The organism is Blautia sp. NSJ-175 (assembly GCF_022867815.1).
GTDB classification, from domain to species: domain Bacteria; phylum Bacillota; class Clostridia; order Lachnospirales; family Lachnospiraceae; genus Blautia; species Blautia celeris.
The window spans coordinates 173,015-230,685 of the sequence record NZ_JALIFQ010000010.1; the positions used below are offsets into that span (position 1 = coordinate 173,015).

Genomic DNA, 57,671 nt, shown 5'->3' on the forward strand with positions numbered 1-57,671 from the left:
CATCCATCATTTCCTCTGCATCCCTCCACAGTTCTGCCACCAGCTTCAGGCTGCTGCTTTTCGGATCCAGATAATAAAAATTCATGGTTCCCCGTCTGTTCACCGCAATGATTCCGGCCTCCATCAATATTTTCAGATGGTGGGACACTGCAGTGCGGGAAATGTTAGTGTTCTTCTGAATCTGTCCCACACGCAGTCCTCCCTCCCCGCAGTGCTCGATCAGAGTCCGGATCATATGCTGCCTCGTCTCATCCCCAATCGCAGAGAGCGCAGGCTGGCAGAGGACAAATTTTTCCGCAAACCGTTTTCTGCGCTCCTCCAGCGTGATTTCTTCCATACGAATCCTCCAATGGTCAATATTTATTGACTATTATAGGACATATCCGGCTGTACTTCAACATTGGTAAAGAAAATCGGGTTCATGAAACAGACCGCCGTATAGCCTGTTCCCAAACTGTACGGCGGTCCCTTATTCCTCTGTTCTGTGATTCATTAATGGCATTTGCTCCATCCGCAGCTCTTACAGATGTTGCACCCCTCTTCAAAGACAAGAGCCTCCCCGCACTCCGGGCAGTATATCTTGTCCGTCTCCGGTCCGGTCACTGCTTTGGCTTTTGGAGCCTTCTTGTGGGAACGTCCGCCCAGGTCTTTCTCCTTCTGGGCAAGCTCTGCCTGCATCTCATTATACATATCCATCAGGGCATTACCCACGGCCATAGGACAGCATGCCCCTTTGCTGGTATCTTTCCTCGTCACCCGGCGCGCCGTGTAGGACGGACAGGAGCCGCTGGAATTGAGCTGGTCCACAATGGTCTCAATGTCAATCCCGCCTCTGGCACTGATGGAGATCATTCTGGAAAGTCCGACCATGAAGTTGTTGCAGCCTCCCGTGGAACCTTTGCTCAGGTAAGTTTCCAAAAGCGCACCTGTATGGGGATCAAAAAGCGCAATACAGTGAAGACTGCCGCAGCCGGTGATCAGCTTCCGCTTCTTGCCCACCACATCGTCTGTGACCAGAATGATATCGCCTCTCTTCAGTCCCTCTCCTGCTGCCACCTTTTTCGTCTCCTTGGTGTTCAGTATCCCTGTCCGTCTGCAGCCGTCGCGGAAGATAGTGATTCCCTTCAGCCCGCTCTCATAGGCGTACAGATACAGGCTCTCTGTCTCCTCCACGGTAAAGCTGTTCGGCACATTCACAGTGGAGCTGATGGACGCGTCAATATGCTTCTGCCACACAGACTGCATGTCAATCCTCTGTCGGTAGTCCAGTGTCATGGCTGTGACAAAATACTCCGGCAGGGACTTGTCATCCTTTATCTCAAACTGCTTCATATAGTTTTCCACGATCTTTGTGTACACCTTGTAATACACATCCGTCCCGTGCAGGGATTCTGTCTTCCGCTCATAGTAATTGGCATAGACAGGCTCAATGCCGCCGGAAATACCCAGCATGGTGGACAGGGTTCCCGTAGGCGCAATGGTCAGAAGCTGTGAATTGCGAAGGCCGTATTTGCCCACAAGATCTCTCGTCTTCTCCGTGGTATTTGCCATAAAATACGGGGTCTCCATGATTTCCTCCACGCAGCAGGCCGGAAATGCACCTTTGTCCCTGGCAAGTCTGGCGGAAGCCGCAATAGCGGCGTCTGCCATGGCAAAACCAATCTTATCGCACATCTCCACCGCCTCGGTCTCCCCATAGGTGATTCCCAGTTTGATCAGGGCATCTGCAAGCCCCATGATGCCAAGACCGATCTGGCGCCATTTTTCCACGCTCTCCCTCTGCTCGTCCAACGGATGCAGGGGCAGCCCCTCTTCCAGGACTTCATTCAATGCGTTCACGGATGCCTGCACACACTTCTTAAAGCTGTCGAAATCAAAGAACGCCGTATCTGTAAACGCATTCTGCACAAACTCCGCCAGGTTCACACTTCCCAGCAGACAGCTCCCCCCTGCGGGAAGCGGCTCCTCTGCGCATGGATTTACGCCCGCGTAGGCAAAATCCTCTGTATTACTCAGCAGGTTCCACCCTGTGATACGGTCCCAGAACAGGGCGCCCGGCTCTGCAAAATCCCAGTTTGTCTCCGCGATCCTTCTGAACAGTTCCCTGGCATTGACAGTCTTCTCGATCACTTCCCCGGTAACTTCCCGTGTGTAGTGCAGAAGATAGTCCTTATTCTCCTTGACAGCTTCCATAAAATCCTCATGGATGCGGATGGAAATATTGGCCTTTGTCACCTTATCCAGGTCTGTCTTCAGATCAATAAACTCCTGCACATCCGGGTGGGAGCAGTCTATGGAGATCATAAGCGCGCCCCGCCTTCCGTTCTGTCCGATCAGGGAAGTGACAAGGGAGTACAGTTCCATAAAAGATACGGAACCGCTTGTCTCCTTGGCCGCATTGTTGATCTTGGCCCCTCTGGGACTTAATTTTGATATATCAATGCCGCACCCTCCGCCGTAGCTGTAGGTCCGCGCCAGTTTTCTCGCACAGTCAAAAATACTTTCGATCTCATCTTCCGGTGGTGTAATGACATAACAGTTGGAATACGTCACCTTTCTGTTCTGCTTCTGAAGTCCTCTGTTGGAAAGGATCCTGCCGCCGAACAGGAATTTCTTCTGCCGGATATACTCTCCAATCTCCTCATTTCCCCCGCTGATCCTTGTAAGCCAGGCCTCGAAATCCTCATTTTCGCAGCAGTATTTCTTTGCCCAGATATCCATACCAAGCTGGTTCTCCTCTCCCAGCCACTCTTCTATTGTCATGTTATCGCTCCTTATCCAGATTTAGTCAACGATTTTAATATTACCACAATATATAGGGCAAATCAAGGTTTGAATGACATTTCCGAAGCAGCCACACGTCAGACCGGGGATTTTTGCAGTCTGTGTGCATGCTTTTGCTGCTGAGAAGCCGAACGGCTGGATCGTAACATTCTATTCTACACAGTCATTCTGCGCAGTCGGAAAGGAGGCGGCAGATTCCCTGTAATTTTTCGGGCTGATGCCGTACCGCTGTTTGAATATCTTGGAAAATGTCAGGGGATTTTCATATCCCACCTGGGCCGCGATCTGATTCACAGGTAAATCTGTATTTTTCAGCATTCCCACTGCCTTCTCCATTCGCAGATTCACTAAAAACTGCTGGGGAGAACAGCCCATCAATTTCTTAAAGCTCTTTGCCAGATAGCTTCTGTTGATGCCGATCCGGTCAGCCAGTTCATCTACCCTTACCTTCCGGTTATAATTCTCCACCAGAAACTCCTTGGCGTAGCTGACATAGGCTGCTGCGGAATAGGGGTATGTATCCTGGGTTTTATAAAGCGTCTGATACTCCTCAATAAGCTCTGACAGGAACCACTGCATCATGCTGTTTCTCCGCAGTTCATTCACCAGGGTAAGCTGGGGTATCTCCAGCATCCTTCTGATGATCTCATGGAGACGTTCCGTGCAAGTGACCTGTCTGACCAGCTGCTGCTGCCCGAACCCTGCCTTTGTGAGACATTCATAGGCTTTCAGACCGGAAAAGCCAATCCACATATAGACCCATGGCTCCTCCCGGTCTGCCTGATAGCTGCCCTTCCTGTAGGGCGGGATCAAAAACGCGTCGTTTTCCCCCAGATGAAAGGTCTGGCCCTCAATCTCCAGAGTGCCCTTCCCCCTCAGAATAATATGGATCAGGTAAATGGAACGTTTCGGCGGACTGTGGAAATAACCCGGCCTGCACTCCTCAATGCCGCAGTAGTTCAGCGCCAGTTCTACGGAATCCTGGCTTTCATTGTCCAAAAAAGCTTTGAATCTCAAATTCATCCCCGGGTTATGTTCCATTTTTCCTCCTATCTGTCCAGCCACCATCTGAGCACATCCCGGATCTGCACGTCCCAGCAGTCCCAGCTATGGTTCCCTTCGGATTCCTTCGCAGTCACTTCGATGCCCAGACGCTTCATGTGCTCCCAGGTACGTATATTGTCCTCATAGAGAAAGTCCTGCCTTCCGCACCAGGCATAAAGCCTGGGCATATCCTTCTTGGAAACCTTTCTTCTGCGGGCCAGTTCCCACAGATCATTGTCCGAGCCTCTCACAGGCGCCCCGCTTCCGAAGATTCCGTCCCAGAGCATCTGCGACTCCGGCTCCTCCTCCCTGTGCCTTTGCCGGGCTGCCGCAATATCCAAAGCCCCCGACAGCGCTGCCGCCGCACCGAAATTTTCACTGCCGTCAAGAGCAGCCTTCCATGCGCCATAGCCGCCCATGGACACACCGGCTGCCAGAATATCCTCTTTTCTCTCAGAGATATTGGGAAAAAATTCCCGGCAGATACCCGGAAGCTCCCGGCTTATGTAAGTCTGGTAACGCATGCCGTACTTCGTGTCCGTATACCATCCCAAATGTACCTCCGGCATGACCACCGCAATCCCCAGCTCACTGACATAGCGCTCTATGGAAGTTCTCCTGCACCATGTGGTGTGGTCATCCGTCATACCGTGCAGCAGAAACACTGCGGGATACTTTCCCTCCCGCACTGCCCCTGTCATACCGATCTGCCTTCTGGTCCTCTGGGGAAGGATTACAGACATCTGTGTGCACATTCCCAGCACTTCTGAAAAAAAATCAACCTGAAGCAAAGCCATGCATCCTACCTCTTTCCATTCTTATTCTTCCGCAAGGGACTGGTTCATAAACTCTGCGATCTCCGCGCAGGCATCTGCCATGGTCTTATTGCCGGCGTAAACCTCTTTTAATATCTCATTTGCTTTATTCTCCCAGGCAACCGTGGTCTTGGAGTAGGGACGGATCACCATGTCATCCATCATATTCAGATAAGCCTTGAGATTAAAGTCAGCGGAGTTGGCCCATGCGTCTGAAGTTCCCTTATAGGCCGACATGGTGACACCCAGTTCTGCCTGTTTCAGCTGTGCTTCCTTTGATCCCAGGTACTCGATCAGCTTCCATGCCTCCTCTGTGTGCTCCCCGTTTGCGGCTGCGGCCCATCCCAATCCGTTGTAGATAGAAACACGCTTTCCCGTCTCCGCGTTCCTGGGCAGTTCCACACAGTCACAGTTCTCTGCAGTATATTCATTTTCCTTAAAATAAGCAAGCATCCAGGAGCCCTGGAAGGTCATGGCAATCTTCCCGGACTGGAACAGCACATCCTCACCGTTTTCAGACATGGTTTCCAGTGAAGGCATAACCCCTGCCCGGATCCAGCTCTCCAGCATCTCCATGGCCTCGACTGTCTTCCGGTCATCCCAGCCTGACTTTTTCTTGTCCTCTGAGATAATGTAACCGTTATTGTCATAGATCATATTGTAATAGCCTGCCTGGTTGTTGTCATTGCGCATGGCGAGTCCGTACTGGCTGCCATCCTCTTTTGTGAGCTTTTTGGCTGCCTCAAACACATCATCCCAGGTCCACTCCGCTGTGGGATACGCAACCCCTGCCTCGTCAAACATTTTCTTATTGTACCACAGGGCAATGGTATCCACATCCTTTGGCACTGCATACTGCTTGTTGTCATTGTTATATAATTCTACAATATCCTCCGGGTAATTGGCAAGGTCAATCTTATCGCTGCTCTCTATCTCATCTGTCAAGTCCAGAAGCAGTCCGTTGGTCATATAACGCTCTGCTTCATTGGAATGCATCCAGAACACATCCGGCAGTGTGCCTCCCCTGGCACCGGCATCCAGCATAGTCCAGTATTCGTCCCATTTGACTACGCCTGTCTCCGCCTTGATTCCCGTCTCCTCTGTAAAATCATCCAGAATCTTCTGAAGCCCCTTCGCCTGATTGTCATCCCATGTCATCACGGACAGCACATCATCGCTTTTTACTTCTGTTTTGCTGCCTGTCTCCTTCTCCTGACTCTCTTTCCCCTGTCCGCAGGCCGTAAGCGCTGCTGCTGCAGCCGCTGCCAGTAACATGACACTTATTCTTTTTAACCTCATACCTGATCTCCTTTTCTGTATTCAACTTACAGGCGTTCCGGAACCCTCTGTTTGTTATATTATAGGAAATCCCAAGCGGTGATAAAATAGAGTAATGTATGAGGCTCATAACCTAATGTGTCTTTTTCTCATCATTTTTCTATGTCATTCTGTGTAATTGATTCTCAGTACAAGAGAATCCCTGTTCTGCATTTTCAGGCAGACATATGTGATCAGCATGGGGATCAGCAGCATGCAGAGCGCATAGATCCCGTATTCCGCAGCCGGGAACCGAAAGTGCATATACGCAGCCCCCGCAAATTTCCGCAGTCCCCACACAGTACCATATCCGGCCAGGCCGCCTGCTGTCAGGGTGATGACCATATTGGGCACTGCCAGGTAAATGTTCTCAAAGAAGAGCATTTTCAATATCTGTCTCTGCTCCATGCCGATGGATTCCAGCATGGCAAATTCCCTCCTTCTGGCTGTCATGCTGCTGATACTGGTGTTGACCATATTAAAAATACTGAAGATGATGATAAAAATGGTCAGGCCGAAAACCTGTGTATTGATCTTTTTTGTCTGCGCTGCATCATCTATTTTTTTCTCTCTCAGGGTCTGCAGGTCCAAATCTTTATAGTCATCCAATATATTCAGAATGGCTGCTTCGATGGATTTCCCATTTTTTTCATAATCTTCTGCTGTCACGAGAAAGGATGCTGTTTTATTCATTCCGGGCCACATTTCATCCATCCTTTTTTCCGGGATATAAACGCCGTCATCAAGATTTCTGCCTTCATCCCCACGCTCTTTTACGCCAACTACCTGCACAGTACATTCCTGTGTACTGCCGTTATACCACTCCAGCACAGCCTCCTTTCCTATGTCCAGAGAGATCTGGAAAAGGGATTCCACCAGCCTGGTATTGATGACAATAATGGTATTTTCTTTCAGATCATCGACGCTTCCCTTATCCAGCAGAGCATTTAATTCTTCCCTGTTTTCATCTGTCACCGGGTAAACATTACCCATATATTCTTTGTCACCATCCCTGAGGACCGCGGAAGTAAAAATATCCCTGTAAACCTTTTTTACATTGGGAATACTCTCCAGCTTCTGTTTTAATGCATCGTTCAGAGTGCCCCCCATCTGTAAGTCTGTGATTCCGTATTTCTGGGCATTGCTGTGTGCATCGTACACATAATCCACAATATATTCCCAGTTCTCAAAATCACCCATTCTGGAATATTCGTCTTCGTCCCAGGCAGACATATAAGAAGCGCCTGTCATAAATAATACGCCTCCGATTGCCAGCGAAGCTGTGGTCAGCATTCCCTTTTTCCGGCTTCTGTTCCGGCTGCTCCCTGCCAGGGTTCGGGCTGTCAGCCTCCTGTGGGGTCTGTCTTTTTCCTCTCCGCTCTCATCCTCTCCCACATATCTCACTGCTTCCACAGGGGAAACGCTTCCTGCCATTTTCGCCGGTTTTCTCACAGAAAAGAGCACCGTGAGAATGCCGAACACAGACGCTCCAAATGCCATCAGAAAAAGGTCCGCCACTGCAAAACCTTCCGGTTTGATCAGATAAGCACACACATTTCCTATGAGAACTCCTGTGGGTACCGCAATGCTGCTGAGCATGAGACCCTCCCGGAAGATCATCTTGTTTATCTGCTTTTTTGTCATGCCTATGGTTCTGAGCTGCCCGATCTGCTGTATCCTGCCCGTCACAGACAGATAAAATATACTGTAGATGACAACCGCAGCGGCAAATAAGATAATAATCCCTACAATGCCAAGCACAAGTGCGGCACTGTTATTCTGAAGGGAATTTTCAAAGGTCCCGTTTATATTCACCTGATTTCTCTCAATCCCATATTTGACGGCAAGATTATTTACCACTCCGGCAAACTCTGACATCTGCATTTCACCTGCATCCGCGATCCTGATCAGGGCTGTATAGGGGATATCCCTGAGCGCCTTACCTTTTTCCGCAAACGCTTTTGAGACGTAGACGGGATATGTACTCATCTCACGGTCCCGATCCAGTATGCCGCAGACCACAAAGGTTTCCCTTTCCCCTTCTGCAAAAGAAATTTCCAGTTTTGTCCCTGTTTTTTCTTCTTTTCCCAGAGCCTTAAGAAGCTGTCTGTCCACAACGATTTCATTTTCCTGCTCCGGCACGTTTCCCTCTGTCGGAGTATAGGTAACGATGCCGCTGCTGTGGCTTTCTATATAGAAGGGATACATCTTTACCCCTTCCTCCTTGACCTCTCTTCCCTCCTTATATGGCACCATGATCTCTGTCAGCGCATCCTCTGCAAGCCCTTTCATCTGCTCATCCGTGACGTCCATATACATGACATGCTGCATGGAGTTCAGTATCTGCTGTTTTTCTCTTTCCGTTGATTTCTGCACCATGGCCAGACCGCTGATCAGGCTGACAGCCAGAATGATGGTCAGGACAGTGAAAAAGCTGTAGAGTTTATTCCCCAGCAGATTGCTACCGGCAACTCTCCATACAACCCCTCTGTTATTATTTCTATCCATGCTCATTAAGACCACCCGCTCTCCGCAATTTTTCCATCCTCTATCCGGATAGTTCTGTCAGCCACCTGGGCGATCTCCTCGTTGTGGGTGATCATCACAAGGGTCTGGTGGAATTTTCTGCTGGCTGCCCGGAACAGCCCCAGTACCTCCTGACTTGTCTGAGAATCCAGGTTTCCTGTGGGTTCATCTGCCAGAATGATAGCCGGCTTTGTGACCAGCGCCCTGGCAATGGCAGCTCTCTGCTGCTGCCCTCCTGACAGCTTTCCCGGCTTTCTCTTCAGCTTATCCTCAAGCCCCAGGACCGTCACAATCTCCTTCACATATTCCTCATCCACACGGCGCCCGTCCAGTTCTACCGGAAGGACAATGTTGTCATAGATATTCAGATTCGGCATCAGATTAAAATTCTGAAAGACAAACCCGATTTTACGCCGCCTGAAAATAGTCAGTTCATTGCTGTCAAGCCCGCTGAGCTCCTGTCCGTCCACCATCACGCTTCCCCCTGTGGGGCAGTCCAGGCCTCCCAGCATATGCAGAAGCGTACTCTTTCCCGAACCGGATCTGCCTACAATGGCTGTGAAGCTCCCCTGCTCAATCTCCATATTGATACCATCAAGAGCCTTCACCAGAAGCGGCTCTTTTCCGTAATACTTTGTAAGATTTCTTGTCTGTAAAATATTCATGATGTATTCCCCTTTCCTGTGATACTCTTATTATAGATGTCCATTCTCTCAATCCTGTATCAGTCTTCGGAATGAATGGTATCAATATTGATACATGTTTTGCACAACGCAAAAAGGCGGCCTCATGCCGCCCTTCTCGGAAGAAATACTTCAAATTCTGTTCCGTATCCCTCTTTTGATCTTACTTTGATGTACCCGCCCTGCAGGGTGATGATCTGCCGTGCCAGATACAGTCCGATGCCAAGTCCCTCTGTTTTCGCGGCCTTTGCCTCCCGGTAAAATCTCTGGAAAATCCGGTTATAATGCCCGGGGTCTATTCCTATTCCATTATCGCTGATGGAAATTACGACATACATTTCCAGATTCCTGGCACTTACGGTTATTTTCCCGCCGCTTTGTGTATATTTCACTGCATTGTCCAGGATATTTCCCAGGGCCTCCGCGGTCCATTTGCTGTCATGGCTGACTTCAATCGTGGGCCTGACATCTACCTGCAGTTCCATCTTTTTCTCCTCTGCCCGGGACCTGACCGTATCAAGTGCCCGGGAAACGGTCTGAATCAGCTTACCGTTTTCCGGATGCATATGCAGCATTTTGCTCTCAAGGCGTGACATTTCAGCTAGAGATTCAATGAGGAATTCCAGCTTATCAACCTGCTGCAGAATGATTTGGATAAACTGCCTCTCCTCATTTTTTGACAGATTTTCCTCACAGAGTGTTTCCCCGTACATTTTTATATTCGTTATGGGTGTTTTCAACTGATGTGTAATATCAGATACCATCTGCTGCGTCTCCGCCTTTTCCTTTTCTGCCGCCCTGGCCTTATATTCCAGAATCTCCCCTGTCTTCTGAAGCTCCATGACCATCTTGGAGGTCAATGTCTCCTGATTCTGTACCTCGGCACAGGGATTCCCATTCATAATTTCCTGTGCATAATGGCATACACCCCGGGAATATTTCACATACTGGTTCCTGAAATACAGATAGCTGCCAATCCCGGCAGCCCACAGTCCCCACATGGATACCCACAAAAGTATCTTTATTTCAAATGAAACAGACTGCAAAAAGAGAAAAAAGCTCCCCCCGCACACAGCCAGGAAATGCACTGCTGTGAGAATGGGCCACACGATTTTTTTCATATTATCTGCTGCCTCCCATCCATTCATAACCCATACCGTACACGGTTTTTATATAGGTGTTCTCCCCATCTTCCAGTTTTCCTCTCAGTCTGCTGATATTTAAGGTCAGCGCATGGTCATTCACATAGTTTCCTCTGTCATCCCATACCTTTTCCAGCAGGATTTCCTTTGAAAGAATCCTGTTTGGATTTCTGCAGAACAGTTCCAGAAGGTTAAATTCCGTAGGGGTCAGTGTCAGTATCTGCCCGTTTTTGCTGGCTGTTCGCCTCACAAAATCCACTTCCAGTTCCCTGCAGACATATACACCGGAAGTCTCCTCTGACCTGGCGCATCGGCGCAGAATAGTCTGGATTTTTTCCACCACCACGCGGATGCTGAAGGGTTTTGTAATGTAATCGTCCGCGCCAAGCTGCAGGCCCTGTATCACATCGTCATCCAGATTGTGGGCTGTGAGGAATACAAAGGCGGCGGACTGTTTGGCAAGCACTTTTCTGGCAAAATCAAAGCCGCTGCCATCCGGCAGATTCACATCCAAAAGGATCAGATCCGGTTCCTGTGATTTTAAATACGAATCTGCTTCCGCCAGGGTATAGGCAGGTTCTGCCTCTATATTCTTTCTCTGGAGGTGAAAGCAGAGACCTGCATTTAATATTTCATCATCCTCAATAATCAATACTTTGCTCATATCTATTTACTGTCCTGTTCTTTTTCTTTGCGGCATGGGGGTGCTGTTATGTGTGGTTGTGCGGTAATGGGGTTATGGCGGTGATGGGGTGTGGTTTATTAGAAAGTATACACTATTGTGATTTTTCTGTATATAGATATTCCGGGATTGATGTAGTGGATGTTCATCGTTTTGGAGAAAGCGGACGCCAAACCCAGCCGCAGGCTTCCCCGTATGGCCGAGAGCAGAGAACTTCCAAGCTAATACGCAACCCGCACTAAGTTCATCGCCTTAGGGCTCTTCACTAAGTGCTTGCTAGCGTATGGATCTTGTAAGATTCTCTACCGCTCTGAAACGTCCATACGGGGAAGCCTGCGGCTGGGTTTGGCTGGTGACTGGCTGCGGATAGTACCGTGTTGGCTGGGACAGAATGCAGATAATTGCTCTGCACACGTCCGGTTATAGGGCAGTCTGTGGCTGAATTGGATGATGATCAGCTGCGAATTCTACCAGGTTGGCTTGGAGCAGAATGCAGATAACTGCTCTGTACGTGTCCGAACAGGGGAATCTGTGGCTGAATTGGCTGCGTGGCTGGATGTGATATAGATGGATGGTAAGTTCCACCAAGCGATGAACTTTGTGAAACTTACCATTCACTTCTATATTGTTACAATGTTACCCCTTGCTTGAAAATTGCAATATCATGATAGCCCGCTTTTTCTGCCTTCACCTTCTCACCTGATGCTACCCGTATAATGTACTCAAACAGGGCCTCCGCCAATTCCTCTTTTGTTTTATCTTCCACCATTTTTCCGGCGTCAAAATCTATCCACTTGGATTTATAATCCGCCAGGCCTGAATTAGAAGATATTTTAATGGTGGGTACGAGTGACGCAAACGGTGTACCTCTTCCGGTTGTAAATAAGACAATCTGTGCTCCGGAGATGGCCAGACTGGTGGCTGCTACCAAGTCATTTCCGGGTGCTGACAGAAGGTTTAATCCCTTTTCTTTTACCCTCTCAGCATACCTTAATACATCTGTCACCGGTGCAGAACCTGACTTCTGGGTACACCCCAGAGACTTGTCCTCCAGTGTGGAAATCCCGCCTTTTTTATTGCCGGGAGATGGGTTTTCATAGATTGTCTGGTTATGCCTGGTAAAATAATCTTTAAAATCATTGATCAGATGAACGGTCTTTTCAAATACCTCTCTGTTCTTACACCGGTTCATAAGAATCGTCTCCGCACCAAACATCTCCGGCACTTCCGTGAGAATGGTTGTGCCGCCTTTTGATATGAGAATGTCGGAGAAAGCCCCCACCACCGGATTCGCCGTGATTCCTGACAGGCCGTCAGAACCGCCGCATTTCATACCGATGATCAGTTCTCCTGCATCACACTCTTCTCTGACACATTTATTCGCATTTTCATAGAGTTTACCCAGAATAGTGAGTGCTTCCTCAATCTCGTCTTCTGTATCCTGGCACTGCAGGAATTTCACCCGGTCTTCCTCGTACTCACCGATGTACTCTTTTAGAACGGGAATATTGCAGTTCTCGCATCCAAGACCCAGCACAAGAACTCCCCCGGCATTTGGATGATGGACCATATCTGCCAGAACTTTTCTCGTGTTTTCCTGGTCCTCGCCCATCTGGGAACACCCGTAGGGATGGGTAAAGGCCACGATCTCCTCCACATTTCCCAGCGGAAATCTTCTTTTCGCCTCCTGCTCAATGGCCTTTGCCACAGAGGAGACACAGCCCACTGTGGGAAGGATCCAAAGCTCATTCCGCACGCCTACCGTACCGTCCGCCCTTCTGTATCCCATAAAAGAAGCCTTTTTACCCGTCAGTTCTTTCAGTGAAACCGGTTCGTATTTATACTCCAGCACATCGCCCAGAGATGTCTTCAGGTTGTGAACATGGATCCAGCTTCCTTTTTGGATGTCTTCTTTTGCATAACCGATCGTCGCGCCGTATTTTATGACGGGAGCACCCTTTTTCATATGGCACAGGGCAAATTTGTGGCCCTGGGGAATGTCCTCAAGAAGTGTGATCTGTGTGTCATCCACGGTAACGGTCATTCCTTTTTTCATTGGTTTTAAGGCAACTGCTGCCATATCTTCTCTGTTGATTTTGATAAAATCCTGCATATTTTCTCCTTTACGCCAGAACCTCGCCGTAAGCTTTCTCCATTCCCTCCGCCTCAATACAGTCATACCATTTCTGCACCACATCCAGCATCGGGCTTAAATCCTGTCCCCAATATTCTTCTTTCTTTAAAATATCCGCAACAGAAGCCTCTTTCATAAATGCCACGATTTCTTCCCCATCGTTAGCCGCATCTGTGCGGTAAAACGCGATCAGGGCAGCCAGTGAGAAGGTAAGCCCCTGCGGATAGGAACCGTATTTTTCTTTGTATTCCAAAATGGTAGGCAGCACTCTTGCCTTGAACTTGGACACGGAATTTAAGGCGATGGATAACAACAGATGATGGATAAAGGGATTTGCAAAACGTTCCAAAACTGCTTCTCCGAAATTTCTATTATCCTGTGTATCCCCAATCGTCGGAATAATCTCCTCAAAAATACATTTTTTAAGAAGTGCCGATACTTTTTCATCTTTCAGGCATTCCCCCACCGTCTCCAAACCGTACAGATGTGCTCCCAGCACCATGGAAGTGTGGGCACCGTTTAAAATTCTGACTTTTCTCTTCTTATAAGGGTCCACATTGTCTGTCCAGATCACATTGTAACCGGCCTTCACCAGAGGCAGTTCGTCCTCATGATCTCCCTGGATCACCCACAGATGGAATATCTCCGCTGTATCCATCATGTTGTCCTGCTCCCCGATTCTTTTACACAGCGCTTCATGCTCTTCACGGGGAAATCCTGTCACGATGCGGTCCACTAAAGTAGAACAGAAGTCATTTTCTGTCTCCATCCAGGTCTTGAATTCTTCTCCCAGATTCCACAGATTCGCATACTTCATACAGCATTTTTTCAATTCCTCTCCGTTATGGTCGATCAGCTCACAGGATAAGATGATAAATCCTTTTAAGCCCAGTAAGAAGCGCCTGTACAATAACTGAGTCAGCTTGCCCGGAAAGGATTTTGCCGGCTTATCCTCCAGCTTGTTATCTGAAACGAACTCTATTCCGGCCTCCGTTGTATTGGATACGATAAACCGGAAGTCCGGATTTTCTGCTAATTTTTCATAGGCCTCATATTCTGTGTAGGGGTTGATACACCTTGAAATGACATCAATGTGAGTATGCTCATCCACAACTTCCCCCTTGTCAATTCCTCTTAAAAATAAATTGTACTCACAGTTCTGCTTATTCAGTTCGCCGATCATTCCCTTTTCAATCGGCTGTACCACCACAACAGAACCGTCAAACAATTCTTTTTCTTTTAATTTCTGAAAGAAATAATCTACAAATCCCCGGAGAAATCCTCCTTCTCCAAACTGTATTACTGTTTCTTTTCTCTGCATGCTCATAATAGAAGCCCTTTCTGTACTATTTCATACTGCGGCCTGCACAGTCTGTGCACTGACCTGTTCATTAGTTTCTGTACAACAAGCAATTTCTTTATTGACTGCCCCTATTATAGCTCATATATCCGCTGTTGTATACAACAGTTTTTGATTTTTTACACTTTCGTGTCTTTCCATAAAAAACAATTTTTCATTTTGTGAGTATTTCATAAAAAGGAAATGACCGGTCTTCCTATTTATAAAGACCAGTCATTTCCTTTAAACAATAATTCAAATATGGCATTCTTAGAAAAATGCAGATGCTCTTTCATGGCTTCGGATGCGCCGTCCCAGTCCTGTTTCAGTGCACATTTCGTAATCTTCAGATGTTCCTGGATGGTCTCCTTGCGGCGCTTTTCGGAGCATTCCCCGCTCATGATCCGCATTCGCTTTATCTGGCTGTTGATCAGCTCATAGGTTTTCAGAAAGTATACATTGGATGTGGCGTCAATAAACATCTGATGAAAAAGATCATCCATGTCATCGTAGGAATATGGCAGGTCAGCGCCTTTTAAGTACGCCTGATAATCCTGGTAATATTTCATATACACGTCCTGTTCTATCCGGTTCCCATAATGAAGGATGGCGTATGGTTCCAGCATCATCCTGGTCTCGTATATCATATTGATCTGGCTTAAAGACAGATCTGAGACCATGATTCCCTTCTTCGGAAGAATTTTCACCAGCCCCTCCTGCTCCAGCCTGCTGATGGCATCCCGGACCGGCGTTCTGCTGGCCGACACCTCTTCCCGCAGCAGTTCTTCATTGATAAAAGTATTTGGTGCATATTCACAATTTAATATTTTCGCTTTTATGGCATTGTAAGCCTGTTGTTTCAAACTCTCTTTCTGCATTCTGCCGCCTTTCTGCAGTGCACTGCGCAACTTGTGTTCTGTTGTAACTGTTCTATTCCCTCATAGTTACAGGCAAAGATCCATGCAAAACCGCCTTTGGCGATGGGATTTTTACTTGGCTGCGAAACGTTTTCTTACGGTCAGCAAAGTAAATGCGCAGACCTGATGAATAGTTATGATCTGTTACATATATTACCACATTTTCTGCGGATTGCAAAGCCTGTCTCCTTTCAATTCCACCACAGTTGTATACATTGTTATTTTTCTAACTTTTTAACCACATTTTTCTTTTGGCTATAATGCACATTTTTATCGGTTATTTTTTGTATATAGATAACAAATTATCGAAAATTTCAGTATTTATTTCTTTTTTCTATTGACATCTTTTCTATTTTACCCTATCATCTCTTGTATACAACAAGCAATTTCCTATAACATTTTGGAGGAACAACAATTATGAAAGCAATGTTTATCGATACTCCCGGTCAAGTCTCTATCAAAGAACTCCCTATGCCGGTACCGAAAAAAGGGGAAGCACTGTTAAAAGTATTATACGGCGGCATCTGCGGCAGTGATCTGGGGTCCTACCGCGGAACTTTTGCCTATTTTTCATATCCCAGAACACCGGGCCATGAATTTTCCGCCGAGATCATAGAGATCGAGCCGAATGACAAGGGCCTTGAAAAGGGTATGATAGTAACCTGCAATCCATACTTCAACTGTACGGAATGCTACTCCTGCCAGAGAGGCCTGGTGAACTGCTGCACCACCAACCAGACCATGGGTGTTCAGAGAGAAGGTGCCTTTGCGGAATATATCACAATGCCTATTGAAAGGATCTATGACGGCAAGGGACTCTCCCCGAAAACACTGGCATTGATCGAACCCTTCTGCATCAGCTATCACGGCGTCACAAGGGCAAATGTAACAAAAGATGACAAGGTTCTCATTATCGGTGCCGGAACCATCGGTGTGCTGGCAGCTGTAGCCGCAAAAGCTCTGGGCGCGGATGTGACTATCTGCGATGTAGCTCCCCAAAAACTGGCTTACGCACAGGAGACCTTCGGTATTGACCACATTTTACTAAATGATGATCCGGAAACTTTTATGGATAAAGTGCAGGAAGCCACAGGCGGAAACGGATTTGATGTGGCGATCGAGGCGGTGGGCCTTCCCTCCACATTCCAGAACTGCATAGACGCTGCTGCCTTCGGAGGCCGTGTTGTGCTGATCGGTGTGGGAAAACAGAATCTGGACTTTAACTTTACTTTGATCCAGAAAAAAGAACTTAACATTTTCGGTTCCAGAAACGCATTGAAAAAAGATTTCCTGCAGTTGATTGACCTTGTAAAAGAGGGAAAGGTCGACCTGGATAAAATAGTTACCAATACATATAAATTTGACGATGCAGCCGCTGCTTTTGCAGATTTTGATAAAAACGCAGCCTCTATGCTGAAAGTCATATTTGAATTTTAAAAACGAACGGAGGTATTTGTTATGTCACATTCTGCATGGTTATTCATGTCCTTGATCATTTCCATGGTTGTTATCTTATTTTTAATTCTGAAAGTAAAATTAAATGCTGCCATTTCTTTAGTGTTGGGAAGTATCCTGATGGGCGCATTATCCGGCGTTTCCCTGGTTGAGACCATAGACGGCATCAATGTGGGCTTCGGCAACATGTTAAAGGGTATGGGGCTTCCCATCGGTTTCGGCATTATCCTGGGCGAACTGGTCAGCAGGTCCGGCGGTGCCCAGATCATTGCCTCAAAGATCGTAAAAGCATTCCCCAAAACAAAAGCGATCTACGCCATCGGCCTGGCTGCGTTTATTCTCGCCATCCCGGTATATTTTGATGTGACCTTTGTTATTTTGATCCCGATCGGCATTGCTCTTATGAAAGAGATCAACAAATCCATTGCCCATATTGTAGGCGCCATCACCATAGGCGCTGCCGCTGCCCACACCATGGTGCCCCCTACCCCGGCTCCCCTTGCCGCAGGCGAGATCTTCGGATTTGACACAGGCATTATGATCGCATTCGGCACTGTTTTCGGACTGATCGGCGTATTCCTTGTTATCTTTATCTATACAAAGTTTTTGGACAAAAAGACGGACTTCTGGAATCCTGAAACAGATGAGTCTTCCGCCGGCGTCCATATCGATGCACAGGAGGACAGCTCCATCACACCGCCGTCTTTCGGCTTTGCTTTACTGCCTATTTTTGTACCGATCATTTTGATTCTTTTAAACACAGTTACAGGCAGTGCCATGGGTGATGCACAGCCCGGTATTTTCCTCTTTTTAGGTGACAAAACAGTTGCTCTGCTGGCAGGAGCCATTGTGGCTTATCTGATCGGCGTAAAATGTATGGGCAAAGAGAAAGCGGAAAAGGCTGCTACAGATTCTCTCTCCTCCGCAGGTATCGTATTCCTGATCACAGGTGCGGGCGGTGCTTTCTCCAACATCATCACAATCACAGGCGTCAGCGATGCCATTGCTGATATTGTGAGCGGATTTGCACAGAATGTGTTTGTTGTTCTGATCCTGTCCTACCTGGTCGGTCTGCTGATCAAACAGGTGACCGGCTCAGGTACCGTATCTGCGCTTACCAGTATGACCATTATGTCCGGCGTGGCTTCCGCCATCACACTGCCGCCGGTGTTTGTGGCAATGGCCTGTTTGTCCGGAACACTTTTCGGCGCAACCGTAAACGACAGTGGTTTCTGGATCGTAACCAATATCAGCGGGCTCTCCATCAAGGGAGGCATCAAAACATATACCGTATCAGAAATGATGGAATCTGTCTTTTTCCTTATTTTGCTGTTGCTTGCAGCCGGCGGATATATGATAATATTCTAAGATAACAGGAGGAATTTATTCATGAGAGAAAGACCCTTTGTCGCAGACCTGGTCAGTGACCAGACCATCCCGAAAATGTTTAAAGTAAAACAGGTATTTCCCCGGCCCAAAATTGAGCCGGAGGAAATACCCGGAATCATTGAATCCCTGCTTTCCCAGGAGAAGTTCTCCTCCAAAGTGAAACCCGGCATGCGCATCGCCATCACTGCCGGTTCCCGGGGCATCGCAAACGTAGCACTCACAACAAAATGCATTGCTGACTTTGTAAGATCAAGAGGCGCCCATCCATTCATTGTCCCTGCCATGGGAAGCCACGGCGGAGCCACTGCGGAAGGTCAGCGGGCGATCCTGGAAGGCTACGGAATCACAGAGGACTATGTAGGCTGTCCTATTATTTCTTCCATGGAGGTCAAAAAAATCGGGGTAAATGAGGAAGGCATGGATGTATTCATTGACAAAAACGCCGCCGAATCCGACGGTATCATCCTTGGATGCCGCATCAAACCCCATACAGCATTCCGCGGCCCCTACGAAAGCGGAATCATGAAGATGATGGCTATCGGCCTTGGAAAACAGCACGGCGCTGAGGTCTGCCATGAAGCGGGCTTCAAGAATATGGCCAAATACGTCCCCATGTTCGGCCGTGCGATCATTAAAAACGCCCCTATTTTATTTGCAGTCCCAACCATTGAAAATGCGTATGACGAAACATGTAAGATCATAGCCATAAATGCAGAAGAGATCATTGAAAAAGAACCGCCTCTCCTGCAGGAAGCCTTTGCCAATATGCCCAGGATCCTGGTTGATTCCTGTGATGTTCTGGTCGTTGACCAGATTGGAAAAAACTTCAGCGGAGATGGTATGGATCCCAATATCACCGGAACCTTCTGTACCCCATACGCAACAGGCGGAATCCGGTCACAGCGCGTCTGTGTCCTGGATCTGAGTCCTGAAACCCATGGAAACGGGATCGGACTTGGCTATTCCAGCGCCACCACAAAACGCGTCTTCGATCAACTGGACTTATCCTCCATGTACCCAAACGCGATTACCTGTACAGTTCTGGGCGGTGTGCGGATTCCCATTGTCATGGAGAGCGACAGGGAAGCCATCCAGGTCTGCATAAGAACCTGCAATGAGATCGATAAAAAGAATCCCAGGGTTGTAAGGATTCCAAACAGCCTCCACATAGAACATATCATGCTCTCAGAATCTTACTATGAGGAAGCAAAAAACAACCCAAATCTGATCATTGAGAGCGAACCGGAATACCTCCCCTTTGATGAGGACGGCAATCTCTGGTAAAAAAACATTCCCCGCTTTTCCCTGAAAAAAAGGAAAGATGCCGCCAGGGCTGTTAATATGCCCCTTCCGGTATCTTTCCTTTCTCTTTGCCAGCTGCAGACATTTTCCTGTATCTGTCATGCGCCCTTGAGACTACAGAATATCTCATTATAACAGTATCACTGACCGCTTCTTGTTATATCCCTCACCCAATTATACTTTTTGTAATGTATGTATACAGCCGGAAGTTTGATGATCTCATCCAGGTTGATGATAAAGTACACAGCCAATATCGGTATTTTAAAATAAAACGCTGTCAGCAGTCCAAGAGGTACTGTCACCACCCACATAGTCACCGCGTCACAGAAAAGGCCGAACCTGGAATCTCCCCCTGCGCAGAAGATACCTGCGATCACAGTGGAATTCACAGATTTTCCTATGAGGTAATACGTACACATAAACAGCATCCCCTTCAGATATCCATGGGCCGCCGGGCTTAGATTGGAAAAGCCGAGAATCAGAGGACTTAACCCCAGAAGCAGAAGGCCGGACAGAGCGCCCATCAAAATGGAGAGGCGGCACAGCCTGTCTCCGTAATCTTTGGCAGCGTCCAGATTCCTCTTTCCCAGTTCATTTCCCACAATGATTCCGCCGCCGCTTCCCAGCCCCAGACACAGACAGGCGATCAGGTTCTTCACAATATTGGCAATGGAATTGGCAGCGACCGCATCGCTGCCCAAATGTCCCATAATAACGGAATACATGGTAAATCCGCATCCCCATATGAGCTCATTTCCAAGCACAGGAAGGGTATAATGGAAGAAATCCCCTTTCAATTCCCGGTCAGCGCGCACCAGATATTTCACATGCAGCCTGATCCTGCCATGCCGCAGGGATTCTGTAAATGCCCATCCCAGCTCCAGAACCCTTGACAGCACCGTCGCCAGCGCTGCCCCGGCGATCCCCATAGCCGGAACCTTCCAGACGCCGAAAATAAAGACTGCGTTCAGCACAATATTTGTCACCATGGAGACAGAACCTATCACCGTACTTTTTAAGGTATATCCGCTGTTTTTCATGATGCACAGATAAATCTGGGAAATCCCCATGAGCAGGTAAGACACTCCCACGATCCGCAGATACTGCGCCCCCTGCGCGATCAGACCTGCATCCGGGGTAAAGATCCGCATGAGAGTCTCCGGAATCAACAGGGTTCCCAGAAAGAAAACAAGGGATATGGCAGAGGAAAACTTCAGCGCAATGGCAAGTATTTTCTCCACCGACACCTTATCCCCTTTTCCCCAGTATTGGGCTGCCAGGATTGTGGTCCCGATGGTAAGTGCTGCCAGAAACAGGCTCAGAACAAACTGTATCTGACCCGCAAGGGAAACCGCAGACAGGGCCTCCTGGCTGATCACACCCAGCATTATGGCATCGGATGCGCTGACCGCTGCAGTCATAAAATTCTGAAAGGCAATGGGAAGGACCAGGGTAAACAGCTTTTTATAAAATATTTTCTTATCACTCACCGATTTCCACTGCCTCTACCTTTGCCCAGGACTCCGGATCAAATTCCCTGTCTTTGTAATAGTATTTTTTATCCGCATCTGTGATCCGGCGAATCACCCGGCAGGGATTCCCCGCTGCCACCACATTGGCGGGAATGTCTTTTGTCACCACACTGCCTGCCCCGATCACTACATTGTCTCCAATGTGCACACCGGGAGTGATGACTACATTTCCTCCGATCCACACATTGTTTCCGATCGTCACAGGAATCCCGTATTCATATCCTGACTGTCTGGCTGCAGGATGCACCGGATGTCCGGCAGTATAGATTGATACATTTGGCGCAAGCAAAACATTTTCCCCGATGGTAACCTTGCCCACATCCAGTATGGTGCAGTTATAATTGGCAAAAAAGCCTTTTCCCACCTGGATATGAAATCCATAGTCACAGTAAAACGGCGGCATAATGGACACATTCTCCTGTGCACCACTCACTATTTTTCCCGCCAGCCTGCCCAATGTCTCAAAATCCGAGGGGTCCGTAGTATTAAATTCTCTTAAAAGTCTTCTGGTCACCTTCTGCTGGTCAAATACCGCATCATCTGATATATAGGGAAGACCTGCATCCCTGCGCGTAATATTATCCATCTCTTTTCTCCTTCACAAACAAGTATTTTCATGTATAATAATAGTGTATTAATTCCGTATATTCTATCAAAATATGCCATTATATTATAACAATCGTATTTATGAAGGAGGTATTTGTGAACGGAGTAAGCATTTTAAAGGACGCCTCAGAGATTGTCCACTACAACACCCCCAATATTCCCCTGTATCTGAAAGAGCGGTGGCTCTCCTCCTATGCCAATATGGAGGCTCTCTGCCACTGGCACGAGGATATCGAATACATGAAAGCTCTGAAAGGCCACATGGTCTACTATGTGAATGGAGAAAAACTGGCGGTCCGGGAACACGATGCCCTCATAGTAAATGCCCGGCAGATGCATTACGGTTTCTCAGAGGATAAGACAGACTGCTATTTTGCCTGCATTGTCTTTCGTCTCCATCTTCTGTGTACCAATCCTGAGCTTACGGAAAAGTACATCCATCCCATTGCCGGGCATCCGAATCTTCCCTACATTTATCTTCACGCAGACAATCCCGCTGAGGCAGCGGTCATCCGGCATTTCGACGCGGCATGTGAGGACTGCCGAAGGCATTATGAAGGTTATGAGCTGATGATGATCAGCAGGCTGACTGCCGCCTGGGCTGCGCTCTACTCCCTTTTAAGTCCTAATCTATTGTCCTACAGCACTGCCATGGAGGAGGACTTATCCACCCAAAGAAACATGATCTCGTTCATATACCGGAACTATACACAGAAACTCTCCCTGAACGATATTGCAGCCGCGGGCAGTATATGCCGCAGCAAATGCTGCCGGATCTTCAAAAAATACCTGAACAAAACGCCCATAGATTTTCTGAACGCCTACCGCCTGGAGGTCAGTATGCGCCTGCTGACAGATACCGCTATGAGCATCACAGAGATTGCCCTGTCCTGCGGCTTCCAGAGCCCCAGTTACTATGCGGAAATCTTCCAGCAGCACAAAGGCTGTACCCCCAGCCATTACCGTATGCGGCAGGCAGAGGGATATGAGGCACGCGGATGCCTCTAATCCCCCGGCCGCTTTGTTTTTCTGACCTTACGGACTTTCCCCTTGATCGGCTTCGTCTGAAGACATTCTATAACCTGATTTCCCTTAAAATTTAAAACCTCCACATAGCTTAAACTGTCCCGGATATCCACAATGCCTATGTCTGAGGCCTCCACGCCGTCAATACTGCAGATGGTTCCCACAATATCCCCAGCCCGCATTTTTGATTTCCGGCCTCCGCCGATGGACAGACGTGTAATTCCCCGGTTCAATACCGCCCCCTTTTTAGGTTTCGCTTCTGCTTTTACGCGCTGGGCTTTCCAGAATGCCTTTTCCTTTTCTTCCTCTATCTCCGGAATTTCCGCGCCGGGCAGCTCCTGCCCCACAAATGCCTCCACCTGCTTCAGCATCCTTTTGTCCTCTTCTGTTACCAGGCTTATGGCTGTACCGCATTTTCCGTTTCTTCCGGTTCTGCCGATCCGATGGACATACGTTTCCTTCCCCGTTGGAAAATCATAATTCACAACATGGGTAATCTGTTCAAAATCAATCCCCCTTGCAGCCACATCCGTTGCGATCAGAAAGCGAAAGCAGCCTCTCCCAAACGCATCCACAGTCTTAAGCCTCTCCCTCTGCTCCATCTCCCCATGCAGCATCCCGCAGAATATACGCCCTCTGCGCAGCTTCTGAAACAGAACATTTGTCATCTCCCTTGTCCCGCAGAAAATCATACAGCTCTTTGGATTCTCATTTATAAGAACCTTGAGAAAGTCCCCGTATTTTCTCTCCTGATCAGTGAAATAGACCTTTTCCGTGATCGCCGCTGTCTGCTCCTTCGTGGGTTCCTGCAGCACAAGTATTCTGTCCGGAATAAACGCATCCGCCAGCTCCCTGATCTCCGGCCCTAATGTGGCGGAGAACAGGGATATTCTGCAGTTTTCCGGAACCAGAGAAAGGATATTTTTCACTTCGTCGATAAAGCCCATATCCAGCATCAGATCCGCCTCATCTATCACCAGCCATTTTACTTTGTCAAGCTTCAGGCTCTCCCTGCCCAGATGGTCCATAATACGTCCCGGTGTACCTGTGACAATATGGGATTTCTGCCGCAGGGTCTGAATCTGCTTATCAATGGGAAACCCTCCGAAAACTGCCGGCACCTTCAAACGTTTCTTTCTTCCTATATGAAACATTTCCTCGCTGACCTGCACTGCCAGTTCCCTGGTAGGCTCCAGTACCAGCGCCTGGGGCGCATTCTCCTCCCACCGGACACCTTCACAGATCGGTATGGCAAATGCCGCCGTCTTCCCGCTGCCCGTCGGTGCTTTCACCACCACATTTTTTCCCGCAAGCATGGGTGTAATGACTTCCTGCTGTATGCCTGTAGGTGTCTTATATCCCAAACCTTCCAATGCTTCCAGGATTTCCTGTGAAAGCGGGTATTGGTTAAAATTGTCTGTCATTGTTTTTTACCTTTCTCTAATTCCTCTTCCCCATGGCTTTGCAGAGGGACGCTAACCTGTTATACAGTTTATCAAAACACAGATGAGATTGCCAGACATTATTTGCTTATATTTCCCTCACTACAGACAATGACTCCCTCATAAGCCGAAACTTCCCCGATTATCATAATTCTACCTGAACTTCAAGCAGAAAACTACATACTCCATAACCAAAATTCCAGATAAAAGCCGGAACAAAATTGGATTGCATGTACATATCAATCAAATCCCAATTTAGTTATAATCATTTTATAAAATATTTCGTGAAATTTTATAAAATACCCCATCACAGTACCTCTGTGTCCGGGAAAAAGGGAGGAGCATTGTATGCGTGTCGGATAATTTATGAAAACAACAGCGGAACCTGTTTTGTTTGTATCCGCTGTACAAAATGTGACCCTTCTGCCGAATGCCAGCTTCTTTCTTTGAAAATCGTATCATCTGACCGTAAGTTTCTATGAGATGACATCTTTTCATGAATGCCTGACGGCTCTCTGCAGAAAACAAAATCTACATTACAATAAGAAAGTGAGGAATCAGTATGGAAGTAACAAGTAGTAAAAAAGAAATATGGACAATGGGCAGTTATTCTCTATTGACCCTGGCAATCATGGTCGGATTCATGTACCTGAATACATTCGCCACCGAGGTTCTTGTAATTCCCGCAGGAACTCTGGCTGTGGCACTGGGCGTGGCAAAGTTTCTGGATTTCTGTTTCAGCCTGTTTGCCGGTGCTATCATTGAAAAAGTCAAAATCGGAAAGACCGGAAAGAACCAGTCCTGGCTCTATCTTGGCCGCTGGATCCTGGCCGTTTCAATCATGGCTGAGGTATGTAATACCAGTTCCGCTCCCATGGTAGTCCGTGTGGCAGTCCTTGCTGTATCCTATACAGTTCTGAACTGTCTGATGAACATTCTTCAGACTGCTTACTATGGCGTTCTGGCCGCCGTAGCAGGTCCGAACATGTCCAACCGAAATGCAATGACCGTCAACATGACACGGCAGAGCACGGTTATCACCATCATTTGTTCTTTCATTCCTACCCTTGTTACTGTTCTTCCTTTTGGTAACTGGAACTATTTTATCGTTGCTTTCGTATTTATGATCCCTATGCCTTTTGCTCTGGGAGCAATCGCCAAATGCGCGGACGGCAAGGATGTTCCTGTCGGTGCTACCGCTTCTGTGAACCAGGTCAGCATCGGCGATATGTTTGGTACATTGCTTAAGAATCCCCAGATGCTGGTTCTTTTCCTGGTATTTACGATTCTTTACATTGCGCAGTTTACCTATCAGGCTAACTATACCTATTACTTTATTTATGTTGTCGGTGATTTCACCAAGCTTACATTTGTTACTCTGATCAATGCCATTGTCGGATTCTTAGCCGCCATGGTTATGCCAAAGCTCGGAGCAAAACTGGGCAAAAAAATGTCCTGTGTATTTGGATTTCTCCTTATGAGCATTGCACTGATCCTGGTATCATTTTTCGGTGCCCCAAATGGTGTTCCCAACCTGACCGCTTATATTATCCTCATGTCTCTGATGATGGCCGGAACCTATACCTGGATGCCCTACATGGTAGTCCTTTACCTGGATGCAGGTGAATATTTCCTGTATAAAACGGGAAAAGATACCCGTGCGATCGCTGCCGGCCTGGCTTCCCCGCCGATGAAGATCGGTATGACCGTGGGCAATACCCTTGGCCTGGCTCTGTTGTCTGCCATCGGTTTTGTTTCCGGAGGCGCCTTTGAGATCAACACTGCATGGATCTCCAATTTCATGCGTGTTACGTTCATGCTCCCCGGGTTAATCTATCTGGCATCCGCCATTATCCTGCTGGTGTTTTACAAGATCAGCGACAAGGATGCTGCCAAGTACGCCCAGGCAAATGCTGAGAAAATGCAGCAGAGCAAGTAACAGAAAATAAAATATTTCAAAAAGAACAGGAGAGAAAATTATGTCAAAAATACCCTTTGATGAAAAAGAAATGACCATCGCTTATACCGTTCCTAATATGCTTGATCCTACCATCCCGGAAAGTCCCGCCTGGACTTATCCCCAGTCCGAAAAAGAGGCAATAAAAGAGCTGTATGCCGGAACACCCACCTGGTGTCCCTCCGGTCTGGAGTCTGGTCTTTTTGCCCCTTCCGTAATCCCGGATAACATTGCACGCGGCTTTGTCATTGAAGGAGTCCCCTTCGATATGGCAAACTACGGCGGCCCTGATATGTTCGGCATCGAATGGGAATACGTTCCTGTAGCAGGCGGTTCCATGGTCCGTCCCGGCACCCCTCTTCTTGAAGATGCCAATGACTGGAACCAAATCCTGAAGTTCCCTGACATCGACGCATGGGACTGGGATGCCAGCGGCAGACAAAACTACGACTTTCTCCACAACGGCAAAGCAAACATGCTCTGGTTCTTAAATGGCTGCTGGTATGAGAGACTGGTTTCCTTCATGGATTTTGAAGGTGCGGTTGTAGCTCTGATCGATGACGAGCAGAAGGATGCCTTAAAAGAACTGTTTGCTAAGACAACAGAACTGTACTGCAGACTTGTTGACCGCTGCGCAGAGACTTACGGAGACGGTATCTCCGGATTTACCGTACACGATGACTGGGGTTCCCAGAGAGCGCCGTTCTTCTCCCCTGCAGTGGGCGAAGAGATGATCGTTCCCTACATGAGAGAGCTGACAGACCACATCAAGTCCAAAGGACTGATTGCTGACCTGCACAGCTGCGGCAGCCTGGAAATGCAGCTTCCCAACTTTATCAAAGCCGGCTGGCAGTCCTGGTGCCCCATGCCAATGAACCCGACCCAGAAAATGTACGAAGAATACGGCGATAAGATCCTTCTCCACGTAGAACCGGATCTGCCCGAAGGCGCTTCCGAAGCAGAACAGGAAAAAGCCGGCGAAGAATTCGTCAAAAAATACTTCAAGCCCGGCAAATACTGCTTACCCAATTATATGTATTTCCCACAGAAGATGACGCCTGCGTTCCGCAAAGGTATGTACCGTGCATCCAGGCAGTAAACGGTAATTTATTATCATTTTGCTTTTTATTCACAGCGCCCGGAGGAGAACGTTCTTCCGGGCGCTGCTGCTTAGCAGCATACTGTTTCCAATATGTTTTATGAAAGAGAGGAACGCGAATGTCTGATAAAAATCTGGCTCCCGCGGCAGTCCCGCCGGAAGAAAATAACATCATGGGTATTGCTCCCATACCAAAACTCCTTGCGAAATTTGCCATACCTTCCGTCATCTCCATGCTGGTAAACTCCATCTACAATCTGGTGGATCAGATTTTCATCGGCCAGGGTGTCGGTTATCTCGGTAATGCTGCCACCAACGTGGTATTTCCTTTTGTCACCATCGCCATGGCGATCTCACTGATGATCTCCGTGGGTACCGCCGCCAATGTCGGACTGAATCTGGGCGGAAAAGACCAGGACTGTGCCAATCTGACTCTCGGCAACGGCTTTACCCTTGCCCTGTCAAGCGGAATCATCCTCTGTGTCATCGGTGAAATCTTCATGGTTCCCCTGCTGCGCCTCTTTGGTGCCACTGACACAGTGCTGCCCTATGCCATTGATTACGGCCGCATTTATCTTCTTGGCACCATGTTTACCAGCGTGGGCATTATGATCAATGATGAGATCCGTGCCGACGGCAACCCCGGCTATTCCATGAGATCCATGCTGATCGGCGCTGTGCTCAACTGTGTGCTGGACCCGCTGTTTATCTTCGTCTTCCACTGGGGCGTGAAAGGCGCTGCCTTTGCCACCATCATCGGACAGTTCGGCACGCTTGTCTTCAGTCTTCTTTATCTGAAAAAGTTCCGCACACTGACAATGAAAAAGGAAAATATGAGGCTGCGTCTCTCCATCGTAAAGAGCATCCTGGTACTGGGCCTCTCCTCCTTCCTCACACAATGTGCCGCACTGGTCATGCAGATCATTATGAATCAGCAGACGATCAAATACGGCGCGCTGTCTCAGTACGGTGCTGACATTCCTCTGACCGTGTTTGGGATTGTCAATAAGGTAAATGGTTTGATGATGTCTCTGATCATGGGAATCTCCGTTGGCTCACAGCCTCTGTTCAGCTATAATTACGGCGCCAAACTCTTTACACGCGTAAAAAAACTGGCGCAGACCTGCCTGATCGTCTGTGTTACCATCGGCTTTCTCGGTATGCTGTGTCTGCAGATCTTCCCGCAGCAGATCATTTCCATATTTGGTCAGGAAAACGATTTGTATAATGAATTCGCTGTGATGTGTCTGAAAAATATGACCATTTTCATCTTTGTCATGGGCGTTCAGATGGTGGCCAGCGTATACTTCCAGGCAGTCGGAAAGGCAATGGGCGCTACAGTGCTTTCCCTGTCACGCCAGGTATTGTTCATGATTCCCTGTATGCTGATCCTGCCTTACTTCTTCGGGATTATCGGCCTGATGTGGTCCTTCCCGGTGTCGGATGTGTTCTCGGTGGCTATGGCGGCGATCATGCTTTCGATGGAGATGAGGAAGCTGAATCGGTTGATTCGGATTCCGGCTGCGCAGGCGCAGGCGGAATGATTTATGTGGACATAGATATCTGACAACTACAGTTATAAAATATAACAGCGGATTGGAGAATCCGCTGTTATATTTTATGCTTACTCTCATTTTTGAACTATCCAGCGCCATTCCCGTCTCCTATCTGCGGAAGCTTGATAATAATAGTTTTCCACAGTCTAAACCGCCGGAATCTCTCCCGGCGGTCTTCTTATTTCACCGCAAGATGCGCCACACTGCATGGCGGCAGTGTAAACTTAAAAGCACCATTATCTAAAATAATATTATGAATTGGTATCGGCTGCACATTTGTCGGCTCCTCAAAAGTATTCTTTGCATGAATATCTCCAGCCAGTAACTCACCCTTCACTTCTTTTACTTCTCTCTCCATGATTTCAGCCTCAATCTCACTGGCCTCATCAGCCGATAAATTAGTAATAGTTATATGCACCTGTCCTATGTCATCAACCGATACGGAATGCGTAAGATTCGGAACCATAAATGCCTCCTCCAGACCAATCCTGGAAATCTCCAGGGTGCTTTCCACAAGAGAAGCTCCCTGATGGCACTTATACATTTGAAACACATGGTATGTAGGCGTTTTTATCATCCGTTCCCCTTCTGTCAGCAGTACAGCCTGAAGCACATTTACCATTTGGGCAAGATTAGCCATTTTCACTCTGTCACAATGTTTATTAAATAAATTAAGGTTGATTCCCGCAACAAGGGCATCACGCATGGTGTTCTGCTGATACAGAAATCCCGGATTTGTACCCGGTTCACAGTCATACCAGGTTCCCCACTCATCTATGATCAGTCCAATCTTCTTATCCGGGTCATACTCATCCATAATCTGACCATGCCGCTCAATCAGTTCTTCCATATACAACGTCTTGCTCAATGTTCTGTACCAGTCCTTTTCATTGAAAAAGACAGCACTTCCCTTTTCCTTCCCATCCCCGGGAACGGTATAATAATGAAGCGATAAGCCATCCATAAACCCGTGATGTTCCGGCGCAGAGCTGCGGAAACAGGTGTCCAGAACCGTTCTGGTCCATGTATAATCGTCTGCATTTGGACCGCAGCAGATTTTTTTAATGCCTCCGTCATTTCTATAGTCCCGGATATAGGTCTGATAACGTCTGTATTCATTTGCATAATATTCCGGGTTCATATTGCCGCCGCATCCCCAGTTTTCATTACCCACACCCCAAAACTTTACATCCCAGGCTTCCTCGGAACCATTCGCCTCACGAAGCTGTGCCATAGGTGACAATCCCTTGAAGGTAATATACTCTACCCACTCCGACATTTCCCTTACAGTACCGCTTCCCAGGTTTCCGTTGACATATGCACTGCACCCAAGCTGGCGGCAAAGTTCAAAATACTCGTGTGTTCCAAAGCTGTTGTCTTCCACCACACCGCCCCAGTGTGTATTGATCATCTTCTTTCGTTTCTCTTTCGGACCGATGCCGTCCATCCAATGATATTCATCCGCGAAGCATCCGCCCGGCCATCTTAATACAGGTACATTTATTTCTTTCAAAGCATTGATTACATCTGTTCTCATTCCGTTTACATTTTCAATGGTTGAATCCTCACCCACATAAATCCCGCCGTAAATACAGCGCCCCAGATGTTCCGAAAAATGCCCGTAAATTTCTCTGTTAATCTTTCCTGCTATCTTATTTGGATGAATCCGTAATTTATGCATTCTACCATCCCTCTGCTTCTGAAACTGCAGTATCTCTGTTTTTCAATAATCCAGCACCTTCACATGAAAATTTTCAAATGCGGCACAGCCATTTTCCGCAAACATACCAATGTAAGTGCCTGTAAATGTCATATTTCTCGTACTTTCTGTGCAGAGGCCTACCGTCAGCCCGCTTCCCAGTTCCACAAATGTTTCACCGTCCAGACTATAAGAAAATCTGTAATATGTTTTATCTGATACGATCCGCAGCTTAACATTTTCTGCTGCAGGAATTTCCGCACTTGCTGTAACTGTAAAAATGTCATGAATATGTTTCGCCAAACAAACTTTCCATCTGTCCATTTCTCTGCTCAGATAAATCTCATAGTGATAGGAATCATTATAATAAGCAGTAAGACCTGCACGCATTCCCTGTACTGCATCCAGCAATGAAACATCTGCCACGGATACCGTCTCAAACCCTTTCTGCCGCACACCGATCCAGGTTGGACTTGCCATTTCATTGATGGTTGTACTGGTTCCTTTAAGAATCAGCTTTCTCTTTGCAGTATCCCTCACATAATTCTCCATAGATGGATTCCTCAGGAAATTATAATGCAGGCTGAACCTATCCTGTGAAAAATCGTCTGCAAAATCACGATTGACCGGTGCCGGCCTTTCTCCGGGAAGGGGACCTTCCATCTCCGGTGAGATCAAACCGTTTTCCCCTACAATGGGCCATCCGTCTTCTGTCCACACAACCGGCGTCAAAAAAGTCTCACGCCCCAGATTGTGAAGCAGTACCCTGTCTTTTTTCTCCTGACATGGACGGATTGCCAGACAGACCAGCCACCAGTTCCCATAGTGGTCCTCTATCATATCTGCATGGCCGGTACAGTAAATCTCCTCCCTCATGTCATCTCTGTGAGTGAGTATCGGATTATGGGGGCACGCCTCAAATGGTCCGTAAGGGCTGTCTGACCGCAGTATGGTCTCCATATGTCCGTATTCCGTGCCGCCTTCAGCCAGCATGAGATAATATTTTCCAAACCATTTATAAAGATGCGGGCCTTCCGCATACCTGCCGCCGCACCCTCTGCTGATCACCACGCTCTCCGTGAGCCGCTCCCCTGTAAAAGGATTTACCTGGCAGAGGAAGATCCCGGTTTTTCCTTCACTGTCCATACTGGTGGACGCAAAATACACCGTTCCGTCATCATCAAAAAGCAGGGACGGGTCAATTCCCCCCTGATCTACCCAGGCAGGCTTGGACCATCCTTTTTTCATATCCGTGGTATGTACAATAAAATTCCCTTTACCTGATGTATTCGTTGTCGTCATAAAAAAAGTTCCCTGATGATAACGGATTGTAGGTGCATAGATTCCTCCCGAAGGCCTGCACCCATGTAAATCAAGCTGAGATTCTTCTGTAAGGCAATACCCTTCAAGCTCCCAGTTCACAAGGTTCCTGCTGTGATAAACGGGAACTCCCGGATAAAATTCAAAAGATGAATTAACAATATAGTAATCCTCTCCTACCCGGCAGATTGACGGGTCAGGATTGTATCCGGAAATAATCGGGTTTCTGTATTTCATTTAAGTTGTCCTCCATTTTGTCTTGTTATAGTTGTGAGTGTCAGGGAATGTCTCAGCCTTTCAGACCGGACATTTTTATTCCCTGGATAAAATATTTCTGGCAGGTGGCAAATATCACCAGCACAGGCAGCAGAGAAATCAGTGCCATGGACATCATCTGCCCAACCTGGACATTTCCCTGAGAGCCTTTGAAAAACTGCAGTCCGATGGCAATTGTAAACTTATCATTGGAATTAAGATAGATTAACGGATTGAAAAAATCATTCCAGTTAAACACCAAAGCCATCACCAGAACAGCCAGCATAACAGGTTTTACTGCCGGAAGCAGAATCCTTGTGAAAACCTGCAGGGAATTTGCACCATCAATCTTTGCCGCCTCATCCAGTTCCTTTGCAGAGTCCTGAAGAACTGGATAAATAAAAAGATATTGAACGCGCCTCCTCCAAGCCAGCTTGGGATAATAAGCGGCCATATGGTATCCACCACTCCCAGTTTGTAATAAAGCAGATACTGTGGAATCAGTGTGACCTGAGTCGGCAGCATCATGGTACCCAAGAGCACCATAAACAGAATCTTTGATAATCTGGACTGGAACCGTGCAAATCCATAAGCGACTACAGAGGATGACAGTACGGTCCCTACTGTGGCAAGAAAGGTGATCACCGCAGTATTTTTAAAATAAAGCTGAAAATTGGCCCCTTTCCATCCTTCCACAAAATTCTCGAATGTACCATGCTTGGGAATAAGAGTGGGAGGCATACTATAGATATCCGACATTGGCTTAAAGGATGTGGAAACCATCCATATAAATGGGAAAAGGCAGATAACAGCAGCAATGACCAGCACAAAATATGTCAGTATCCTTGCCATTTGCTTTGTCTTTTTTTGTGATCTTGTACGCATATTTTATCTCTCCTTCTCCTTAATCATCATAAAACACCCAGAATTTAGATGTGGATACAACTACAATTGTGATCAGCATGATCACCGCAAACATACTCCAGGCCATCATGGAAGCATACCCCATCTTCCCATATAAAAATCCGTTGTTATACAAGTGCATAGCCGCCGTATAGGTACTGTTCAGCGGACCGCCGTTGGTGAGGATCAGCGGCTGCTGGAATACCTGGAACGCTGCGATCACTGTAACAATAAGATTAAAATATATGGTGGGCGTACACAAAGGCAGCGTAATATAAAACGTCTGCCGCAGGGAGCCGGCCCCGTCAATCTGTGCGCTTTCATAATAAGACTGCGGAATATCCTGTATACCTGCCAGCATAATGATAATGTTATTTCCTATGGTCCACAGCGACAGGATCACTATGGAAATCATGGCTACATTTTTATCCCCCAGCCAGTTTGGCCCCTTAATCCCCACAAGGGATAGTATGTAATTGATAATTCCGAAATCCTTCTGGAAAATCCATCCCCAAAGGATTGTCACCGCAACCCCTGAGGTAATGTATGGGATATAAAATGCAGTACGGAAAAATCCCAGACCTTTTACTTTCTTGCTCAGAAGCAGTGCAACAAAAAAGGCAAGTATAATGCTGCACGGAACGAACATAAATACATATTTCAGGGTATTCAAAAAAGCTCTCCTGAATAAAGTGTCATCCGTAAATGCGTATTTCCAGTTATCCAGCCCCACAAATTCCCCGATTCCCGTAAGATTCATATTTGTAAACATCAAATAAAAAGAATACAAGATCGGATACAATGTAAGTACAAGGAATCCGATCAGCCAGGGAGCTGTATAAATATAAAAATTCCTGGCTTCTCTTTTTTTCATGGTTGTATATTTTTTTTGTTTTCCCGGTTTCCTCAAAATTCCCATGCCTCCAATCGACCATAGAAAGTACACACTGTGAACCCGCTATTGTCATGAATTATCAGAGGTTACCCCCGATTCAAAATAACCCGGCGGATAACCTCTGCTTCTGTGTCATCCTGACTGTCAGTTGCCGTTTGCCTCGTTAAATGCCTTTTCCAGAGCCGGATAGTATTCTTCCATAGCTTCCTCTGCAGTCTTGCCGTCTATGGTTACTGACTGCCAAATCTGTGTATACACATCGCCGGCTGCTGAAAATGCACCGCCCCATATATTCAGTTTTGCGCCGGACAGACCGTCAAGAAAAGCGCTGTTTTTAATCGGTCCATACTCTAAATCTTTGTAATAGGTCTCTGCAATATTTTTGCAGGATGTAAGACCGATCTTACTGGTTTCTTTCGCCATATCTTCATTTGCATACGCTGCTTCTTTCAGGAAAGTCCAGGCTGCATCTTTGTTCTTTGAAGTTTTCAGCATGGCATAGCCTGTGGCGTACATGAGATTGTTCTTTCCATTTTCCACTTTAGGCATAGAGACAGCATCCCATGAAAAATTATCTCCCACTTCCTCTGCGATCAGCTTTGTCTCAAATCCGCCCAGCGTATACATGGCCGCGTGTCCAGATACAAATAACTGTTCCTTCGGGAGGCTCTTTGCTGCTGTGTCATCCGGCATTGCCTTGCTCTGAACCAAATCTCCGAATAAATTCAGTCCGTCTTTTACTTCCTGGCTGTTAACTTCACATGTCTTTAAGTCATCTGAGTATGCACTTCCGCCTTTACAGATCACAGACAATCCTGCATCAATCCAATGGTTTACTATTCCGTAGGTAGCATCCGCTCCTTCTCCTCCGGCAAACTTTTTAGCGTTCTCTGCCAGGTCGTCCCATGTCCAGTCATTGGTAGGATACTCTACACCAAACTTGTCAAACATATCTTTGTTATAAGCCAGGACAAAAACATTCTCCAATAAAGGCATAGCCTCAAGTTTACCATCCGGGCGGTAATACGGTTCGATCATTCCCTCTGTTATTACAGATTTGAGGTCAACGCCTTCTTTTTCCACATAAGGATTCAGGTCTTCATAATATTCCGTATATAACCCATAATAATCCGGGGACATCTGGATAACATCCGGGCCGGTACCTGCCGACAATGCTGCTGTCATCTTCTGATCCCATACATGGTCAGCGGTAGGAATCACAGAATGTTCCACCTCTATTTCCGGATGTGCCTTCTGAAATGCCTCCACTATTGTCTCTCTTGATTTCTTCTCCTCATCTGCTCCCCAAGACCAGATTACCAGTTTTTCCTTTTCCTTGCCGTCTGCTGTTTTTGCGTTTGCCTTTTCTGAATTGCCGCCGCAGGCTGTCAAACCTGCAAGCATGACTCCAACCAGTCCCACAGCTGCCAATTTTTTTAATTTCATCATTCTTCCTCCATCCATTTTCAATAAATTTATATATACATCAAAGCTGCGCGCTGTACTTTGATATATGTTCCTGATTATGTAAAAACCTGCTAAACAGATTCTATATTTTTTACGGTCTCTCCCTCCAGAATTTCAAACGGAGAGTAATTCATGTATTTATATTTGTTTCCTTCTAATACATTTATTAAAACATCTACGCATTCAGCACCCTGGCGTTCCGGGTAGATGGCTATTGTTGTCAGCTTCGGCTCATATCTTTCTCTTGTAAAAAGCCCGTCAATTCCTATAACAGAAACATCTTCCGGCACACTGTATCCCAAAGACTTTAACTCTTCCATCATTCCAAATGCCATATCATCATTAAAACAAATGATGGCCGTGGGCTTATGTGCAGATGCCTTATACATCCTCGCTGCCCTTCTGCCTATGAAAAACAAATCCAGGTATACAAACCCTTCCGCTTCGCAGCTGAAGTCCTTCTGGCTGCTGTTCTTTGGTTTTTCTGTTTTATTCAAATCTCCCTGTACATCCAGGATATATTTCCTGTAATCTTTCCCTATTTCCTGCATCATCCGCTCTTTCCAGTAGCGGTAGCGGAGATTTGCGTAGCCCTCGTTAAAAGGAAGCGCCATACCAATTTTTCGATGGCCCTTTTTCCGGAGATAGTCAATCGCCGTATTGATAACTTTTCTATTATCAATAATAACTGCCGGCATAGGTTTGGCAAAAACAACTGATGGATTAAAACTCGCCGTAACTGTCGGCAGATAATAGTTTTTTCCGATACTTTCCGCATATGCCTGTGCCACTGTCTCTGTAGGAAAAAGCGCACCGTCTGCCAATGTCTTTTTCACCATCTCGAAATCCCGTTCATTCATGATAGCCATAACATGGTATCCCTTTTTTTCAGCTTCCCTGGCCATGCCATGATACATCTGGTTATAGTATGTTCCTGTAAGGTCTCCGCAGAAAAATAACAGCTGGTATGTCTTCCTCTGCTGCAATGCCATTGCAACAGGATTTGGCATATACCCTACGCGGTTCGCAATCTCCAGAATTCGTCTCTTTTTTTCATTGTCAACGTATCCGCTGTTGTTAAGTGCTCTCGAGACCACAGACACCGAAACACCGGCCTCTTTCGCTATATCTTTTCTGGTAACATTTTTTTCCATGATTTACTTAATTTTTCCTTTTGTGTAATATGCACTATTTGTATAGTCACAATACTATATGATATGGCCGAAATCTTCAATATACAGAAACATGGTCACTCGTCCACTTAGGCAAGTTGGTTACTTACACTCTGTTCTTAACAGCACCTTATGCATTTTGCAAAATACTGCCAATCCGAAAGACTATGATTCTCGCTACCCGTAAGCCCATGTGGCAGACTGCAAAGGTATTTGCATACCTAAAAGGCCGTCCAGAATCTGCCCCAAATAAAACAGCACGTCCCGATACATCTCCATGTCATCTCCCATATACACAGACAGCATCTCCAAACCGTTTAGCATGGCCGCCCTCTTCACCTGGATATGGGTTACTTTCACCCCGACCTCCGTGTTAATCCTCCCGGGCCTGTAATACCTTCCGGTGTTCTCCTGCACCGCCTGTCGGAATGCCTTGCTCATCGGATACAAAAACGACACCTCCTTTTATGACACACAAAAAGCACCAATCATTCATGACTGATGCTTTAAAATAATCTTATACTGTTGAAAAGTAATTCACTGCAAACTATTTTTTCTATTTTCTTTCTATCTCATCCTCACTAAAATGACTGGCAATTTCAAAAGCCTTTACACGCCTCTTAGCCAATGTGATCTGAGATTTATACCGGAAAGCATTTTCTTTTGCTTCAAACGTTTTTATCGTTTCTCTCAGCTTGTGCAAAGTTGAATCAATCTGTCTTTTCGCTTCCATTAATTCATCCATCGAATAATCCATACTCGTATTCCCCATTATCTCTATTCTTCCGAACTGACAATCTAATATTTATAAAAAACACAAAATATAAACTTGTAACTACTGAAAAAATTCAACTTGTAATCATGATTTCTAAAACACTGCTTACCGCATATATACCAGTACCGCCGGATTACTTTGTTGTTTTTACATCTGTATACTTTATGATTTTAATATTTTTTTGTTTGGCAAGTGAAATTGTTTTTTCCTTACTCCCCTTAGAATTTCCGCTTCCCGATGTCAGAATCAGTTCAATTTCTTTTCCTTCAGGGAGCAGTTCCAGAATATTATTAAAAGGTGTGGAGGGAAAGCCTGCCCAAATCGGAACCGCTACAATCACTTTTGCATACTCAGATAAATCAAACGTAACTTCTTTAATTTCTGTTTTCTTCTGCCTTCTGGCGGCAAGAGACCCACAGACATAAGCATTGAAAGTGGAACGATTCCTTTTTTCCTTTACCTCAATCAAATCGGCATCTATATCCCGTGCCGTTTTTTCAGCCAGTTCCCTCGTTTTTCCTGTATAAGAATAATAAATAATTACAGATTTCATCCCTATCTCTCCCTTGCGCGAATATTTTTTCTGCCCCCCCTCAAATGACCGGAGGGCTTTCCCACGACAGTGGCATATTTTTTTGAATTTACATTCTGATTTCCCGATTCTTTTTCATCGTTCCGATTCCTTTTGCACAGGCGGGAACGGATTCTCCGCTGATGTATATGCATCAGGGATTGCTTCCCCTTTAAACAGAGCATCCCCATTGCGCACTAAAATATCTTTTCCTGACTCTGTCCCCCAAACGCTGTACCCGGAGCCGGGTGCAATTACAAATCTGACATCGTCAAAATATTCCCTGTACTGGTAATGCATCTGCCATGGCACAACACCGTATTCCGGCTGCACAACCAAAACCGGAGGTGTATTCTTCTCCTTTAAGGCAGCTGTAAAATCAGGGGATTTTTCAAGTGATTCTGTATTCAGTGCATTGGAAAGATAATTCATATGTCTCATCGGCCTTCCGTCCTCTGTAATTCCGCAATCCCTATTAAAATCAAGATTTCCCTACGAGAAGCACGACGGTTTCCACGTGCCCCTGAACTTTGTTTTTATACTGCATAGCGAAAGTATGCAATAGATTTTCAAAGTGGGGGAACAGCTTTATCCCCATTATGTATTACTTTTGAATTTCTACAGTTCCCTTTACTACTTCTGCAACATATTTTGAGGATATTTCGTAATCTACAAAATCCGGTATTTCCTTAAATACCAAAACTGACGGAAATGCCATTACAGTATTATGTTTTAGATAGTCTATATGGAATATCAAAATATCAACATCTTCTTTTTCATAATACTCATAACAGAAAATCCTGTTTAGATTTTTTATATACTCCTCTTTATTTCTATTATATTCTTCTTGTGCTGATGGCCTATTAAATAGGTTTTCAGTAATTAAAGGCATACTTGGCCTTTGTAAAGGATACCCCGTATATTCAACGACAACATCATTACTATCAATTTGATAGGCATATTCCAAAAATCTCATTTTCAATATTTCTTCAATAATATTACTTTCTGGAATGGCTATATCCTTTATTTTGCAGACATGATTTTTCTTAATAATAATTTTCACATCAATGTCTTCATCAAACGTATTCCCTATATTAGCCACGGTTAAATCAACTAATCCTTGTTTATCTACCCTTTCAAAAAAGGTAATATATTCATAATAATCAACAATAGCCAAGTACAATTCCTCTATGGAATCATATCGTGTTTTTTCTTCCTCACTACCTTCAAAAGTTGTACCACTACCTCCATAAAATGGAACTAGCGTGGGTACCCTTTTTTTAAGATTTCCAACATTCCAAAAAGAGGCTTCGATTTCAATATCATTCTCTTTGGCAAATTCATAAATGGTACTTTTCCATCTATCTGCAATATCTGCATCCATTATTTTCCCTAACATAAAATCTGATTTTCCTAATAATTTATTCAAATCAGAAGTATTGAGCAATAAAGGATTCTCTTTTTTCTCAATATTCTCTGTATTTTTCTTCTCTCTACTTTTCAGATATCTCTGCTGTAATAAAGCAATTTTTGAAATAATACTCTCTCTTTTATCCTTTACCAGTTTACACTCAGAAAAGCCAGAGTACTCCACAACTGCACATTTATCTTCTTCCAACGATGCTGCTTTAATTTTAAGAATGGGGCTTTCCTTTTTTTCAAATATCGTTTTCTTACCTACCGCTAACGGTAAAAAATGCATCCCTAAATGATTAGTAAATAGCTGTCTCAGTTCATGTTTATCTTTTATTATAAAATAGATTCCTCTATCTCTATACTTTTCTTTAAAGGCCTGCACCTTTTTATATTGTTCTATATCTACATTAGATGGGTTTACAGGTGCATCAAGAAAATACATAAAAACTTGTTTATTTGAAGATAACATTTCTTCAATTTCTTCTTCTGTTCCAGAGCCATATTTATCTGTCGGTGTACCAAATTTCGTCCAAAATATAGCTACTGCAGCATCGCATTCCCGAACAAATTGTTTATTCAACAATTCCTGCGGTTTGTCTCCTGACTGCGGATAACTATCTGTTGACCAATGCTTTGTTACAATTTCCATATTATTAATATTTCCATATACTCTATTAAAATTATCCACACACTCCCTAATAATATCGACAAATCCATTCACATCACCTGGACATGAAATTAGCAAATCGTATGCAGTAATTCCTACTCTTGGCATAAAACATTCCTCCTCTCTTACTCACTAATATCATTATTGTGATACTTACTTAATTACTTGAGTTTCTTTTGCGGAAAAGTATCCTTTCGCCAAAATGTATATTTTCCATTCCTCAAAGCCTATCCCCTGGGGTAAAACTCTACTTATACCATCACTCTACGGAAACAGAAACACACATCCTTTTTTCTTCCAAAATCGCAGAAACCTTTGACTTACTGCGGTTTTCGTGACAGAAGACAGACCGTTTCAACATGAATGGTCTGACAAAACTGATCCACACAACACACCCTCTCCACCCCATACCCTTCCCTCAAAAACACTTCCAAATCCCTACTCAAACTACTGGGCTTACAAGATATATAAACCATCTTCTCCACCCCATACTCCACAATCTTAATAAATGATGCATTTAGGTGTCTAAGTATATTTTCATTTTTCATATTTGCTAACTCCTTGTAAGTAATTTACCATACAAAAGAAGGGTTGTGAAGTCAAATGACCAAAGTAAAACATGAAATCCATATTAGCAATCTCAAAAGAATCCGTGTTTCAAAGCGTATGACCCAGGAAATATTATCTTCCAGATCCGGCGTGCCAATTAAAACTATTGGAAATCTGGAACAGCTGCGCCGCGATATCAACCATTGTCGTGTTGATATTATATACAGACTTGCCCAGGCCCTTGATTGTGATATGCTGGAGATTTTAGATCAAGACAAATTACGCGCACAATTACCCCACACCCTTAGTAGTTATAGCATAACAAACAGCTCTTTAGAAGTCGAATAGGCCAGCATATCAAACGCCGGCCTACCCTGTCATACCTACTCGGTTTGTTGGAATGCAAACTCGTCTTCACAGCAGTTCCCTGATCACCTCTTAATCCTCCGCACATTCTTTTCCTGTGCCGGCAGTTTCTCTGCTTCTATTGATGATGGTATATGGAGAGCTGCATCTTCCTGGAATCCTTCGATCATATTCACTGGGACCTTTTCTATCAGCCCCGGGGACAAGTCCTGCATCTCACAGATCTCTTTACAGGCCTCCTCCATGGAAAGTGCTGGAGCATCCAATTGTCCGCCATCTATCAGCTCACCCATATGATTAAACAGTGTATAATCATATCCCGTGTCACAGACCTGGATATAAAGGTATTGATCATTATCCAGGCAATAAGCGGCATCCCATTCAGGACTGGGCAGGAATTCATGGGTGATATCCGCAAAGCCCACGCTGTCCACATAATACGCTGTCTCCTGCCCTTCCTGGTGTATGACCACTACATCCGATACAGAAAGGCTGTGCCCCTTAAAATCCATCGGATGGTCCAGGTTAAAGCGGATATACAGATCTTCTAATGTCTCCCCTTCTTTTAGTTCCCCAGAGTAGACCTGTTCATAATTATCACTCTCCACATTTTTCCCATTTCGCTGCAGCTCAGAATAGGGTGTAAATAAGTAATCACTCAGCTTTTCATCCATTCTCAGCTGATAGATAGAATAAGTGTCTTCGCTTGAAGGCTGGCTGTCTTTAGCCGGCTGCTCCGGTCCGGCTGGATCCACTGCCGGCAATGTTTCCGGATCCTCTGCCGTCTGCTCCTGCATTTCCAGCTGTTTTTCTTCCTGTATCTCTTTTTCCAAAACTATTTCAAGGCAGCTCTTTATGCGTTCCGATATCTTCTCCGCATCTGCACAGGCCCGGAACAGTTCATTGGGATCATCACGCAGCGCTCCGATCCAGGACTTTAAATAGTCACTGTGGTCCTCCAGCACTTCTGCGGACGGGTCCACGCCCAGGTCTGTCTCTGTAAAAAGGGCACCCAGCTCTGCCCGCAGTTCCTCCTTCGCATAGTCCGGATCACCAAAACGCGTTCCAAAGGTCCGGTTCAGACGTGACGCATGGCCTGTGCTGTGTCCCATTTCGTGGATCAGGGTAGCGATAAAGGATCCCGCATCCTTGAACATGCACCTCAACGGCAGCACGATGTGGTCCTGGCCCTTATGGTAAAACGCATTGTCCTGTGCAAGCTCATATACCGGGCATTCACTGCTCCTGATTAGGTCATCTGCCAGTTTTGCAAGGTCCAGATCCAGATCATTCTTTTTCAGTTCCGGATAATCCTGCATCTGTTCCGCATTGTAAACATAAAAAAAAGCTACTTTTGGCTTTTTCAGTTCTACCTCTATCGTTTTCTGTTTCCCGTCCTCCTGCTCTACTTTCTTTTTCTCCTGAAAGATCCATTTCTCACACATCACGCCGTGCTGCCCTGTTTTCAGGTGGTATCCTGCTTTCTCCATCTGCTTGAAGGTCATCCAGCGGGGATCCGCATAGCCGGCTTCCATACCGGCCACCATCAGGCGCAGCCTGTTACCGCCTTTATAGACGGATCCGGATTCCGGATTGTGCGGGTAAAATGCGAGACGGTCCCAGGCAGGGCGGTTATTATGGTATCCTTCCTCCATCAGCCGGATGACTTTCTCTACAAGCTCTTTCCGGCTGTCCATCACCTTTTCAAACGCCGTCGCCATCCTCATCCCTCCATTCCACGCCTGCAGCTCCATCTATGAGCTCCGCCGTTTCCTCCAGGTCATCCATATCGATCATCCCCGGCTCCTCTACCACGCCATATCGTTCTTTCCACTCTTCGATATTCACCTTGCTGCCTCCTTTCTGCTGAGCATGAGCAGTCTCCGCATCTGATTCATCTGCTTCGCTGTCAGATCCGGGTCATAAAATGTCCTGATCTCCTCATCGGTCATCCCATCCTCCAGGGCCTGGATGATCTCCTCCATCTGCTCCGGATCAAGGGGATACCGGTTGATCCAGTCATATGCAGTGCCAACGGATAGATCAAGTATGGCACCGCCCTGTTCCTCTTCGATTTCTCGTATCCGTTCCTGGCTTTGCTCCATGAGCTCCCGGATCTCTTCCTCGTCCATGGGCTCCTCATCGAAATGCATCTGCAGAAAACTGTCTTCATCCAGGATGATATATTGCGGACTCGCGCCGGATTCTTTTTGTTTCCGGTAATAGTCGATCTCCTCCTCTTCAAGGGGTTCCAGGGATACCTGTTCCAGATCCTGAAAGTACATCCCGTTCCTGACGGCACGGTCAGGGAGATCATAGCAACCCAGCTCAACCGCCTTTTTGTAACGCTCACATTTTCCTGTCTGGTATTTCTTATCCATTACCGGGTTCTCCCCTGCAAGGAGGACAATGCATTTTTCTTTGTCCATTTTCCGAAGTTCGTCCTCGGTCATGAGTTTCCGACCGAGGGAATCCACATTGCTGCTGGTGGACCCGTGCGACCCGTAGGTCTTACCGCTGCTCCTTTTATTCAGTGTGAACTCTCCCAGCAGGCCGCTCACATACTCATAAGACCCTTTTTCCCCTGACCCAAGATAGATCATAGTGTCCGCATTGCCAAAGATTGTCTCCCAGTCCTTCTCATGCAGGGACTTCATCTGTGAAATGCTCTGGATGAAAATCTTCGCATAGATCCGGCGTGAGCGGATCGTGGCGATCTCGCGGATAAAATCCCCGGGCATTTTGATGTTCGGATATTCGTCAAGGTAAAATCCTACATCAAAAGGCAGGGCCCCTCCGCATTTCCTGGCCTGGGCGAACAGGATCTGAAAAAGCTGTGTATAGAGCATGCCCACGATCGGGGAGTATAAGACCGTCTCATCCGGGATCAGGATGAAGAATGCCACTTTTTTGTCCGGATTCCCGTGTACGCCCAGACCGATAGAGTAAAGGTCACATTCGTCATACGCCGTGAGCCACTGCACCTTTTCCAGACGGAAGCACTGCAGCCTCGCATACAGGATCGCCAGGATGGACTGCATGGTCTCCTGTGCGCCTGATTTGAAGATCTTATAATTCTTCACCGCCGGATGGCTGCCTCCCAGGACGCTGTTGCTCTCCAGATAATCGATCAGGCGTTCATAGGCATTCTTCTCCTCGTTTACCGTGACCATATCCAGGAACTTGAACACGCTGGTCCAGTTACGTTCGCTTTTCGGGCATTCATACCAGACGTAATCAAAGATGGAGATCAGCAGCATCTTAGGGCCGTCCTCCCAGAACTGGTCCCCTCCCACTTTGTCATTTCCCTTCGTGTTTGCCATGATATTGTCCACCAGGATACTGACATCCTCTTCCTCCCTCAGGTAGGCAAAGGGGTTATAGTGCAGGCTCTTTTCAAAGTCGATCAGATCGATAACACGGACTGTATAATTTCTGTATTCCATATAGCTGCCGATGGTATTCAAAGTGTCACCCTTTGCGTCCGTGATGACATAGGCACCATGACAGTTTGTCACATTCGGATAGATATTCTGGAAGCCCTTGCCCCGGCCGGAGCCGCCGATGATCACCTGGTTATTGTTCATTTTTGATCTTTTCGGGTTATAGCTCATCCGCAGATTCTCTGACAGGATATGGTTCTCCTGCTCCTCTGGCTCTGCAAGGCGTTTATTGATCGCCTTGATATTTCCCCATTTAGCAGATCCATACTCACGGCCGAACATAAAGTTCCCAGTCAGCTGCAGGATATACGCGATCAGCCAGATACCGACCCCGACGCCCAGTAAAAGGAAGAGCGGTGTGTTCGCGTTCCAATAATCTGCAAATGGATCCTCCCTTATTCTCCCTGCCTGTTCCAGGACGGCTGCCACATCTATGCCCTTTTCAAGGACAGCGGACAGATAATACGCTGCTATGAGGATGATGAACAGAAGTACACCCGAAAAGATAGCTGCTTGTTTTTTCTTCACTTCTCAACACCCCATTTCTTGATCCGTTCCACTTCCTTTGCTGTCTTTTCCAGATGGTCTGTCACGGTCTTTGCGTGATCCCGCTCCACCGGGTCATAGTGCTTCATCAGTTCCTTTGTGCTCATCCCTTCCTTCCACTCCCCATTTCGGTCCATGATGAGGTTCCGGCCGTCTTTCGGCAGGAACATGATATAGGCCTTTCCTTTTCCGCCTGCCGTAGGGATGCTGCTCCCAAAGACGTTCCTGTTGTTACATACCAGGTACCTGTCCGTGCTCCCCGGGATCCTGCTGATAAAGGCTCCTTCCCTCTGCATTCCTGCCACCAGGGATTCATTGACGATCACTTTCTCATATGCCGGGTTTGCATCCATCCGCAGATAATCCGGATCCTCATTTAAGTTTTTTTTTGGTGCCTCCGCCCTGTGAAGCTCCGCTTCCACACTGGCCTTCTGCTTTGGATCTTCGGTCGCCATGTAGTCCTCCGCACTCATTTCCGCACCCTTGGTATATTGGTCCATGGTAATGCCTTTCATCTCCGGAAGGACTTTTCCGGTCTCCTGCAGCACCTTTTCCTGGTACATGGTATACCAGCTTCCAACGCGCTGCGCATCTGCAGACGCATACATCAGCATCGTATTTGTATCATTCGCTTTTAGCTGCGGCAGCATCGTATAATTGATGTGCAGGCTTTCAAAGTCTGCCTTCATATCCGCCAGGGCATCACCGGAAAGCGGCATGCTGACGATCTGGGTCTTGCCGTTGGTCAGGTTTATGAGGTCCTTGTATTCATGTTCTCCGCCTTTTATGAGCTGGTCTGTGGCATAATTGCTGTACCAGTTCCGGACAGCGGTCTCATCCTTTTTCAGATACATGACCTGGACCAGGCCGTCCCCGGCCCGCATATCATCCATTACATGGTAGTTCACCCCCATCATCTGGAAATCCTCCCTCATTTGTTTGAGGGTTTCCTTTCCCTTATTCGCAGGGATATTGATGAACCCGACCTGGCTTTTGTTTCCGGCCATTGTCTGCAGCTCCTTTGCTGTCTTTTCACCGCCCTGCACGATGTGCTTCTGGCAGAAGTTCTCCAGCCAGTGCTTTATCTTTTCTTCATCCTGCTTCGCATACAGCACTTCCCTGGTGCCGTCTCCCACATTGACATCCGGCATCAGGCAGTAGGACAGATGCATGTCTTCAAAATCCGCTTCCATTTCATCCAGCAGCTTCACATCCTCTGTGGGGATCGTTACGATCCCCGTCTTTGCCTCACCGCCGGCAAGAGCCGTCAAAGTCTTCTGCTGTTTAAAATTCCCTTCTTCCAGGCGCTGCGTACAATAATTCTGGAACCACGCCGTGACCATTTCCTTATATTCAGCCGGGTATACAATCTGCATCATCCCATCACCGGCGTTCAGATCCGGAAGGATATGATAGGGGACTTTCATCTTTTGGAGGTCTTCTTTTACCTGGCCTATATACCTCGCATCCTCTGCAGGGACGTTCAGATAATTGATATTCCCCTTGCTCTGCTGGATGAACCTCTGCAGGTCCCGGTATTCCCTCGGTTTCAGGTGCCCGGTTTTTACTCTTTTCGCCATCCACTGCATTAATTTCATCAACGCCTGGACTGCCACGACACTGCCTTTTATCAACATAGCCGTACCCTCGATCCCCGCACTGATGACATATCCTATTTCAGCATTTTCACTCATTTTGACTGCCTCCTTAGATTTTCAGGACTTTCTTTGCCTTTAGTTTTTTTTCCTGGTATTCCTTCTGTTCCGTTTTCTCTTCCTTTGCCTCCTGCAGCTCTTCTCCCTGCTCTTTGACCTTCCCTAGATCCACCGCTGTCAGGCTCCCATAGCGGGATTCATATTCTGCCAGAAGGTCCCGCTCCGCTAAGAAGTTCCTGCAGGACTCGATCTTTTCCTGCTGTCTCCGGGCCAGCTGCTCCATCTGCCTTAACTGGCCCCTGAATGCCTCCATCTGTTCCCTGCTCAGGTTCTCGTTAAAGTTTGTCCCTGTCTGTGCCATTTGTTTTTCCCCTTTCTTCATAAAAAAGCCGTCGGCATAAGGCGGCCTCATTTCTTGTTTGCTTTCAATAACAATTTTTTCATCTCCTGCATCTGATGTGTGCTGTATCCCGGCTTTGCATAACTCCTTATCTCTTCCAGGGACAGCCCCTGTTCATATCCATCCAGGACCTGTTCCATCTGCCCCTCATCCAGGCTGCCAATGAGCGCGATCAGCTTCTTTTCCGGATTCTTTTCTTTTTTCCCTTTCCATATAGAAAGGGCAGACAGGAATCCTCCGGTTGGTGCCTTCTCCTTTTCTTCCCTTTTGCCTGGAAGACAGGTTTTCCCTTCATAAGGGGCTGCCGCTATCTCCTGCAGTATTTCCCTGTTTTCTTTCCGGGGCTGTTCCTTCCCATTTTCCGGTTCTGCCCTGTCCTCATGCATCTCCCATCTGCTTTTTTCCTGTTCCAGGTTCTGCGCACGTTCCTTCTCCTTCGATATTTGTATGTGCATCTCCTCAATCTGGCCAGCGGCGCTGTTTAGCTCCTGCTCCTTTCGTTTTACCTGCTCCTTTAAAAAATCAAGCGTATTTGACAGGGTCTCCGTCTGTTTCAGCAGCTGGTCGAAGTTCCTCTGCCACTGCGTCTGGAACCCGTTGAATACCTCTTGATAGATTTTTTTCTGATCCACCCCATAGGTCTTTTTATAATATGCCTCCCTGTGCTGGCTAAGCCGCTCCGGTTCCTTGCAGACAGCCAGGATTTCCTCTTCCGGGAACCCATTGACTGCCAGGCCTGCTATTTGCTGCATCTGCAGTTCCGTAAGCCCCGGGCTGCCAAGCGCTTCCAGCAGGTTGATCGTAAGGCCTGCCCGCATTGCGGCCTGGATCTGGTACAGCCTTGCGGCGTCCTGGATCCCGTTCTTTTTGCATGTCTCAATGAAACTCATAACCTCTTCTTTACTGTACTCCAATCATCTGCCACCTCCTTATTCCTCCGACCCCTCTGAGCGCTGATCTGTGCCAGGGTCCTCTTTTCATTGCGCAGTGCCGCATTCTCTTCCCGCAGTCTGGAAAGCTTCGTTCTCCTCTCCTGTTCTTTTTGCTGCAGCGCCTCCAGCGGGTACTTTTCCTGTAACCTGTTCATTTCATCCGCTAAAGCCTCCCAGTCATCATCCCTCCCTTCTTTCTCTGCCGCAGCGCATGCTGCCTGCAGGTTTTCATATCTTTTTAAGGCCTCTGTCTCATCCTGGCTTAAATTTGTCTGATAAAAATGGGTCCGCTCTGCATCCAGGCTTGCCTGGCGTGCTTCCAGCTGTTTCCATCTCTCCTGCACGGCCTTTTCGCTCCGGATGTTATTCCGGATCAAGTAGCGGCAGCACCTGGCAAGCTCCTCCGTCTCCCGGATATCACTGTAGCATCTAGTGTTCTGGTATTGGTAAAGGACCGTGTTCTGGCAGTATCTCCGGATATAATAATACTGGTAGGCAGACGGATAAAACGCCGTCTCTCCTGCAGGGAGCCCTTCTTTTGAAAATGCACTGGACTTTACCCGGGGGATCCGTGCTGCCCGGTCCACCTGTGTCAACCCATCCTTATCCTTGATGCGCCGCTCTATATCCTGGAGGTTATACCCTTTGCCCAGCTGATAGCTCCTTACCGCCTTTTCCCCTCCGGTCGGGGTAAAAGCAATATATCGCCCGTGTACTTTTGAATCGCCCTGGCGTATCTTATATCCTGCAAGGGCCAGGGCCTTACAAAGCCCGTCCACGGATGCCACTTCTTTTATCAGGCGGTCTATATCATCCTGGACGACCCTCTTCCAGGTACGTTTTCCATCCTGTTCCCGTTTCCATTCACCATAATCCCTGCTTTCACCCCCTTCGTATTCAAATTTCTCAAACCCATGTGCCATGCAGATCCTGTCTGTGACCGGCTGGATATATTTCTCCCAGTCCCCTTTCTTATAATGGTATTTCAGGCCGGTCAGCCTGGAAACGGAATTGAATATCACGTGCGCATGGATATGGGCGCTGTCTGTGTGTACGGTGAACACATAGTCATAGTTCTCCCCCAGGTATTCCCGGCAGAATTCCTGCATGACCTCAAACACCTTTTCAGGGGACGCATCCTCTTTGAAGGAGATCACGAAATGGTATCCCTGCCTCCCTGACTTTTTGCCATACTCCTCCTTTGTATCCAGCATGGTCTGGTACACCTCCTTAGGTGTGCTCCCCGCATTCCCCCCGATCCATTGTCCGCCTTCGGTCTTATTCTCCTTCATGATGTATTCAATGCCATTCTTCAAATGCCGCGATGGTTTCCGGCTTCCGGACTGCTTCATATGCATCAGCTTTGTAAGTGCCATCAGCTCCTCCGTTCCACGAAAAAAGGCACTGGATCCTCTCCAATGCCTTTTTCTTATAACCTTTTTACTGGTTTTTTCATCTTTTCCTTCTTTTCTGGTTCTTTTGCCTCGGGCATACTGGGCATATACAGCCGTTTTAGCTTCAATATGCCATCAATCTGCTCATTTACAACCTCTTCTAAGATTTTGAGCCGCTCCTCCGGAAGATGGCAGGGATGTTCCCGGTCAAACCGGAACCCTTTCAGGTTGATCAGATCCGCCCGGATGGCCGGGGTAAGGGCCGCATGGGCGACCTCATTAAAGTCTTCCCCGATCCGGGTAGGCCGGGTGGACAGATAATCCTGCAGATGATCAAACTCCGCCTGCTCCGCATAAGGAAGCAGTGCCTGGTTGTGGTCGAATACTGGTGCCATCCCCGAAACCTGCATCGTATCCGTATCAAACAGCATCCCATAATTGCCGGCATGGCGATCCGTATTCAGGACAAGCGCATCCAATACCAGCATCCTCCGGAAATCTTCTTCTGCATCATGCCGGGACATATAATCCATCACATTTGTCAGGTTATACTCTCCCTGGATACAGCGATAGATCGGAGCAAAGCCCTCCTGCTCACTGGTAAACAACGGGCACTTAGAGGCCAGGCTTCCCCGATACCGGACAACGGTATACGGAACATGCCGTCTGCAGATCCTGCTGGCGATCTCTGCGGCATAGGCTTCAGAAAAAGGTTCCAGCCCTGTATTCCTGCCGCCTGTACTCCCACGCTTGTACAGGAAGATATCTCCTTCCTCTTCCCGTACCCAGCATTTCGCATAGGCACCGCTCGTTTCAAATTCTGGTGAAGTTGTAGAAAACTGCTCTCCGTATAGGCCGCCCTCAAAAGCGATCTTTGCGATCGCGTCATTGAACGGGTTTCTATACAGGGACACATCCGCCCACTTAAAAGAGCTGTCTATTGGCTTGACCCAGAAAGTATCGTTCAGGCTCAATGCATGTGTGATCTTTAAAAAGCCGTCAATTCGGGAGCAGCCGCACTGCCGCATCAATTCCGCAATATGCTCCCTATGCTTCGGTGCCTGCCGCTGCTCCACCCATGTATGGATGGATGAAAAACCGATCGGCAGTTCCTCAGCTGAAACGTTGCAGGCCTCCTCTTTTAAAAGGATACTTCCCAAAGCTCCGCTGGTGCAGGCAAATGTCAGAAGCACCTTATCCTTATTCATCAGGCAGTATCGTTCATCCACTTTGTTTTCCTCCTTCCTCTGTATCTCCCTCACAATTTTCCTTTATTATATCCATATCCTGACCAATCCGCAATCCTTTATTCGATACGTGCTTCAAATGTTTTCACCAATTCTTCCACCTCCTGAAGCTTTTTCAGTACCAGTTCCGCATCCCCCCGGAACATGACGCCCCGGTTTGCGCTGGCTGCGATCTGGTTGATGAGGACTCCTATCTTCCGGATCTGGTAATTCAGGTTCTTTAATTCCCTTGCGACTGCGATGGAATGCTTCAGGTCATCAGAAAAGATGCAGTCCCGAATATATTCAGACATGTTGTCCGGACGGTCAGAGCCTTTTACTTTTTTAAGGAATGTCTGGTATTCATTTGCGGTCAGTCTGGCCTTCACGATACACTCCCTTGTTTCTTCCTTCATTTATCTCCTTTATTCGTCCCCTTTCAGATACCTCTGCTCAATAACTGCCCGGATGGCGTCCGGATGCTTTTCCGGATAAGTTCCGGATTTCACGCCATCCTTCATGACTATTTCCGGATGACTTCCGGATGTTTTTCCGGATAAGTTCCGGATTTCATGCCTCCCTTCATGACTATTTCCGGATGACTTCCGGATGTTTTTCCGGATAAGTTCCGGATTTCACGCCTCCCTTCATGGCTATCTCCGGATGACTTCCGGATGTTTTTCCGGATAAGTTCCGGATTTCACGCCTCCCTTCATAACTATTTCTGGATGACTTCCGGATATTTTTCCGGATAAGTTCCGGATTTCATGCCTCCCTTCATGACTATTTCCGGATGTTTTTCCGGATAAGTTCCGGGATTCACGCCTCCCTTCATGGCTGTTTCCGGATGACTTCCGGATGTTTTTCCAGATAAGTTCCGGATTTCACGCCTCCCTTCATGGCTGTTTCCGGATGGGTTCCGGATTCCTCACCCTCTTTTCTGGGCATTTCCGGATGAGTTCCGGTATTTCTTCCGGATGGGTTCCGGATACTCTGTTTCTTCCTCCATTCTTTCCGGATGACTTCCGGTTTTTTTACCGGAACCTATCCGGATTTTCTCCCCAAAAAGCATACGCAAAAACCATAGGTTTTTGGCAAGTTACGCATTTTGTGCCACAAAACGCGACTTGTTAGGGGATTCCTCCCCTAATACCCCGGCGCTCCCACGCCCTGTAGGTTTTTCTATCCATTATGTACTGTATAATCCGTAATCACTCCGGATGGTGCACATCTGGCTGTCCAGCCAGAAGAGCATATCCCATTCAATATTTTGTTCCAGCATTTCCAGGCTTACAAGGAACCTATATGCATCTTCCAGCAGATCATCCAGGGATAGAAGCTTTTTTGCCAGATCCGGGATCTGTTCGATCGCATAGGAGTACCTTAAGCAGTATCGGTATATCTGGATCTTCCGTGAGATCTCCCCGCTTAATTGAAAAAGCTCTTCTGGCCCAAGCAGGAGATACCGCCTCTTCATCCGCTCATAATCTTCCTCCAATTTTTTCTGCAGTTTCATCCCTTATTCCCCGCTATTCCTTTTTGGTCTTATCTTTCGCTGCCTTGGCCGGCAGGTCATCCACTTTGTCCTCATTCTCCTCTGCCTGTTTCAGCACCTCTTCCCGAGTTCCTTCCACACGCTCAAATTTCCAATCGGCCCCCCGCATCTCTGCTGTCGCAAGGACAATGGTCTCTTTCTTGTCATTCAGGACGATAAAAAAGCTCTCCTCATCCTTTGATATCCATTGATCATAGGCCAAGAACTCCCCTGTTGCTGCCTCTATCCCTTCCCTGTCACAGTAGCTTTTCAAGCTGGATGTGAGCAGGTAGGAATAAGGCTCCAGATCCGGACGGCCCTTCCTCGCGCAGATCCGGTCGATGGTCTTATTCTTGTCCTGCAGCACCGGTATGCCGTTCTCGATCCGCTCTGCTTTCTCTTCATCGGTCAGCTCCCGCCATTTTGTCTCACTGGCATACGGGGTATAAGAAAGACCGTCTTTTCCCTTCTTCACACGGGGATACTCTTTCTTGTCCTCTGGTCTCTTCGTATCCTCCCGCTCATCCGGATCGCCAGCTTTCTCCCCTTCTTCCTGATCCGGTACTTTCTGACCCGGTCCCTCCGGCTCCTCGGTACTAACGACTGTCTCCGGCTCCTTTTCGGTAGTCTCTCTTTCTGCCGGCCTCGTCCGTTCCACGCTGCCGATGACCGTCAGGATCACCAGGACAGCCAGCGCCAGGATCCCGCCAGCAATGGTGAGCCTTGCCTTCTTCTTCTCCTTTGATCCGATTTCATCTCGCATGATGGTCTGCCTCCTATCTTTTTGGTTCAAATATCCAATATTGTCTGCAAGTGTTGTTGATCTCTGCATACAGGTCAAATGGACGTGTATTATACTGTTTCTGTGTGTTGTCATTCGGGTCATTGACCAGGATCTTCCCCTCCGCGGTGATCCCCCGCAGGACGATATAATGACCGCCTCCGGTAAACAGCCCCGGCCCTTGTGAAGAAATGACCGGACGGCCTTCCTGAAGCGCCCGCAGGACCGCTTCCGGGCTTGTGGTCGTTGTCACTGGCCCAATCCCATAGTGCGCCGCAGCTTCCTCGAAAAAATTCCAGCTGGTCCCCTGCCCTGGCACATAGTAGCTGTTGCCGCACCAGGCCACCACATCTGCCGGGGAGATCGCCTCGTTTCTCAAATAACTGACCACCATAGAAAAAGAGGCAGGCCCACATCCATATCCTGCGATCGTACCGCGCCCATAGGGTTCCTGATAGTCGTTCTGGTTATAGACCGGGATCGGCAGCCCTCCTTCCGGCAAGGCACCAGTGCCCTGTTTGATGGTATAATAACGCAGCACATGCTCCGGGTAATATTGATCCCCATAGCTCCAGGGTCCTGCCGGATGATTTGGATCTGCCCTCTGTCCCCATCCCGTGCCTGCAGCAAACTCACAGGCCGTTCCAAAGCTCCACTCAAAATAGCCTTTCCTCTGCATCCACTGGATATAGCCTGGACCAAAATTATAGCCCTGCAGGGCGATCCGGATGTTCACCATATCCGTGCTGCCCGTTACCCCTGCCAAAGTCAAGGCATTCTTTAATTCCTGTACCCCGCACGCAATGCTGTAGGCAGGGTCCGCGATCCCATTCGGCACATGTGGGTACCTGGTGTTATAAGCCCCCTCCGCTGCCTGCATCGGGTCTGTCCCCTGTCCGCCTGATTCCTGCATCATGACTGCAAGGATCAATTCCACGTACTGGGACATCCCGTACTGCCCTGCCACTTCCCGGACAGCTGCCCGATATCCCTCCACTTCCTGGCTCAGGCCAGTGGCCTGTGCGCTGCCTGACTGCATGGAACCAAAAATCCCTATTATAACCAAAACCAGGATCAGAAAGATAGGGAGCAGGATCCCTGCCGGGCTGAAGGCCATGACCGTGCTTACTATGGCCCGGCCGATCCTTCCAGCGATCCTCCTCACCGCTCTCCTTACTGGCGCAGTGCCTTGGCGGACAGCCTTCTGCTGTTGCCGGTTCGCCTCTTCCTGTTCTCCTGCCTGCAGCCTCTGGCCTGCGATTGCCCTGCCGGCTGTCCCTCCGCCCCGCAGGATCTTCCGCATGACACGGCGGCTAAGCCTGCGGTTCTGAGAGGCCCCTTCATATACCGGCTGGGGGCCCTCTATTGCTGCTGTCCCCGGTTCAGGGGCTTGTGCTGCATCCTGGCCCTCTAATGCCATATACTGGACGGTTCCCTGCCGGCTTTGTCTTTGTATCCTTTGCACCTGTGTGCTTTGTGTTTGTGGGCTTTGCCGCCCTGGCTTTTGGATGGCGTCTGCCTCCACGCTGTCTGGCTGTGTGATCCTGTCTTTTAGCCAGCCGGTTCTTTGTTGGGAACCTTCCTGTTCATATTGTGCCGCTTCCTCCTTCAGCATCGCATCCTGCATCCCTGCATCCCGCTGGATGTCCCTTCCCCACTGCCTCTCTGCAGCTTTCTTTGAAAGGACTGCCCCATACCTGGCCTGGTTCAGGAGCCTTTCCTTTTTTGCCTCCGGCATCCGCATCCAGATACTTGCTGCCCGGCTGTCCGGAAGCTGCAGCAAAGCGCCGGCCCCTGTTTTTTTCCTGATCTTCCTCCCCCGTATCTGCAGGACAGCGGCCTTCCCTACGCTCCTCGCCCGTTTACGGAGCCTGGTGTTCTCCCGCTGCTGGATCTTCATATCCCGCCTCCTTCTTTCTGGCTGCACGTTCGTGGAAATTCGTGGAATAGATCTCATACAGCGGATTCTTTTTGTCTATATAGGCATCACACTGCAAGATCTGGTCCCCGCAGACGATCAGGCACTGCCCTGGCTCTGGGTTCGCCAGCTCCCTGAATTCTGCATTTGACAGCTCTAAAATTTTACTTAGGGCATTCCGGTCACTGCCTCCCTGGTCTAACAGGATCTTCAAGTCACAATTCGATACCATATCCTTCACCCTGGCGTTCGCCAGTGCTGCAGATACATTCTGGAAACATACCGTACAGATACCTCCATATTTCCGGTATGTGATGAATGCATGTAGGAGCTGCTCTGTGGAGCTTTCCTTCTGGCAGACATATTGTGCCTCATCACAGATAAATCTGGTCGCTTTCTGCAGACTGACATTATAGTCCATCCGCATAGAGAGCAGGTGCATGACCGTGATCATGCAGGTCTCCCACATGCTGTCTGATACATTCTTCATGCCAAAGACCACAAGCCTGGAATTGATGTCCAGGTTACTGTCATATGCAAACATATCAAAGGTGCCGTCGGTATAGGCCTCTAAGGATCCATACAGCTCCCGTGCTTCCGGCTCTGCCTGCTCCTTTAGGATGTCACGGAAATCGGACAGTAGAGGAGACCTGGTTTTTTTCGAGTGGAAGGCTTCCTGATAGAGCTTCTTGATGCAGCGCACCACCAGCGTTTTATGGAAACCGTTCGGCACGATCCCTTTCAGGCAGGAATAGACAAATGCCTCAATGAAATCTGCTTTCATGGCTACGAATCTGTCCTGTTCCTTTGGATCCGTGGAATATAGCACTTCATCCGGCACCTCAAAAGGATTCAAATGAAGCCCTGAGCTGGGTGTCAGATCAAAGAACTGCCCTCCAAAATGGGCGGTGACATACTCCATCTCATTTTGTGGATCAATCATAAAGATATCATCGTCCGTTGCAATATAGGCCTGGCCAATCTCTGTCAGCTTCAAAATGAACGATTTCCCGGAGCCGGTATGGCCTATGATGCAGCCATTGCTGTTCTTTAGTTTCTTGCGGTCGATCATGATGATGTTCTTTGTCAGCTTGTTCATCCCGTAAAAGGTCCCTCCCGGCTGGATGATATCACGGGCATGGAAGGGCTGGAAGGCAACCATGGATGAGGTCAGCATGGAACGCATATGGTCTACACGTCTGGCCCCTGTCGGGAGCAGTGTATTGAGCGCCTGGACCTGCTGGTTGTAATCAATGACGAACTGCAGCCCCATCCCGGCCCCGATCAGTTTCAGGGTCTCCACGTTCTCCTTCAGTTCCTCTGGTGTCCTGCCCCTTACCGCGGCCAGCATCTGCATGAAGAAGCCGTTCTCGTCGTTCTCATCCACCTGGTCCATGTAGTCCTCTAATTCTTCTTTTGTTTTGACCTTCCGGTAAGAAGGACCCGAAGAAAAGTTTTTATTCTTCGCGTTCAGCTGCATCTCCTGATTGATCGCCACCTCATTATTCAAAGAGATGGATTCCATCTTTCCCTTTAAGATATTCCGTGGGATACATGCACAGTCAATGGTCACGCTGCAGAAATACGACACGTTGGTAAGGCTGGAAAGCACCTTGCTTTCATCCAGGGTGTTCGGAAGCCCGGGTACAAAGAGGATCTGCATATATTCATCTCCAAACTCCAATCTCTTCTCTTCATTGTTAAAACTATATGGGACGATCTCATTTCTCCAGTCACGGCCGCTTTCCATAAGGCTTTCAAATGACAGCTTTGGCCAGCTGTCCCTATGGAAGAACCGGTGCAGCATCTCCAGACGCTTCCCTGCATCCAGTGGGGCCAGCCGGCTTCTCATGGACAGGAAGACGGGGGAAACCGCTGTTTCCAGAACATTGAAATAAGCCCTGGCATCTTCATATCTCTGTCTTCTGCAGGTGACGGTCAGATACCGTTTCTTTTTGATCTGCGGGTTCCCCTTTTTAAGGACATCCTGTATCAAACGGTTATTGGCCTCTACAAGCTCTGCAAGACCCTTTCCCTCCTCTCTGGTGAGCAGGGCCTCCTGCTCTACCTCCTCCATATCCCTTGGCTCATTAACCACATGCATCTTGAAATCTACATTCATGGAATTCAGGAATTTACAGAAGGACAGGCAGATGTTCTCCCTTTCCCCCTCATCCTTGTTCACGTAATTGATGTCAGAGAACTCATATACCCTGTCAAACATGCGCATCCGCTTCCCTGCTGTATTGTTCTTCTCAATCTCAAAGATCCCATCCGGATGCACCTTTGCAATGTCAAGCAGCTCCTGGATGCAGGCCGGTGTCTGGTAGACTGGCTCTGTGAACCTTTTGCATTGGACAAAATCCTTCGCTTTATTGAAACTCATTCACTTGCTCCTCTCCTTTCTTTTCTCTGCTGTCTTAGACAGGCCCTGACATATTTCCGGTGCAGTCTCTTTTGTTTCTTGAAGCTTTTGCATTTTGGTACTTTTCCGGCTTTCACCCCGCCTGTCACTGGATGATATTCCCCCGCCCGGTAATGAAGCAGCGCTGTAGCCTTCCGGTATTTGACTGCCGCCAGATGTTCCCTTAAGGTCAATCCGTTTTTAGACTGCCAGAATCCTGCGATCATGATCGGTGCCCCAACCGGCACGCTGATGTATACAGCCAGCACAGGGGAAATCCCAATATAGCGCCACAAAAATAAGCAGACCGAAACGATCAACACAAGGCCTGCCAGGACATATTTCGCTTCATGCAGCGTAAATCCCTTGTACACGGTTTCCCGATAGTCATGTTCAAAATCTTTATTGATCGGTATATTCATCTTGCTCTCCTTCCTTAGAAACCGAACGCGCGCCGGATCATGCTATCTACAGCCTTCACGGAGCCTACCGCCAAAAGGATGGTCAGCATACTCTGCGCCATGTTCCAGAGGGTTTCAACTGCCCCCAGCCAGTCTGGGACAGGGATCAGGAAACCGTTGCTGTTTATAATGGCTGCACACAGCCGGAGCACCAGCGCTGTGCCAGCAAATTCCC

General features: G+C 47.4%; 50 protein-coding genes and 1 pseudogene (2 of these 51 running past the window's edge). 8 read left to right on the plus strand and 43 right to left on the minus strand.

The genetic code is table 11. The features are described from left to right. From MUB35_RS16900 to MUB35_RS16955, 12 genes are all read right to left on the minus strand, one after another. Positions 1 to 337 carry the 5' portion of an ArsR/SmtB family transcription factor gene (locus MUB35_RS16900; RefSeq protein WP_227209843.1) on the minus strand. Its footprint begins 47 nt before the window's first position, so 337 of the gene's 384 nt are visible here — the first part of the coding sequence; it begins with the start codon at positions 335 to 337; the stop codon falls past the left edge of the window. 155 nt (positions 338 to 492) lie between these two features. Further along, the gene (locus MUB35_RS16905) at positions 493 to 2,763 is read right to left on the minus strand and encodes an adenosylcobalamin-dependent ribonucleoside-diphosphate reductase (protein WP_227242738.1); all 2,271 of its coding nucleotides are present in this window, start codon (positions 2,761 to 2,763) and stop codon (positions 493 to 495) included. A 171-nt stretch (positions 2,764 to 2,934) separates the two neighbouring features. Next, positions 2,935 to 3,825, minus strand: coding sequence for an AraC family transcriptional regulator (locus MUB35_RS16910; protein WP_227242736.1), 891 nt, complete (start codon positions 3,823 to 3,825; stop codon positions 2,935 to 2,937). A gap of 8 nt (positions 3,826 to 3,833) precedes the next feature. Next, entirely contained in the window at positions 3,834 to 4,625 is a 792-nt protein-coding gene (locus tag MUB35_RS16915) for an alpha/beta hydrolase (RefSeq protein WP_227242734.1), read from the minus strand. A gap of 21 nt (positions 4,626 to 4,646) precedes the next feature. Beyond that, complete coding sequence (locus tag MUB35_RS16920; RefSeq protein ID WP_033139008.1) at positions 4,647 to 5,942, minus strand: ABC transporter substrate-binding protein; 1,296 nt, start codon at positions 5,940 to 5,942, stop codon at positions 4,647 to 4,649. A 144-nt stretch (positions 5,943 to 6,086) separates the two neighbouring features. After that, positions 6,087 to 8,468: an ABC transporter permease gene (locus MUB35_RS16925; protein WP_244806539.1), complete on the minus strand. Its 2,382-nt coding sequence runs from the start codon at positions 8,466 to 8,468 to the stop codon at positions 6,087 to 6,089. A gap of 5 nt (positions 8,469 to 8,473) precedes the next feature. Continuing rightward, positions 8,474 to 9,151: an ABC transporter ATP-binding protein gene (locus tag MUB35_RS16930; protein ID WP_033139006.1), complete on the minus strand. Its 678-nt coding sequence runs from the start codon at positions 9,149 to 9,151 to the stop codon at positions 8,474 to 8,476. Between the two features lie 122 nt (positions 9,152 to 9,273). After that, a complete protein-coding gene (locus MUB35_RS16935) occupies positions 9,274 to 10,290 on the minus strand; it encodes a sensor histidine kinase (protein WP_244806540.1) in 1,017 nt (338 codons plus the stop codon). A 1-nt stretch (position 10,291) separates the two neighbouring features. After that, complete coding sequence (locus tag MUB35_RS16940; protein ID WP_033139004.1) at positions 10,292 to 10,975, minus strand: response regulator transcription factor; 684 nt, start codon at positions 10,973 to 10,975, stop codon at positions 10,292 to 10,294. A gap of 646 nt (positions 10,976 to 11,621) precedes the next feature. Further along, positions 11,622 to 13,106: a UxaA family hydrolase gene (locus tag MUB35_RS16945; RefSeq protein WP_103733098.1), complete on the minus strand. Its 1,485-nt coding sequence runs from the start codon at positions 13,104 to 13,106 to the stop codon at positions 11,622 to 11,624. Positions 13,107 to 13,116: 10 nt separating this feature from the next. Beyond that, positions 13,117 to 14,457, minus strand: coding sequence for a tagaturonate reductase (locus MUB35_RS16950; RefSeq protein ID WP_331477551.1), 1,341 nt, complete (start codon positions 14,455 to 14,457; stop codon positions 13,117 to 13,119). Between the two features lie 230 nt (positions 14,458 to 14,687). Then, positions 14,688 to 15,344, minus strand: coding sequence for a GntR family transcriptional regulator (locus tag MUB35_RS16955; RefSeq protein ID WP_054351815.1), 657 nt, complete (start codon positions 15,342 to 15,344; stop codon positions 14,688 to 14,690). A 456-nt stretch (positions 15,345 to 15,800) separates the two neighbouring features. On the opposite strand from MUB35_RS16955, the gene MUB35_RS16960 reads away from it, so the two are divergent. The 3 genes from MUB35_RS16960 to MUB35_RS16970 are packed head-to-tail and all read left to right on the plus strand — an operon-like array spanning position 15,801 to position 19,511. Next, entirely contained in the window at positions 15,801 to 16,820 is a 1,020-nt protein-coding gene (locus tag MUB35_RS16960) for a zinc-binding alcohol dehydrogenase family protein (RefSeq protein WP_033139002.1), read from the plus strand. 21 nt (positions 16,821 to 16,841) lie between these two features. Continuing rightward, complete coding sequence (locus tag MUB35_RS16965) at positions 16,842 to 18,206, plus strand: GntP family permease (protein ID WP_033139001.1); 1,365 nt, start codon at positions 16,842 to 16,844, stop codon at positions 18,204 to 18,206. Between the two features lie 21 nt (positions 18,207 to 18,227). Continuing rightward, positions 18,228 to 19,511, plus strand: a complete 1,284-nt coding sequence (locus MUB35_RS16970) for a lactate racemase domain-containing protein (protein ID WP_244806541.1) — start codon at positions 18,228 to 18,230, stop codon at positions 19,509 to 19,511. 158 nt (positions 19,512 to 19,669) lie between these two features. Here MUB35_RS16970 and MUB35_RS16975 read toward each other — a convergent pair whose 3' ends face one another. Together MUB35_RS16975 and MUB35_RS16980 are read right to left on the minus strand one after the other, a co-directional pair. Then, a complete protein-coding gene (locus MUB35_RS16975) occupies positions 19,670 to 21,019 on the minus strand; it encodes an MATE family efflux transporter (protein ID WP_103732621.1) in 1,350 nt (449 codons plus the stop codon). Next, positions 21,012 to 21,647: a sugar O-acetyltransferase gene (locus MUB35_RS16980; RefSeq protein ID WP_103732620.1), complete on the minus strand. Its 636-nt coding sequence runs from the start codon at positions 21,645 to 21,647 to the stop codon at positions 21,012 to 21,014. Before MUB35_RS16980 ends, MUB35_RS16975 begins: the two co-directional genes overlap by 8 nt. A gap of 116 nt (positions 21,648 to 21,763) precedes the next feature. On the opposite strand from MUB35_RS16980, the gene MUB35_RS30675 reads away from it, so the two are divergent. Further along, on the plus strand, positions 21,764 to 22,675 hold the full coding sequence (locus tag MUB35_RS30675) for a helix-turn-helix transcriptional regulator (protein ID WP_197064063.1): 912 nt from the start codon (positions 21,764 to 21,766) through the stop codon (positions 22,673 to 22,675). On the opposite strand, the gene MUB35_RS16990 is transcribed toward MUB35_RS30675, so the two are convergent. Continuing rightward, the gene (locus MUB35_RS16990) at positions 22,672 to 24,117 is read right to left on the minus strand and encodes a DEAD/DEAH box helicase (RefSeq protein ID WP_244806542.1); all 1,446 of its coding nucleotides are present in this window, start codon (positions 24,115 to 24,117) and stop codon (positions 22,672 to 22,674) included. The genes MUB35_RS30675 and MUB35_RS16990 overlap by 4 nt on opposite strands. 580 nt (positions 24,118 to 24,697) lie before the next feature. Between MUB35_RS16990 and MUB35_RS16995 the strand changes: the two genes are divergently transcribed. From MUB35_RS16995 to MUB35_RS17005, 3 genes are all read left to right on the plus strand, one after another. Then, positions 24,698 to 26,074 (plus strand): MFS transporter, encoded by a 1,377-nt coding sequence (locus tag MUB35_RS16995; RefSeq protein ID WP_081960088.1) that lies wholly within the window; start codon positions 24,698 to 24,700, stop codon positions 26,072 to 26,074. A 40-nt stretch (positions 26,075 to 26,114) separates the two neighbouring features. Then, positions 26,115 to 27,191, plus strand: a complete 1,077-nt coding sequence (locus MUB35_RS17000) for a uroporphyrinogen decarboxylase family protein (RefSeq protein WP_244806543.1) — start codon at positions 26,115 to 26,117, stop codon at positions 27,189 to 27,191. A gap of 119 nt (positions 27,192 to 27,310) precedes the next feature. Beyond that, positions 27,311 to 28,735 carry an MATE family efflux transporter gene (locus MUB35_RS17005; RefSeq protein ID WP_244806544.1) on the plus strand — a complete coding sequence of 475 codons (1,425 nt, stop codon included), beginning with the start codon at positions 27,311 to 27,313 and terminating at the stop codon, positions 28,733 to 28,735. Between the two features lie 190 nt (positions 28,736 to 28,925). Here the strand turns inward: MUB35_RS17005 and MUB35_RS17010 are convergent, their stop codons facing one another. The 13 genes and pseudogenes from MUB35_RS17010 to MUB35_RS17070 all read right to left on the minus strand — a co-directional run. After that, positions 28,926 to 30,428: an alpha-N-arabinofuranosidase gene (locus MUB35_RS17010; protein WP_244806545.1), complete on the minus strand. Its 1,503-nt coding sequence runs from the start codon at positions 30,426 to 30,428 to the stop codon at positions 28,926 to 28,928. Between the two features lie 42 nt (positions 30,429 to 30,470). Beyond that, positions 30,471 to 32,003, minus strand: a complete 1,533-nt coding sequence (locus tag MUB35_RS17015; RefSeq protein WP_244806546.1) for a glycoside hydrolase family 43 protein — start codon at positions 32,001 to 32,003, stop codon at positions 30,471 to 30,473. 52 nt (positions 32,004 to 32,055) lie between these two features. Beyond that, positions 32,056 to 32,421 (minus strand): carbohydrate ABC transporter permease, encoded by a 366-nt coding sequence (locus MUB35_RS17020; RefSeq protein WP_244806572.1) that lies wholly within the window; start codon positions 32,419 to 32,421, stop codon positions 32,056 to 32,058. After that, on the minus strand, positions 32,316 to 32,906 hold the full coding sequence (locus MUB35_RS17025) for a carbohydrate ABC transporter permease (RefSeq protein ID WP_244806573.1): 591 nt from the start codon (positions 32,904 to 32,906) through the stop codon (positions 32,316 to 32,318). Before MUB35_RS17025 ends, MUB35_RS17020 begins: the two co-directional genes overlap by 106 nt. 19 nt (positions 32,907 to 32,925) lie before the next feature. Beyond that, the gene (locus MUB35_RS17030; RefSeq protein ID WP_054351808.1) at positions 32,926 to 33,843 is read right to left on the minus strand and encodes a carbohydrate ABC transporter permease; all 918 of its coding nucleotides are present in this window, start codon (positions 33,841 to 33,843) and stop codon (positions 32,926 to 32,928) included. A 120-nt stretch (positions 33,844 to 33,963) separates the two neighbouring features. Beyond that, positions 33,964 to 35,268, minus strand: coding sequence for an ABC transporter substrate-binding protein (locus MUB35_RS17035; protein WP_244806547.1), 1,305 nt, complete (start codon positions 35,266 to 35,268; stop codon positions 33,964 to 33,966). An 89-nt stretch (positions 35,269 to 35,357) separates the two neighbouring features. Next, positions 35,358 to 36,440 (minus strand): LacI family DNA-binding transcriptional regulator, encoded by a 1,083-nt coding sequence (locus tag MUB35_RS17040; protein WP_244806548.1) that lies wholly within the window; start codon positions 36,438 to 36,440, stop codon positions 35,358 to 35,360. Positions 36,441 to 36,635: 195 nt separating this feature from the next. Next, positions 36,636 to 36,908 carry a hypothetical protein gene (locus MUB35_RS17045; RefSeq protein WP_148393224.1) on the minus strand — a complete coding sequence of 91 codons (273 nt, stop codon included), beginning with the start codon at positions 36,906 to 36,908 and terminating at the stop codon, positions 36,636 to 36,638. 106 nt (positions 36,909 to 37,014) lie between these two features. Next, on the minus strand, positions 37,015 to 37,215 hold the full coding sequence (locus tag MUB35_RS17050; RefSeq protein WP_148393225.1) for a hypothetical protein: 201 nt from the start codon (positions 37,213 to 37,215) through the stop codon (positions 37,015 to 37,017). Positions 37,216 to 37,366: 151 nt separating this feature from the next. Then, positions 37,367 to 37,786: a flavodoxin family protein gene (locus MUB35_RS17055; protein ID WP_187370650.1), complete on the minus strand. Its 420-nt coding sequence runs from the start codon at positions 37,784 to 37,786 to the stop codon at positions 37,367 to 37,369. Positions 37,787 to 37,900: 114 nt separating this feature from the next. Beyond that, on the minus strand, positions 37,901 to 38,245 hold the full coding sequence (locus MUB35_RS17060) for a hypothetical protein (protein ID WP_244806549.1): 345 nt from the start codon (positions 38,243 to 38,245) through the stop codon (positions 37,901 to 37,903). A 163-nt stretch (positions 38,246 to 38,408) separates the two neighbouring features. Continuing rightward, entirely contained in the window at positions 38,409 to 39,995 is a 1,587-nt protein-coding gene (locus MUB35_RS17065) for a hypothetical protein (protein WP_244806550.1), read from the minus strand. A gap of 212 nt (positions 39,996 to 40,207) precedes the next feature. Next, positions 40,208 to 40,390 (minus strand): annotated as a pseudogene (locus MUB35_RS17070) (23S rRNA (uracil-5-)-methyltransferase RumA); the annotation flags it as partial. Positions 40,391 to 40,490: 100 nt separating this feature from the next. On the opposite strand from MUB35_RS17070, the gene MUB35_RS17075 reads away from it, so the two are divergent. Continuing rightward, positions 40,491 to 40,784: a helix-turn-helix domain-containing protein gene (locus MUB35_RS17075; RefSeq protein WP_244806551.1), complete on the plus strand. Its 294-nt coding sequence runs from the start codon at positions 40,491 to 40,493 to the stop codon at positions 40,782 to 40,784. An 83-nt stretch (positions 40,785 to 40,867) separates the two neighbouring features. Here the strand turns inward: MUB35_RS17075 and MUB35_RS17080 are convergent, their stop codons facing one another. The 15 genes from MUB35_RS17080 to MUB35_RS17150 form a co-directional block, all read right to left on the minus strand. Then, the gene (locus tag MUB35_RS17080) at positions 40,868 to 42,523 is read right to left on the minus strand and encodes a zincin-like metallopeptidase domain-containing protein (protein WP_244806552.1); all 1,656 of its coding nucleotides are present in this window, start codon (positions 42,521 to 42,523) and stop codon (positions 40,868 to 40,870) included. After that, the gene (locus MUB35_RS17085; RefSeq protein WP_244806553.1) at positions 42,507 to 42,650 is read right to left on the minus strand and encodes a hypothetical protein; all 144 of its coding nucleotides are present in this window, start codon (positions 42,648 to 42,650) and stop codon (positions 42,507 to 42,509) included. The genes MUB35_RS17080 and MUB35_RS17085 overlap by 17 nt, the downstream gene beginning before the upstream one ends. After that, positions 42,647 to 44,773 (minus strand): VirD4-like conjugal transfer protein, CD1115 family, encoded by a 2,127-nt coding sequence (locus tag MUB35_RS17090; RefSeq protein WP_244806554.1) that lies wholly within the window; start codon positions 44,771 to 44,773, stop codon positions 42,647 to 42,649. The genes MUB35_RS17085 and MUB35_RS17090 overlap by 4 nt, the downstream gene beginning before the upstream one ends. Further along, positions 44,770 to 46,485 (minus strand): hypothetical protein, encoded by a 1,716-nt coding sequence (locus MUB35_RS17095; RefSeq protein ID WP_244806555.1) that lies wholly within the window; start codon positions 46,483 to 46,485, stop codon positions 44,770 to 44,772. The genes MUB35_RS17090 and MUB35_RS17095 overlap by 4 nt, the downstream gene beginning before the upstream one ends. Before the next feature lie 13 nt (positions 46,486 to 46,498). Continuing rightward, positions 46,499 to 46,807 (minus strand): hypothetical protein, encoded by a 309-nt coding sequence (locus MUB35_RS17100; protein ID WP_244806556.1) that lies wholly within the window; start codon positions 46,805 to 46,807, stop codon positions 46,499 to 46,501. Positions 46,808 to 46,854: 47 nt separating this feature from the next. Continuing rightward, on the minus strand, positions 46,855 to 47,760 hold the full coding sequence (locus MUB35_RS17105; RefSeq protein ID WP_244806557.1) for a hypothetical protein: 906 nt from the start codon (positions 47,758 to 47,760) through the stop codon (positions 46,855 to 46,857). Beyond that, positions 47,733 to 49,154, minus strand: coding sequence for a relaxase/mobilization nuclease domain-containing protein (locus MUB35_RS17110; RefSeq protein ID WP_244806558.1), 1,422 nt, complete (start codon positions 49,152 to 49,154; stop codon positions 47,733 to 47,735). The genes MUB35_RS17105 and MUB35_RS17110 overlap by 28 nt, the downstream gene beginning before the upstream one ends. A 53-nt stretch (positions 49,155 to 49,207) precedes the next feature. After that, positions 49,208 to 50,401, minus strand: coding sequence for a HipA protein (locus MUB35_RS17115; RefSeq protein ID WP_244806559.1), 1,194 nt, complete (start codon positions 50,399 to 50,401; stop codon positions 49,208 to 49,210). Between the two features lie 77 nt (positions 50,402 to 50,478). Continuing rightward, on the minus strand, positions 50,479 to 50,814 hold the full coding sequence (locus tag MUB35_RS17120) for a plasmid mobilization protein (RefSeq protein WP_244806560.1): 336 nt from the start codon (positions 50,812 to 50,814) through the stop codon (positions 50,479 to 50,481). A 773-nt stretch (positions 50,815 to 51,587) separates the two neighbouring features. Next, positions 51,588 to 51,914, minus strand: coding sequence for a hypothetical protein (locus MUB35_RS17125; RefSeq protein WP_244806561.1), 327 nt, complete (start codon positions 51,912 to 51,914; stop codon positions 51,588 to 51,590). 13 nt (positions 51,915 to 51,927) lie between these two features. Then, the gene (locus MUB35_RS17130; protein ID WP_244806562.1) at positions 51,928 to 52,695 is read right to left on the minus strand and encodes a hypothetical protein; all 768 of its coding nucleotides are present in this window, start codon (positions 52,693 to 52,695) and stop codon (positions 51,928 to 51,930) included. 13 nt (positions 52,696 to 52,708) lie between these two features. Next, a complete protein-coding gene (locus MUB35_RS17135; protein ID WP_244806563.1) occupies positions 52,709 to 54,613 on the minus strand; it encodes a lysozyme family protein in 1,905 nt (634 codons plus the stop codon). Next, entirely contained in the window at positions 54,576 to 57,017 is a 2,442-nt protein-coding gene (locus MUB35_RS17140) for a VirB4-like conjugal transfer ATPase, CD1110 family (RefSeq protein ID WP_244806564.1), read from the minus strand. Before MUB35_RS17140 ends, MUB35_RS17135 begins: the two co-directional genes overlap by 38 nt. Beyond that, positions 57,014 to 57,457 (minus strand): PrgI family mobile element protein, encoded by a 444-nt coding sequence (locus MUB35_RS17145; RefSeq protein ID WP_244806565.1) that lies wholly within the window; start codon positions 57,455 to 57,457, stop codon positions 57,014 to 57,016. The genes MUB35_RS17140 and MUB35_RS17145 overlap by 4 nt, the downstream gene beginning before the upstream one ends. Positions 57,458 to 57,471: 14 nt before the next feature. Next, positions 57,472 to 57,671, minus strand: partial view of a hypothetical protein gene (locus tag MUB35_RS17150; protein ID WP_244806566.1) — the 3' end only. 640 nt of this gene lie beyond the right edge of the window; 200 of the gene's 840 nt are visible here — the last part of the coding sequence; its start codon lies beyond the right edge, outside the window; its stop codon occupies positions 57,472 to 57,474.

Excerpts from the sequence above, each read along its gene's own strand:
- MUB35_RS16905 (WP_227242738.1), bottom strand. The coding sequence starts at position 2,763 with ATGACAATAGAAGAGTGGCTGGGAGAGGAGAACCAGCTTGGTATGGAT.
- MUB35_RS16910 (WP_227242736.1), bottom strand. The coding sequence starts at position 3,825 with ATGGAACATAACCCGGGGATGAATTTGAGATTCAAAGCTTTTTTGGAC.
- MUB35_RS16915 (WP_227242734.1), bottom strand. The coding sequence starts at position 4,625 with ATGGCTTTGCTTCAGGTTGATTTTTTTTCAGAAGTGCTGGGAATGTGC.
- MUB35_RS16920 (WP_033139008.1), bottom strand. The coding sequence starts at position 5,942 with ATGAGGTTAAAAAGAATAAGTGTCATGTTACTGGCAGCGGCTGCAGCA.
- MUB35_RS16925 (WP_244806539.1), bottom strand. The coding sequence starts at position 8,468 with ATGGATAGAAATAATAACAGAGGGGTTGTATGGAGAGTTGCCGGTAGC.
- MUB35_RS16930 (WP_033139006.1), bottom strand. The coding sequence starts at position 9,151 with ATGAATATTTTACAGACAAGAAATCTTACAAAGTATTACGGAAAAGAG.
- MUB35_RS16935 (WP_244806540.1), bottom strand. The coding sequence starts at position 10,290 with ATGAAAAAAATCGTGTGGCCCATTCTCACAGCAGTGCATTTCCTGGCT.
- MUB35_RS16940 (WP_033139004.1), bottom strand. The coding sequence starts at position 10,975 with ATGAGCAAAGTATTGATTATTGAGGATGATGAAATATTAAATGCAGGT.
- MUB35_RS16945 (WP_103733098.1), bottom strand. The coding sequence starts at position 13,106 with ATGCAGGATTTTATCAAAATCAACAGAGAAGATATGGCAGCAGTTGCC.
- MUB35_RS16955 (WP_054351815.1), bottom strand. The coding sequence starts at position 15,344 with ATGCAGAAAGAGAGTTTGAAACAACAGGCTTACAATGCCATAAAAGCG.
- MUB35_RS16960 (WP_033139002.1), top strand. The coding sequence starts at position 15,801 with ATGAAAGCAATGTTTATCGATACTCCCGGTCAAGTCTCTATCAAAGAA.
- MUB35_RS16965 (WP_033139001.1), top strand. The coding sequence starts at position 16,842 with ATGTCACATTCTGCATGGTTATTCATGTCCTTGATCATTTCCATGGTT.
- MUB35_RS16970 (WP_244806541.1), top strand. The coding sequence starts at position 18,228 with ATGAGAGAAAGACCCTTTGTCGCAGACCTGGTCAGTGACCAGACCATC.
- MUB35_RS16980 (WP_103732620.1), bottom strand. The coding sequence starts at position 21,647 with ATGGATAATATTACGCGCAGGGATGCAGGTCTTCCCTATATATCAGAT.
- MUB35_RS16990 (WP_244806542.1), bottom strand. The coding sequence starts at position 24,117 with ATGACAGACAATTTTAACCAATACCCGCTTTCACAGGAAATCCTGGAA.
- MUB35_RS16995 (WP_081960088.1), top strand. The coding sequence starts at position 24,698 with ATGGAAGTAACAAGTAGTAAAAAAGAAATATGGACAATGGGCAGTTAT.
- MUB35_RS17000 (WP_244806543.1), top strand. The coding sequence starts at position 26,115 with ATGTCAAAAATACCCTTTGATGAAAAAGAAATGACCATCGCTTATACC.
- MUB35_RS17005 (WP_244806544.1), top strand. The coding sequence starts at position 27,311 with ATGTCTGATAAAAATCTGGCTCCCGCGGCAGTCCCGCCGGAAGAAAAT.
- MUB35_RS17010 (WP_244806545.1), bottom strand. The coding sequence starts at position 30,428 with ATGCATAAATTACGGATTCATCCAAATAAGATAGCAGGAAAGATTAAC.
- MUB35_RS17015 (WP_244806546.1), bottom strand. The coding sequence starts at position 32,003 with ATGAAATACAGAAACCCGATTATTTCCGGATACAATCCTGACCCGTCA.
- MUB35_RS17025 (WP_244806573.1), bottom strand. The coding sequence starts at position 32,906 with ATGCGTACAAGATCACAAAAAAAGACAAAGCAAATGGCAAGGATACTG.
- MUB35_RS17030 (WP_054351808.1), bottom strand. The coding sequence starts at position 33,843 with ATGGGAATTTTGAGGAAACCGGGAAAACAAAAAAAATATACAACCATG.
- MUB35_RS17035 (WP_244806547.1), bottom strand. The coding sequence starts at position 35,268 with ATGATGAAATTAAAAAAATTGGCAGCTGTGGGACTGGTTGGAGTCATG.
- MUB35_RS17040 (WP_244806548.1), bottom strand. The coding sequence starts at position 36,440 with ATGGAAAAAAATGTTACCAGAAAAGATATAGCGAAAGAGGCCGGTGTT.
- MUB35_RS17050 (WP_148393225.1), bottom strand. The coding sequence starts at position 37,215 with ATGGATTATTCGATGGATGAATTAATGGAAGCGAAAAGACAGATTGAT.
- MUB35_RS17055 (WP_187370650.1), bottom strand. The coding sequence starts at position 37,786 with ATGAAATCTGTAATTATTTATTATTCTTATACAGGAAAAACGAGGGAA.
- MUB35_RS17060 (WP_244806549.1), bottom strand. The coding sequence starts at position 38,245 with ATGAGACATATGAATTATCTTTCCAATGCACTGAATACAGAATCACTT.
- MUB35_RS17065 (WP_244806550.1), bottom strand. The coding sequence starts at position 39,995 with ATGCCAAGAGTAGGAATTACTGCATACGATTTGCTAATTTCATGTCCA.
- MUB35_RS17075 (WP_244806551.1), top strand. The coding sequence starts at position 40,491 with ATGACCAAAGTAAAACATGAAATCCATATTAGCAATCTCAAAAGAATC.
- MUB35_RS17080 (WP_244806552.1), bottom strand. The coding sequence starts at position 42,523 with ATGGCGACGGCGTTTGAAAAGGTGATGGACAGCCGGAAAGAGCTTGTA.
- MUB35_RS17095 (WP_244806555.1), bottom strand. The coding sequence starts at position 46,485 with ATGAGTGAAAATGCTGAAATAGGATATGTCATCAGTGCGGGGATCGAG.
- MUB35_RS17100 (WP_244806556.1), bottom strand. The coding sequence starts at position 46,807 with ATGGCACAGACAGGGACAAACTTTAACGAGAACCTGAGCAGGGAACAG.
- MUB35_RS17110 (WP_244806558.1), bottom strand. The coding sequence starts at position 49,154 with ATGGCACTTACAAAGCTGATGCATATGAAGCAGTCCGGAAGCCGGAAA.
- MUB35_RS17120 (WP_244806560.1), bottom strand. The coding sequence starts at position 50,814 with ATGAAGGAAGAAACAAGGGAGTGTATCGTGAAGGCCAGACTGACCGCA.
- MUB35_RS17125 (WP_244806561.1), bottom strand. The coding sequence starts at position 51,914 with ATGAAACTGCAGAAAAAATTGGAGGAAGATTATGAGCGGATGAAGAGG.
- MUB35_RS17130 (WP_244806562.1), bottom strand. The coding sequence starts at position 52,695 with ATGCGAGATGAAATCGGATCAAAGGAGAAGAAGAAGGCAAGGCTCACC.
- MUB35_RS17135 (WP_244806563.1), bottom strand. The coding sequence starts at position 54,613 with ATGAAGATCCAGCAGCGGGAGAACACCAGGCTCCGTAAACGGGCGAGG.
- MUB35_RS17140 (WP_244806564.1), bottom strand. The coding sequence starts at position 57,017 with ATGAGTTTCAATAAAGCGAAGGATTTTGTCCAATGCAAAAGGTTCACA.
- MUB35_RS17145 (WP_244806565.1), bottom strand. The coding sequence starts at position 57,457 with ATGAATATACCGATCAATAAAGATTTTGAACATGACTATCGGGAAACC.